The sequence below is a fragment of the Tropicibacter sp. Alg240-R139 genome (genome assembly GCF_900537075.1).
GTDB lineage: Bacteria > Pseudomonadota > Alphaproteobacteria > Rhodobacterales > Rhodobacteraceae > Falsiruegeria.
The window spans coordinates 456,068-511,361 of record NZ_UNRA01000001.1; the positions used below are offsets into that span (position 1 = coordinate 456,068).

General features: G+C 57.1%; 61 protein-coding genes (2 of these 61 cut by a window edge). 35 read left to right on the forward strand and 26 right to left on the reverse strand.

The window, feature by feature from the left end; genetic code table 11:
* The 7 genes from G6R15_RS02225 to pssA all read left to right on the forward strand — a co-directional run.
* Positions 1-115 carry the 3' end of a phosphosulfolactate synthase gene (locus G6R15_RS02225; protein ID WP_164658154.1) on the forward strand. It extends 698 nt beyond the left edge of the window, so only the last 115 of its 813 coding nucleotides appear in the window; its start codon lies off the left edge, out of view; it ends in the stop codon at positions 113-115.
* Positions 116-375: 260 nt separating this feature from the next.
* Positions 376-1,032: a paraquat-inducible protein A gene (locus G6R15_RS02230; RefSeq protein ID WP_164658155.1), complete on the forward strand. Its 657-nt coding sequence runs from the start codon at positions 376-378 to the stop codon at positions 1,030-1,032.
* Positions 1,029-1,640: a paraquat-inducible protein A gene (locus G6R15_RS02235; protein WP_164658156.1), complete on the forward strand. Its 612-nt coding sequence runs from the start codon at positions 1,029-1,031 to the stop codon at positions 1,638-1,640. The genes G6R15_RS02230 and G6R15_RS02235 overlap by 4 nt, the downstream gene beginning before the upstream one ends.
* Entirely contained in the window at positions 1,637-4,051 is a 2,415-nt protein-coding gene (locus G6R15_RS02240) for an MlaD family protein (protein WP_164658157.1), read from the forward strand. The genes G6R15_RS02235 and G6R15_RS02240 overlap by 4 nt, the downstream gene beginning before the upstream one ends.
* A 2-nt stretch (positions 4,052-4,053) precedes the next feature.
* Complete coding sequence (locus G6R15_RS02245; RefSeq protein WP_164658158.1) at positions 4,054-4,623, forward strand: membrane integrity-associated transporter subunit PqiC; 570 nt, start codon at positions 4,054-4,056, stop codon at positions 4,621-4,623.
* 1,261 nt (positions 4,624-5,884) lie between these two features.
* Positions 5,885-6,625: a phosphatidylserine decarboxylase gene (locus tag G6R15_RS02250; RefSeq protein WP_255456150.1), complete on the forward strand. Its 741-nt coding sequence runs from the start codon at positions 5,885-5,887 to the stop codon at positions 6,623-6,625.
* A complete protein-coding gene (gene pssA, locus G6R15_RS02255) occupies positions 6,622-7,353 on the forward strand; it encodes a CDP-diacylglycerol--serine O-phosphatidyltransferase (protein WP_164658160.1) in 732 nt (243 codons plus the stop codon). Before G6R15_RS02250 ends, pssA begins: the two co-directional genes overlap by 4 nt.
* Positions 7,354-7,517: 164 nt before the next feature.
* Here the strand turns inward: pssA and G6R15_RS02260 are convergent, their stop codons facing one another.
* The 5 genes from G6R15_RS02260 to G6R15_RS02280 form a co-directional block, all read right to left on the reverse strand.
* Entirely contained in the window at positions 7,518-8,903 is a 1,386-nt protein-coding gene (locus G6R15_RS02260) for a S8 family serine peptidase (protein ID WP_164658161.1), read from the reverse strand.
* A gap of 21 nt (positions 8,904-8,924) precedes the next feature.
* Positions 8,925-9,587 carry a hypothetical protein gene (locus tag G6R15_RS02265; protein ID WP_164658162.1) on the reverse strand — a complete coding sequence of 221 codons (663 nt, stop codon included), beginning with the start codon at positions 9,585-9,587 and terminating at the stop codon, positions 8,925-8,927.
* A complete protein-coding gene (locus tag G6R15_RS02270) occupies positions 9,584-10,213 on the reverse strand; it encodes a sigma-70 family RNA polymerase sigma factor (protein ID WP_240336644.1) in 630 nt (209 codons plus the stop codon). Before G6R15_RS02270 ends, G6R15_RS02265 begins: the two co-directional genes overlap by 4 nt.
* Before the next feature lie 210 nt (positions 10,214-10,423).
* The gene (locus G6R15_RS02275; protein ID WP_164658163.1) at positions 10,424-11,017 is read right to left on the reverse strand and encodes a hypothetical protein; all 594 of its coding nucleotides are present in this window, start codon (positions 11,015-11,017) and stop codon (positions 10,424-10,426) included.
* A gap of 732 nt (positions 11,018-11,749) precedes the next feature.
* Entirely contained in the window at positions 11,750-12,010 is a 261-nt protein-coding gene (locus G6R15_RS02280) for a DUF2312 domain-containing protein (RefSeq protein ID WP_205520456.1), read from the reverse strand.
* Positions 12,011-12,166: 156 nt separating this feature from the next.
* On the opposite strand from G6R15_RS02280, the gene G6R15_RS02285 reads away from it, so the two are divergent.
* Positions 12,167-12,385, forward strand: coding sequence for a hypothetical protein (locus tag G6R15_RS02285; RefSeq protein ID WP_164658165.1), 219 nt, complete (start codon positions 12,167-12,169; stop codon positions 12,383-12,385).
* A 23-nt stretch (positions 12,386-12,408) separates the two neighbouring features.
* On the opposite strand, the gene G6R15_RS02290 is transcribed toward G6R15_RS02285, so the two are convergent.
* Positions 12,409-12,624 (reverse strand): hypothetical protein, encoded by a 216-nt coding sequence (locus G6R15_RS02290; RefSeq protein WP_240336645.1) that lies wholly within the window; start codon positions 12,622-12,624, stop codon positions 12,409-12,411.
* Between the two features lie 265 nt (positions 12,625-12,889).
* Here G6R15_RS02290 and G6R15_RS02295 point away from each other — a divergent pair, with 265 nt between their 5' ends.
* From G6R15_RS02295 to G6R15_RS02310, 4 genes are read left to right on the forward strand one after another with little or no spacing between them, the layout of a single operon-like run.
* Positions 12,890-13,753 carry an MBL fold metallo-hydrolase gene (locus tag G6R15_RS02295; protein ID WP_164658166.1) on the forward strand — a complete coding sequence of 288 codons (864 nt, stop codon included), beginning with the start codon at positions 12,890-12,892 and terminating at the stop codon, positions 13,751-13,753.
* Positions 13,754-13,789: 36 nt separating this feature from the next.
* Positions 13,790-14,218 (forward strand): YeeE/YedE family protein, encoded by a 429-nt coding sequence (locus tag G6R15_RS02300; RefSeq protein ID WP_164658167.1) that lies wholly within the window; start codon positions 13,790-13,792, stop codon positions 14,216-14,218.
* Positions 14,218-14,649, forward strand: coding sequence for a DUF6691 family protein (locus tag G6R15_RS02305; protein ID WP_164658168.1), 432 nt, complete (start codon positions 14,218-14,220; stop codon positions 14,647-14,649). The genes G6R15_RS02300 and G6R15_RS02305 overlap by 1 nt, the downstream gene beginning before the upstream one ends.
* A 9-nt stretch (positions 14,650-14,658) precedes the next feature.
* Positions 14,659-15,084 (forward strand): TIGR01244 family sulfur transferase, encoded by a 426-nt coding sequence (locus G6R15_RS02310; protein ID WP_164658169.1) that lies wholly within the window; start codon positions 14,659-14,661, stop codon positions 15,082-15,084.
* A gap of 7 nt (positions 15,085-15,091) precedes the next feature.
* On the opposite strand, the gene G6R15_RS02315 is transcribed toward G6R15_RS02310, so the two are convergent.
* The 5 genes from G6R15_RS02315 to G6R15_RS02335 form a co-directional block, all read right to left on the reverse strand.
* Entirely contained in the window at positions 15,092-16,246 is a 1,155-nt protein-coding gene (locus G6R15_RS02315) for a FliM/FliN family flagellar motor C-terminal domain-containing protein (protein ID WP_164658170.1), read from the reverse strand.
* Positions 16,247-16,326: 80 nt separating this feature from the next.
* Positions 16,327-19,005: a sensor histidine kinase gene (locus tag G6R15_RS02320; RefSeq protein WP_164658171.1), complete on the reverse strand. Its 2,679-nt coding sequence runs from the start codon at positions 19,003-19,005 to the stop codon at positions 16,327-16,329.
* Complete coding sequence (locus G6R15_RS02325; protein WP_164658172.1) at positions 19,005-19,313, reverse strand: hypothetical protein; 309 nt, start codon at positions 19,311-19,313, stop codon at positions 19,005-19,007. Before G6R15_RS02325 ends, G6R15_RS02320 begins: the two co-directional genes overlap by 1 nt.
* The gene (locus G6R15_RS02330) at positions 19,310-19,690 is read right to left on the reverse strand and encodes a response regulator transcription factor (protein WP_164658173.1); all 381 of its coding nucleotides are present in this window, start codon (positions 19,688-19,690) and stop codon (positions 19,310-19,312) included. Before G6R15_RS02330 ends, G6R15_RS02325 begins: the two co-directional genes overlap by 4 nt.
* Positions 19,691-19,778: 88 nt before the next feature.
* Entirely contained in the window at positions 19,779-21,077 is a 1,299-nt protein-coding gene (locus tag G6R15_RS02335; RefSeq protein WP_164658174.1) for an XRE family transcriptional regulator, read from the reverse strand.
* Between the two features lie 229 nt (positions 21,078-21,306).
* Here G6R15_RS02335 and G6R15_RS02340 point away from each other — a divergent pair, with 229 nt between their 5' ends.
* The 6 genes from G6R15_RS02340 (at position 21,307) to G6R15_RS02365 (ending at position 27,569) form a co-directional block, all read left to right on the forward strand.
* Positions 21,307-22,653, forward strand: a complete 1,347-nt coding sequence (locus G6R15_RS02340; protein WP_164658175.1) for a substrate-binding protein — start codon at positions 21,307-21,309, stop codon at positions 22,651-22,653.
* A gap of 135 nt (positions 22,654-22,788) precedes the next feature.
* On the forward strand, positions 22,789-23,811 hold the full coding sequence (locus G6R15_RS02345; RefSeq protein ID WP_164658176.1) for a branched-chain amino acid ABC transporter permease: 1,023 nt from the start codon (positions 22,789-22,791) through the stop codon (positions 23,809-23,811).
* A 4-nt stretch (positions 23,812-23,815) separates the two neighbouring features.
* Positions 23,816-25,024 (forward strand): branched-chain amino acid ABC transporter permease, encoded by a 1,209-nt coding sequence (locus G6R15_RS02350; RefSeq protein ID WP_164658177.1) that lies wholly within the window; start codon positions 23,816-23,818, stop codon positions 25,022-25,024.
* An 11-nt stretch (positions 25,025-25,035) separates the two neighbouring features.
* Positions 25,036-25,791: an ABC transporter ATP-binding protein gene (locus G6R15_RS02355; protein ID WP_164658178.1), complete on the forward strand. Its 756-nt coding sequence runs from the start codon at positions 25,036-25,038 to the stop codon at positions 25,789-25,791.
* Between the two features lie 12 nt (positions 25,792-25,803).
* A complete protein-coding gene (locus G6R15_RS02360; RefSeq protein ID WP_164658179.1) occupies positions 25,804-26,559 on the forward strand; it encodes an ABC transporter ATP-binding protein in 756 nt (251 codons plus the stop codon).
* Between the two features lie 143 nt (positions 26,560-26,702).
* Positions 26,703-27,569, forward strand: a complete 867-nt coding sequence (locus G6R15_RS02365) for a glycosyltransferase family 2 protein (RefSeq protein ID WP_164658180.1) — start codon at positions 26,703-26,705, stop codon at positions 27,567-27,569.
* A gap of 251 nt (positions 27,570-27,820) precedes the next feature.
* Here G6R15_RS02365 and G6R15_RS02370 read toward each other — a convergent pair whose 3' ends face one another.
* A complete protein-coding gene (locus tag G6R15_RS02370) occupies positions 27,821-28,984 on the reverse strand; it encodes an acetyl-CoA acetyltransferase (protein WP_205520457.1) in 1,164 nt (387 codons plus the stop codon).
* Positions 28,985-29,066: 82 nt separating this feature from the next.
* On the opposite strand from G6R15_RS02370, the gene G6R15_RS02375 reads away from it, so the two are divergent.
* The 4 genes from G6R15_RS02375 (at position 29,067) to aat (ending at position 32,278) form a co-directional block, all read left to right on the forward strand.
* A complete protein-coding gene (locus G6R15_RS02375; protein ID WP_164658181.1) occupies positions 29,067-29,603 on the forward strand; it encodes a LuxR C-terminal-related transcriptional regulator in 537 nt (178 codons plus the stop codon).
* 147 nt (positions 29,604-29,750) lie between these two features.
* The gene (gene accB / locus G6R15_RS02380; protein WP_164658182.1) at positions 29,751-30,236 is read left to right on the forward strand and encodes an acetyl-CoA carboxylase biotin carboxyl carrier protein; all 486 of its coding nucleotides are present in this window, start codon (positions 29,751-29,753) and stop codon (positions 30,234-30,236) included.
* 11 nt (positions 30,237-30,247) lie between these two features.
* Positions 30,248-31,597 (forward strand): acetyl-CoA carboxylase biotin carboxylase subunit, encoded by a 1,350-nt coding sequence (gene accC / locus G6R15_RS02385; protein WP_164658183.1) that lies wholly within the window; start codon positions 30,248-30,250, stop codon positions 31,595-31,597.
* A gap of 48 nt (positions 31,598-31,645) precedes the next feature.
* A complete protein-coding gene (gene aat / locus G6R15_RS02390; protein WP_164658184.1) occupies positions 31,646-32,278 on the forward strand; it encodes a leucyl/phenylalanyl-tRNA--protein transferase in 633 nt (210 codons plus the stop codon).
* Here aat and G6R15_RS02395 read toward each other — a convergent pair.
* The 6 genes from G6R15_RS02395 to G6R15_RS02420 form a co-directional block, all read right to left on the reverse strand.
* Complete coding sequence (locus G6R15_RS02395) at positions 32,233-32,604, reverse strand: DUF2155 domain-containing protein (protein WP_240336646.1); 372 nt, start codon at positions 32,602-32,604, stop codon at positions 32,233-32,235. The two genes, aat and G6R15_RS02395, sit on opposite strands and share 46 nt — an antisense overlap.
* Complete coding sequence (mlaD, locus tag G6R15_RS02400; protein WP_164658185.1) at positions 32,601-33,056, reverse strand: outer membrane lipid asymmetry maintenance protein MlaD; 456 nt, start codon at positions 33,054-33,056, stop codon at positions 32,601-32,603. The genes G6R15_RS02395 and mlaD overlap by 4 nt, the downstream gene beginning before the upstream one ends.
* 13 nt (positions 33,057-33,069) lie before the next feature.
* Positions 33,070-33,453 carry an NADH:ubiquinone oxidoreductase subunit NDUFA12 gene (locus G6R15_RS02405; RefSeq protein ID WP_164658186.1) on the reverse strand — a complete coding sequence of 128 codons (384 nt, stop codon included), beginning with the start codon at positions 33,451-33,453 and terminating at the stop codon, positions 33,070-33,072.
* A 78-nt stretch (positions 33,454-33,531) separates the two neighbouring features.
* On the reverse strand, positions 33,532-33,897 hold the full coding sequence (locus tag G6R15_RS02410) for a RidA family protein (protein WP_164658187.1): 366 nt from the start codon (positions 33,895-33,897) through the stop codon (positions 33,532-33,534).
* A gap of 130 nt (positions 33,898-34,027) precedes the next feature.
* Positions 34,028-35,296, reverse strand: coding sequence for an ATP-dependent Clp protease ATP-binding subunit ClpX (gene clpX / locus G6R15_RS02415; protein ID WP_164658188.1), 1,269 nt, complete (start codon positions 35,294-35,296; stop codon positions 34,028-34,030).
* 176 nt (positions 35,297-35,472) lie between these two features.
* Complete coding sequence (locus tag G6R15_RS02420; RefSeq protein ID WP_164658189.1) at positions 35,473-36,099, reverse strand: ATP-dependent Clp protease proteolytic subunit; 627 nt, start codon at positions 36,097-36,099, stop codon at positions 35,473-35,475.
* A gap of 266 nt (positions 36,100-36,365) precedes the next feature.
* Here G6R15_RS02420 and G6R15_RS02425 point away from each other — a divergent pair, with 266 nt between their 5' ends.
* Together G6R15_RS02425 and G6R15_RS02430 are read left to right on the forward strand one after the other, a co-directional pair.
* Positions 36,366-37,370, forward strand: a complete 1,005-nt coding sequence (locus G6R15_RS02425; RefSeq protein ID WP_164658190.1) for a GlxA family transcriptional regulator — start codon at positions 36,366-36,368, stop codon at positions 37,368-37,370.
* Between the two features lie 432 nt (positions 37,371-37,802).
* Complete coding sequence (locus G6R15_RS02430) at positions 37,803-38,138, forward strand: helix-turn-helix transcriptional regulator (RefSeq protein ID WP_164658191.1); 336 nt, start codon at positions 37,803-37,805, stop codon at positions 38,136-38,138.
* A gap of 51 nt (positions 38,139-38,189) precedes the next feature.
* On the opposite strand, the gene G6R15_RS02435 is transcribed toward G6R15_RS02430, so the two are convergent.
* On the reverse strand, positions 38,190-39,233 hold the full coding sequence (locus tag G6R15_RS02435) for a zinc ABC transporter substrate-binding protein (RefSeq protein ID WP_164658192.1): 1,044 nt from the start codon (positions 39,231-39,233) through the stop codon (positions 38,190-38,192).
* 93 nt (positions 39,234-39,326) lie between these two features.
* Between G6R15_RS02435 and G6R15_RS02440 the strand changes: the two genes are divergently transcribed.
* From G6R15_RS02440 to G6R15_RS02455, 4 genes are all read left to right on the forward strand, one after another.
* Positions 39,327-39,803, forward strand: a complete 477-nt coding sequence (locus G6R15_RS02440) for a transcriptional repressor (RefSeq protein ID WP_164658193.1) — start codon at positions 39,327-39,329, stop codon at positions 39,801-39,803.
* Positions 39,803-40,558: a metal ABC transporter ATP-binding protein gene (locus G6R15_RS02445; RefSeq protein ID WP_164658194.1), complete on the forward strand. Its 756-nt coding sequence runs from the start codon at positions 39,803-39,805 to the stop codon at positions 40,556-40,558. The genes G6R15_RS02440 and G6R15_RS02445 overlap by 1 nt, the downstream gene beginning before the upstream one ends.
* Positions 40,558-41,349: a metal ABC transporter permease gene (locus tag G6R15_RS02450; RefSeq protein WP_164658195.1), complete on the forward strand. Its 792-nt coding sequence runs from the start codon at positions 40,558-40,560 to the stop codon at positions 41,347-41,349. Before G6R15_RS02445 ends, G6R15_RS02450 begins: the two co-directional genes overlap by 1 nt.
* A gap of 170 nt (positions 41,350-41,519) precedes the next feature.
* Positions 41,520-42,752 carry a DUF4062 domain-containing protein gene (locus G6R15_RS02455; RefSeq protein ID WP_164658196.1) on the forward strand — a complete coding sequence of 411 codons (1,233 nt, stop codon included), beginning with the start codon at positions 41,520-41,522 and terminating at the stop codon, positions 42,750-42,752.
* Positions 42,753-42,874: 122 nt separating this feature from the next.
* On the opposite strand, the gene lepA is transcribed toward G6R15_RS02455, so the two are convergent.
* Complete coding sequence (lepA, locus tag G6R15_RS02460; RefSeq protein ID WP_164658197.1) at positions 42,875-44,689, reverse strand: translation elongation factor 4; 1,815 nt, start codon at positions 44,687-44,689, stop codon at positions 42,875-42,877.
* A gap of 123 nt (positions 44,690-44,812) precedes the next feature.
* Between lepA and G6R15_RS02465 the strand changes: the two genes are divergently transcribed.
* From G6R15_RS02465 to G6R15_RS02480, 4 genes are read left to right on the forward strand one after another with little or no spacing between them, the layout of a single operon-like run.
* Positions 44,813-46,147 carry a hypothetical protein gene (locus G6R15_RS02465; protein WP_164658198.1) on the forward strand — a complete coding sequence of 445 codons (1,335 nt, stop codon included), beginning with the start codon at positions 44,813-44,815 and terminating at the stop codon, positions 46,145-46,147.
* 23 nt (positions 46,148-46,170) lie between these two features.
* Complete coding sequence (locus G6R15_RS02470) at positions 46,171-47,283, forward strand: Hint domain-containing protein (protein WP_164658199.1); 1,113 nt, start codon at positions 46,171-46,173, stop codon at positions 47,281-47,283.
* Between the two features lie 49 nt (positions 47,284-47,332).
* Complete coding sequence (locus G6R15_RS02475) at positions 47,333-47,650, forward strand: hypothetical protein (protein ID WP_164658200.1); 318 nt, start codon at positions 47,333-47,335, stop codon at positions 47,648-47,650.
* A gap of 2 nt (positions 47,651-47,652) precedes the next feature.
* A complete protein-coding gene (locus G6R15_RS02480) occupies positions 47,653-48,315 on the forward strand; it encodes a glutathione S-transferase family protein (protein ID WP_164658201.1) in 663 nt (220 codons plus the stop codon).
* Here G6R15_RS02480 and hisD read toward each other — a convergent pair.
* Positions 48,312-49,610: a histidinol dehydrogenase gene (gene hisD / locus G6R15_RS02485; RefSeq protein ID WP_164658202.1), complete on the reverse strand. Its 1,299-nt coding sequence runs from the start codon at positions 49,608-49,610 to the stop codon at positions 48,312-48,314. The genes G6R15_RS02480 and hisD overlap by 4 nt on opposite strands.
* 79 nt (positions 49,611-49,689) lie before the next feature.
* Here hisD and G6R15_RS02490 point away from each other — a divergent pair, with 79 nt between their 5' ends.
* Entirely contained in the window at positions 49,690-50,655 is a 966-nt protein-coding gene (locus tag G6R15_RS02490) for a LysR family transcriptional regulator (protein ID WP_164658203.1), read from the forward strand.
* A 156-nt stretch (positions 50,656-50,811) separates the two neighbouring features.
* Here the strand turns inward: G6R15_RS02490 and G6R15_RS02495 are convergent, their stop codons facing one another.
* Positions 50,812-51,252, reverse strand: a complete 441-nt coding sequence (locus tag G6R15_RS02495; RefSeq protein WP_164658204.1) for a low molecular weight protein-tyrosine-phosphatase — start codon at positions 51,250-51,252, stop codon at positions 50,812-50,814.
* Between the two features lie 44 nt (positions 51,253-51,296).
* On the opposite strand from G6R15_RS02495, the gene G6R15_RS02500 reads away from it, so the two are divergent.
* Positions 51,297-51,992 (forward strand): NAD-dependent deacylase, encoded by a 696-nt coding sequence (locus G6R15_RS02500; protein ID WP_164658205.1) that lies wholly within the window; start codon positions 51,297-51,299, stop codon positions 51,990-51,992.
* Positions 51,993-52,131: 139 nt separating this feature from the next.
* On the opposite strand, the gene G6R15_RS02505 is transcribed toward G6R15_RS02500, so the two are convergent.
* The 4 genes from G6R15_RS02505 to meaB all read right to left on the reverse strand — a co-directional run bounded on the left by G6R15_RS02505 (position 52,132) and on the right by meaB (position 54,662).
* On the reverse strand, positions 52,132-52,608 hold the full coding sequence (locus G6R15_RS02505) for a copper chaperone PCu(A)C (protein WP_164658206.1): 477 nt from the start codon (positions 52,606-52,608) through the stop codon (positions 52,132-52,134).
* Between the two features lie 45 nt (positions 52,609-52,653).
* Positions 52,654-53,076 carry a hypothetical protein gene (locus tag G6R15_RS02510; protein WP_240336647.1) on the reverse strand — a complete coding sequence of 141 codons (423 nt, stop codon included), beginning with the start codon at positions 53,074-53,076 and terminating at the stop codon, positions 52,654-52,656.
* Between the two features lie 76 nt (positions 53,077-53,152).
* A complete protein-coding gene (gene rpmB / locus G6R15_RS02515; protein WP_164658207.1) occupies positions 53,153-53,440 on the reverse strand; it encodes a 50S ribosomal protein L28 in 288 nt (95 codons plus the stop codon).
* A gap of 244 nt (positions 53,441-53,684) precedes the next feature.
* Positions 53,685-54,662 carry a methylmalonyl Co-A mutase-associated GTPase MeaB gene (gene meaB, locus G6R15_RS02520; protein ID WP_164658208.1) on the reverse strand — a complete coding sequence of 326 codons (978 nt, stop codon included), beginning with the start codon at positions 54,660-54,662 and terminating at the stop codon, positions 53,685-53,687.
* Positions 54,663-54,742: 80 nt separating this feature from the next.
* On the opposite strand from meaB, the gene G6R15_RS02525 reads away from it, so the two are divergent.
* Positions 54,743-55,294 carry the 5' portion of a DUF3108 domain-containing protein gene (locus G6R15_RS02525; protein ID WP_164658209.1) on the forward strand. The gene runs 165 nt beyond the window's last position, so 552 of the gene's 717 nt are visible here — the first part of the coding sequence; the start codon lies at positions 54,743-54,745; the stop codon falls past the right edge of the window.

The following is a 55,294-nucleotide window of genomic DNA, read 5'->3' on the forward strand; positions in this document are numbered from 1 at the left end:
CCTGGCCAATTTGGAGCACGACGAGATTTATCTGCTGGAATGCCTGCGCCTTGGTGTTGCCGGGGACACACGGCACGCTCATGGCGCTTTCCGGCTAGCCGGTATCGGTGCCTGAAGCTTTCGGCGCCCTCCAACCTCGAAGCGCTCCCGCCCGTCGTCAACGTTTCTGGCGAAACGTATCCTCCCGTTGGGCCAGGCTCATGCGGGCAAAGCCCGCATGAGCCTGGCCCCCGCCGTCCGCAGGACGCAAGACCGAAAGGCCGCGCAATTTGGTTACCGGCTCAAAGTGGATGACTCTGCCAGCCCAACGGTTTATCTCTCTAGGGTCGGCTTCGGCTTTGGCAGGTGTTATTCATAGGTTTCTTCAAACGCGTCATGACAGATCACGACAATGACACTTACAGGGCGCAATTTGATCAGGACCCCGACAGCCTAATTGCCTGCCCCGCCTGCGATACCTTGCACAAGGCCGTTCCCGTTCAAGCCGGTCACATTGCGCGCTGCACACAGTGTCACTTTAAGCTGATGGACCCCAAACCGGACACTTTGACGCGCACGGTCGCCCTGTCAATCACCGCCTCGATCCTGATGGTCACGATGCTCTGCTTCCCGTTCCTGACCATTTCTCAGGCCGGTTTGACGGGCGAGGTGTCGATGCTCGAAATCATCTTTGATCTATCCCATGGCTGGTACAATATCTTGGCTGTCTTGGTGGCCGCTTTTGTGCTGGCCCTTCCCATCGTGCGTATGATTGCACTGATCTACGTGATGTGGCCGTTGCATCAAGGACGCCCGCCGCCCGCCGCTGCGCGTCAGGTTTTTCTGTTTGCCGAAAAGCTCAACCCTTGGGCCATGACCGAGATTTTCATCGTCGGCACCGTAGTGGCCCTGATCAAGATGATGGGGTTGGCGACCATCGGCTTTGGCATTGCATTTTGGCTTTTTTGCGGCCTGGTGGTTGTTATTGCGCTCAAGAACGCGGCCGTATGTCGCTGGACAATCTGGACACTGATCCGAAAGTCGCCTTTATGACGCGCGCAATCGACATGGGATGGATCGGATGCCACACTTGCGGCACTGTGCATGAGGGGGACCAGACCCACTGCCGCACGTGTTCGGCACAGCTGCACAGCCGCCTGCCAAACTCGCTCCAACAAACTTGGGCCTGGTTGATCACAGGAGCGTTGTTCCTGATCCCGGCCAACATGCTCCCTCTGTTGTCAAACCTGGTTCTGGGCCACAACGAAGGCCACACCATCGCCGAAGGCATCGCCATCTTTTTTCAAACGGGTGATTATTTTGTGGCCATCGTGATCCTGGTCGCCAGTCTGTTGATCCCGTTTAGCAAGATTTTTGTCATCGCCATTCTGGTCCTCAGCATCCAGTTCCGCTGGCAGCTCGACAACAAAACCCGCCTGCTGCTTTATGAGTTTGTCGAGTTCATTGGCCGTTGGTCGATGATCGACGTTTTTGTCGTGGCGCTCTTGGCCGGGTTGGTCAAACTGGGCGCTGTCATCTCGATCCTGCCGGGCACCGGTGCGATCTGCTTTGCACTGTCGGTGATTTTCACCATGATTGCCGCGTTGCGTATCGATTCCAAAACAATCTGGGATGCGCACCCCAAGGACACCATCGAATGACCAAAAGCACTGAAATCCGCGAACCCGAGATGCACCAGCGAAAATCGCGCCTGTTCGGAGGGATCTCGCTGGTATGGACAGTGCCGATCGCGGCCATGCTGGGTGCCTTGGGACTGGCATGGAACGCCTACAATGAGCGCGACGTGGGTGTCGAAATTCAATTCGCCGAAGCCGACGGGATCGAGCCCGGTAAGACACAGATCAAGTTTCGCAATCTGGTGGTGGGCACTGTCGCGGATATGCGGTTTTCCAATGACCTGCAGAACGTCATTGTCGAGGCGGACATTCACCGCGACATGGAACGTTATCTGGACGCGGACACGCGGTTTTGGCTGGTGACCGCCAAAGTGACCGCCTCTGGTGTTACCGGCCTCAACACCCTGTTGTCGGGGGCTTATATCAACGTCGATTGGGATGCGACACAGGGCGAGCAAGCCCGCAATTTCGTTGCGCTAAAAGAGGCACCTGTGATTCAACCCGGTGTCAAAGGGACCGAGGTCATACTGAGCAGCCCCAAGACTGGCTCGGTGTCAGTCGGGGCTCCGGTCCTGCACAAAGGTGTCACCATGGGCACGGTAGAGGCGGTTGACTATGACGAACCCTCGGACAGCGTGCGCATTATTGTCTTCATCAATGCGCCTCATGATCGGCTGATCAACACCGGCACCCGGTTTTGGAACGCCTCTGGCATCAATGTCGAACTGAACGACAAAGGCCTGCAATTGAACGTCGGCAGCCTGTCATCCGTTCTACAGGGTGGGGTTGAATTCGACACAACCCAATCGGGCGGTAAGCCCATCAAACAAAAGGCCGTTTTTGACCTATACGCCACCAAGGCGCTGGCCGAAGACAGCCGGTTGGACGACAACCTGCGCTCGACCGTCACGCTATCTTCCTCTTTCGAGGGATCGCTCAAAGGGCTTTCCGAAGGGTCAGAGGTTCTGTTTCGCGGGCTCAAGGTTGGTTTGGTGAAAAATCTGTCTGCTATCACCGAGATCAACGACGCCGGCGCACCAGAGATCCGTATTCTGGCCTCATACACGGTGCAGCCGAACCGGTTGGGTTTGGATGACATCGAGGATTCCGAGGAAACGCTCAGCCTCATCGCCGCAATGGTCGATGCCTCTGGATTGCGCGCCCGCCTGATGCCGAATTCATTTCTGTCGGGGGGGCTGCATATCGAACTGTTCGAAGATCCCGAAGCCACCATCGCGACCTTGGACATTGACGCGACGCCAAACCCTATTCTGCCGTCTATCCCAACTCCGCCCGACACGTTGTCTGTTGCCGCCGAAGGCGTGCTGGACCGTGTCGCCAGCCTTCCGATCGAAGAGTTGATGGACCGCATCATCAACCTGGTCGGCGACGTGAACGGTATCCTTGCAGACGAGAACACAAAGGCGATCCCGGCGGATGTGCGAACGCTGCTGGAGAATGTGAATTCGGTGGCCGCATCGGACGGCATTCAAACCCTGCCTGACGAGTTGAGCGGCACAATCGCCTCGGTGCGGGACATTCTGCAACGGTTTGACGAGGCGCAGGGCGTCGACAACATGGTTGGTGCGCTCAAGGATCTGCGTGGTGTCGTTGCAAACATTTCAACCGCGTCTGAGACGTTGCCTGAACTGCTTGCTGATATCGACAAGTTTGTCGACAAGGCCAATGGTCTGCCGTTGAACGATCTGGTCAAGTCGGCAGATGGTGTCCTGAAATCTGCCGATCATTTCATTAGCAACGAAGATATGGACAAGATCCCCGGCGCCCTCTCGGGTGCTCTGGATCAGGCCAAGCTAACGCTTGAGGACCTGCGCGGCACGGTCACGCGGGTCGACAGCATCCTGACTGACATCGACCAGGCAGATACTGTGGCAAAAATTGTCGCCGCGCTTGAGGACGTCAAAACCGCAGCCGCCAATATTTCGACTGCCAGTAACGGCCTGCCACAGCTGGTTGATGATATCGACGGCCTGGTGAACAAGGTCAACGAGCTGCCACTGGACAGCCTTGTGACCTCGACCGACCAAGTGCTGCAATCGGCGGATGACCTGCTCAACAACGAAGACATGGACAAGGTGCCCGGTGCCTTGGCCGGGGCCTTGGATGCTGCGCAGGCAACACTGAACGAATTGCGCGAAGGTGGTGCCGCCGAAAACTTGAACCGCACGCTGCAGTCGGCAAGCGCCGCTGCTGATAATATTTCTGCCGCAGTAAAAGACCTGCCAAAGCTGGCCGATCAGTTGGCGCAATTGGCAGATACGGCTGAGGCGACCATCGGCGCCTACGGTCCAAACTCGCCAGTGAACCGCGAGGTACATGCAGCCATTGCTGATCTGCGTAAAACGGTTAAATCTCTGAACTCGCTGGTGCAAGCCATCCGCCGCAAACCGAACTCTCTCTTGGTAGGACGTTGAACATGAACCGCCTGATCCGCCCCCTTTTCGTTGTAGCGTTGGTTCTTGCCGGGTGCAGCGGTCCAGTTGAACGTTATCTACTGCCTGAGATCACAGGCGTTGATACCTACCGCACCGGGGTTCGCACGGTAGAAGTAAGCACGTTGAACCTGCCTGCATATGCCGAAGACACCGAGATTTCCCTGCAAGGCGAGGATGGCGTGTTAAGGCCGACCAAAAGCGGGTTTTGGGCAGATGAACCAGACCGTGCGTTGACCGAGCTGTTGGCCGCAGGTCTGGATCAGGCGCTGTCGTCGAACGTCGCCGCAGAACCCTGGCCGTTTGATACACCTCCGGATGTTCAGGTAACTGTGAAAGTTGGCAAATTGTCCGGCGTTCCGGGACAAGACCTCCGCTTTACTGGGCAGTATTTCCTGACTTCGCCCGCACATGGGCATCTGGAAAAGGCGTATCGCTTTGCTTACTCTGTGCCGATGGCCGACGACAGTGTCGCCTCGGTGGCAACCGCACAAAGTAACGCGATGAAGCGGCTGGTCAACGACATCGCCAAGAGGATCGCAACGGGGCGGTAAGGCAGGTTACGGACCCCAAGGATTACATTTTTGCCCATCTTCGATGGCGCTCCGGATTGCTTCCGGTAAATTCTTTTGGATGGTATGTACAACTAAGCCTTGTGAAACCAATTGGATCGTCCAGACAAACGCGAGAAGACTGCGGTTTGGAAGTCAGTCCCGACATGTCTGTTAAGGTCGACCAGTCGTGTTCATGACCTCGCGCGGGACAATAATCCTGTGCAGCTTGGATATCCCAGAGCAACCTGAACGCTCTTTCCAGCCCGCGACCGTTACATCGAAGGCAGGCCGACCTTTGCCGCAGACCAAGGTCGCGACAAGAATTGATAAGTATTGATACAAATTGGCCATTCGCTACACTGGTCACATTATTGTGTGAACAGTACGAGGATTTTGAAATGACAATACCCAAGTTATTTTGTGCGGCGGTGATTAGCGTTGGGCTGGCTTGCACCGGTGGTTCGATCGCTCTGGCTGCGGATGACGCCACCGCTGGGGCCGCTCCCAAACCGGCTCCTCCGGCGCCGCCGCCTCCCAAAGATCAACCGCCCAAAAAGAACGCAAACGCACCCAAGAACCCACCACCACCGGCGCCTCCACCGCCGAAGGATCAGCCGCCGAAGAAAAAGAATGCAAACGCGCCAAGCACAGCGCCTGCGCAACCTCCTACAAATCAACCGCCGCCCAAAAACGCGCCCAAGCCAGAAGGATAATAGCAAAAGCGCATGAAATTCTCGGGTTTGCCCGCGTCTGCGGGCAAACTGCTTGGCTGCGAACGATGACCTAAAGCTGGTGCCTCGATTTACCGAGAGCGCCTGAGGTTTGTGCCTGTGACATGCCATGTCCGGGCTAGGGTGTTGAAAGCCTACCCTGCGGTGCCAGCCCGGGCTCTAGCCAAGGCTTTCTGTAAAAAAAAAACCGGATACTTGGACAAAGTTGTCTAACAGGGAACCATCTGTTTCCAGTTTTTGATGGTGGTAAGAAAGCACAGTGCTTTCAATCAGTGGAATGCTGACTGCTGTATCGACCATGATCCTTTGATCCATCAACATACTGAACCTGATGCAGAAACCATATCTACGTACGCCTGCCGGTTTGGATCTCGGCGGCCCATGCTATCAGGGTCAAAGGTAGAGTTATCCTAAGGCCGCCCCGAACCGATTGATTGGCACGCGGCCCGCACGCATGACGCTCAAACGCTAGCAACGCAGGGGCATTGTCAGAAAACTGTCATCTTTTGGTTGCCATTGGCACAATTTGTCTGGATGACAGGTGCAACCGACTCCTCAAGACTTCCAAGGGTTCTCTGATGAACATGCTCAAGATCGTGGCGGTGCCCATGCACCCCGAAGGCCGCAAATTTGTGGCCACATTTGCCGCTATCAGCGTTGCGGCAGGGTTGCTCTTTGAGCCGCTCTTTTGGATTGGGCTGGGGCTGACGGTCTGGTGCTATTACTTCTTCCGCGATCCTGTGCGCTCTGTTCCTGTGGATGACAGTTTGCTCGTGTCACCAGCTGATGGGATGGTGTCCCTGATTACCGAAACTGTGGCCCCGCCTGAGTTGGAGTTGGGGGACGAACCGCGCATGCGCGTTTCCGTATTCATGAACGTGTTCAATTGTCATGTAAACCGCGCACCCTTTTCGGGCACCGTCAGCAAGATCGTCTACCACCACGGAAAGTTCCTCAACGCCTCGCTCGACAAGGCCAGCGAGCACAATGAGCGCAATGTGCTGGCCATCCGCCGAGATGACGGCACCGACATTGCAGTCGTGCAAATCGCGGGTCTGGTCGCGCGCCGAATTGTTTGTTTCGTGAAAGAAGGCGAGCGTGTTACCACAGGCGGACGGTTCGGCCTGATCCGCTTTGGCAGCCGACTGGACATCTACCTGCCGCCCGGAGTACAACCTCTGGTCACTTTGGGGCAGACCACAACCGCGGGCGAGACCATTCTGGCACAGCTGGGCGGTGAGCAAACGAGACGATCGGGAAATATGGTATGAATTCACGCTCACCCTGGCCGCAAGGCGGTCCGCTCAAGCGCAACATCCCCAATGCATTGACGATCCTGTCGCTGTGTTCGGGGCTGACGTCGCTGCGGATGACGCTGACCGACCGGGTGGAGCCTGCAATTTACTTTATCTTGATCGCGATTGTTCTGGACGGTCTGGACGGTCGCGCCGCCCGACATCTGAACGCCGAAAGTCATTTTGGAGCCGAGCTGGATTCGCTGGCCGATTTCCTGTGCTTTGGGATCGCACCGGGCATGTTGGTCTATACCTTCATGTTTCACGGCACCCAGATGGGCGGAATCGGCTGGGTGGCTTGCATGCTGCTTGTGGTGTGCTGCATGCTGCGGCTTGCGCGTTTCAACGTCTCCGGGGCTGAGGTGGCAGAGACTGGCCAGCCGGTATTCACCGGCGTTCCTGCACCCGCAATAGCCTTTCTGGCGCTGATGCCAATCTACTTGCTGCAGTGCGGTTTTACCGCGACTGGGTTCTTTCACTATATCTTTGTGTTCTATTTGGTTGGGGTCAGCTTTCTAGCTGTAAGCCGAATTCCCACGTTCTCACCCAAGATGGTCTCGTGTCACACTGCCGGATCACGGGTAATCGCGGCGCTTGGGCTAGTCGCACTGCTGCTGATGATGTCCGTCACTTGGTATGCCTTTGTGCTGCTGGCCGCTGTTTACCTGCTGTCGATCCCGTTCTTGGCGCGCCACTTCCGCTGACCCTTTCTCAATGGCTTTTGGCAATTCAGGCGACAGGGATACAAACGCGTATCTCTGCTCGAACATTGCGCGAAACCACCGAAAGAGACGATTGTGGATCTAACGCCTTTCTGATGGCAATCGCCCTTGCGCCGCCTGTGTTTCACTGATCGTCAAGACCTAAGTTAGTTTGTGAGGCCACCGACGGCAGCCACCGCACTTGGTATGCCAGCTCCGAAAACACTGTCTTTGCCAGGCTTACCAAGATCGGTCGCGCTGTTTTCCAGCAATGCCCTAAGCGTCGCATAGTCGGCCTGAGGATTGGCTGACAAAGTCAACGCGGCGATCCCACTGATGTATGCCGTCGCCAGCGAGGTACCTGAAGAAGTTCGGAACCCCGAGCCACGCCCCAACACCAAAAGGCCGACACCTGGGGCCGCTATGTCAACGTGATCGCCGGTATTTGCCTGGGAATAGATCTGGTTTTCCGTATCGGTTGCAGTCACGGAGACCACAGTTTCATAGCCAGCCGGAAAAAGCGCTGCGGCCTCAGGCCCATCGTTGCCAGCGGCAGCAACCGGCAGGATATTTCGCTTCTTTGCTCCCTCCATTGCGTCTTTCAACAAAGGATCAGCAGGGCCTGCAAAGCTCATGTTTAGGATGTCGACATTCTGCTTGTGAGCCACATTTGTGGCCTCCAGAATTGTCCATGTGTTTCCAACAGTTTTGCCCGCCGCATCTTTTGAAAAGGCCGCAATGCTGACGATCTCTGCGGCAGGAGCAACCCCAGTCAGCTTTGCATCTGCGGCCAAAATACCCGCAATCGATGTGCCGTGAGGATCAATATTGCCGCCCTCATCAGTGACATCAAACGAAGAGATGCGTGTGTTTGAAAGCTCTGAATGTGTCCCATCCACCGCCGTATCAATGACTGCGATGCGTGTATTGCGCCCCTTTGTTCTGGCGTGGGCTTCGCTCAAACCGACTTTGTCATTGCCAAACTGGGGGAGCTTGGTGCTGCTGTCGCTTTGCTGAAGCACATACAAGTAATTCGGCTGGGCGTTTACCACTGCCGCACTAGCTTCAAGTCGTTCGATCACTGTTCGCACATCGACGCCAGGAGAAAGCCGGTACCGATGGACCGTAACGCCGGGCAAAACAAATGTGCGCCCTTGCAAGTGCGTCATACCCAGCCCCCTGATCGCCCGATTCCGCGCCCCCGACGTCGAAGAAAGCTGAAACCTGACGATTACTTCGTCGGCAATAAACCGTGTTTCCTCCGCGGGCGGTTGTCCGCTCGGCGCCGTTTCAACAACGCGTCGGGGTCTTGGTTGACTTCTTCTTACCGGTGTCGGTGCGGTGGTCGCTTTTCTCTGGGTTGTGGGTCTTGTCTGTTTCTTCTTGGGTGGTGCAGCACTTTGAGGTTTGGACGTCTTCGCCGGGGATAGGATTTCCGCGTTCCCCCCTTCGCCGCCTTCCGAAAGTGCAAACTGCGCCGGTAGTGCCATCGCGTAAGCGAGGACTAAAATGCCTAAGTAGCGTGTTGATGTGCAGGTGATTTTCTTAAGCACGGTCGTCCCTCCCAGCATGTTCTAGTTTACAGGCAGTGCGAATTCGAAAACGTCTGCTTTGGCACCCGTTCTTTCGGCAAGATCTTCAACCGATTGAAACTCCAATTCATACAGACCGTCAGCGGTTGGTCCCTTTATGACCTGTCCACTGTTTTCCTTTAGAAACGCATCGATGTCGGCCCAGGATACATCAGATTTGAATTTTACCAGCATACGCGCCTTGTCACTGGCGACAGCCTCTCCTCCGGTTGCTGTTTGATATTGATTGGGTTGCTGGCTTCCTACGACATAGGAAATAATCCCGACCGCCGGTACCAACACCACAAACATAGCCATAACAAAGGCATAGGCGCGCGGCTTAGCAGGAAACAGAACAGAGAGCAGGCGGGCGATCGCGCCTTCACCCACAGCTTGCGGCTCGACGCTCGTTTCCGGCTCCGTCTGTTCAGCGTGCAAAGCAGCCTTGAACCGTTCCGCCATGGAAACAGGTACTTCCTCCTCGGATAGCAGTTCAACCACGGCGGCCTGGTCTTCCAAAACAAGATCAAATTCGCGCGCAAGCTCTTCATCCAGGGCCAACGCCGCTTCGACTTTTTGGCTGTCTTCATTGTCCAGCGTGCCATTTGCATACCATGGCAACAGCAAGGACAGTTCTTGTCTTTCGGTTTCGCTCAGAGTGCTCATGGCCACCCCCTATCAAGACCTTGCTTGGCCATCTCTGCGGACAATTGTTTGCGTGCGTGAAAAGTCCTGGTTTTGACAGTGTTCTTCGGAATATCGAGGACCTCTGAAACCTCTTCAATGGACTTTTCGTGATAGTAAATCAGTTCCAGAATGATCCGGTGATCCCGTGAAAGGGATGCGATACACCGCTTGATCGCGGCCCCTTTGTCCCGTTTTTGCGTGACCATTTCCGGGTCATCTGCATCATCTGCGAGCGCATCCAGGATCTGTTCAGACTTTGAATGAACCGGCTTTCGCTTGCGAACCTCTGAAAGTGCTTTGTACCTGGCGATGCCCAAAAGCCAACTTGAAACCTTGGAGCGCCCTTCGTAAGCGGATGCCTTGTGCCAAACCTCGATGAAGACGTCATTTGTAAGGTCTTCGGCGGCTGCAGCGTCATTCACGTAGCGTCGGACAAAGTGAAAAACCCGCTTGTTGTACCGTTGATAAAGAACCCCTATCGCCTGCCGATCGCCGTTGGCGACCTTTGAAAGCTGCCGATGATCGTCGTCTGCCGACATTCCCTGCCTCGCCCGTATCCCTTTGGTCACTGTAACCGGGTGCGACCGGTAGAGCAAAACGGGCATGGGAGCTGCGAATGTTTTGGTCAAAATCATCTTCTGCAAAGCCGGAGTAACGGGCCTGATTCTATCAACCCGGCTGATCACGCCGTCAGTCTTTGGACTGATGAAGGCGTGATCTGGGCGTGTCCTCTGCCCGAGTACATAGGCAGCTCATTTTCGCGGTTCGGTCATCTTGTTGGACCATCCGACCGATCCGCGAAATCTGGACTAGTCTTACCGGTCGTTGCTCGTCACGGTGCGGCTGCTTCCATCCGGATTGTGGATGGTGATGAACGCGGTGGTCGGACGCGTGGGGGTTGTTACCGTGTGCGACGATCCATCCGGATAGTGCCGGGTAGCAGAGTCCGCCCGACGGCTGGGCTCGGTGACGGTGCGGCTGCTGCCGTCGGGGTTAAACATGGTGATGAACGCTGTAAGTGGACGGACAGGGTTGATCACGGTGTGGGACGACCCATCCGGGAAGTGACGTGTGGCAGAATCCACCCGGCGGCTGGGTGTCGTGACGGTGCGGCTGGTCCCATCGGGGTTAAAGATGGTGATGAAAGGATTGCGGTTCCGGTTGACCTGCTGTTGACCGACAACACGACCGTTTTTCTTACGGGTGACTGCGACAGTATTCGCGCCATTGCGACCGCGCACTGTAGTGGTCGAACCATCGGCATTTCTGGCCGAGGCCGAGCTGAAGCGACCTTCACCGCCTTCGCCGCCGCCTTCTCCGGCGTATGACATGTTGGTTGACAGGCTGGTGGCAACGATGGCTGCGGCCAGAGTGGACATGAAGGTTTTGTTGAAGGTCGAGGTGAACATTTTTGATCTCCGTAAGTTTCAGCCATGCGGCTTGTTTTGTTGCGTTACGGTGATGTGTCGTTTGGGGATCGAAAAAGGTTCAAACAAAGTTGGAAAAATTTCCAAAAAAGGGCGTCAATATTTTACAAATAAATGATATTATTTCTCCACGCCGCTTCGGAATTGATCTTCTGCTGAGCGTTGTTAACTCTTCCGGAGCGCAGGCTCTTTGTAGCGTCAGGGGTCGTTATGATTGTCAAAGGTGTTTCGTTCACGCACGCATCCAGCACGTAGCTGTGGAATCTCTCTTCAAGGTTCCCCTGCGCAGATGCAACGAACTATGCGCCGACTCAATCCTGCAGTTTTCCTGCCACCGCAGGGCGGCACCCAATGGCGGCTCGCCCCTTTCATCGCAGAGCTCATTTAGCGTTTGCGTTCTTCCATTTTGAAGGGAGCCTCGGCTTGGCTCAACGTGAACGCTTACAACCGAAAGTGGGTGCTAATTGGGCCCGTACAATGCTAGGTATCATCGTCGATGGCGTTGCGCCTGAAACTCGAAAGCCGAGAGATCATTGTGTTTGCCGCACCCACGCAAACCCTTTGAAACCCATGAAAAAATCGCACAGCCGAAAAAACGCCGGTGTTTCCTCAACAAATCCACAGTTTCTTGACAAGGAAACACCTGTTACTCGCAGTTGTACCGCGTGCGGACGTTACTGCCTAGCCTGCCCGCTGAGAAACGGGCATGCGCTATTAGCTCATCCCCAGGGCTTCTTTGTACATTTCAAGAACTGCTTCTTCCTCGGCAATGTCGTCCTTGTCGCGCTTGCGCAGCGCGATAACCTTGCGCATCACCTTAGTGTCGTAGCCACGCGCTTTTGCCTCGGCCATCACCTCTTTCTGCTGCTCGGCGATGTCCTTCTTCTCGACATCCAACCGTTCCATCCGTTCGACAAATTGGCGCAGTTCACCCGCGGTCACGCGGTAGTTGGCTTCGGACTGGGACTCTTCCATGTTCACTTCTCCGTCGATGTGCAAATTGAGGCGTCACGCGAGATACATCGCCCCTGCCCTTGCCGCAAGCACGCATTGACGCATCTGTCGTTCGGGTTGCGCAAAAGGCCTCAATCCGCTAACCGCAACGCCGAAACTGTCAACGATAGGTGCACCATGTTCGAAATGATTGTCTGGGGCGGTGCGGCACTGTCCTTGGCCGGGCTTGTTGGCCTGATCTGGTGCATTCTGCGCGTAAACAAAGCGCGCAAGGCCAACCTTAGCGATGACGGGCTGCGCGCAGCTGTTCAAGGCGTGCTGCCTTGGAACCTGGGCTCGTTGTTTCTGTCGGTCCTGGGCCTCATGATGGTGATCATGGGCATCTCGCTTGGATGATCAGGGCTTACGAGCCCGGTTACTCAGATTGGCATGTTGTCAAAGCGGGCCTCGATCGCCTCGTCGCACAGTACCGCATCCAACCGCTTGAGCCGAGCAGGAACATGTGCGCCATTTGTGCGCAAGTTCTCGATCACCCTGCTCAGCTTGGGTTGCAGTTCCAGCCGCAAGGATTGATTGGCGCCATTCAACCGCGCCTCGATCGTTTCGGCCTGTTGCAAAAGTTCATGATCTGACATTTCGATCCTCCCCTATAAGTCGATTAGACCAGATACGGGTAACAAGAATACAAAACCGGCTGATTTTTGATGGCATCCCGCGATACGCCCAAATCCACAGCACAGCCAGGTGATTTGGCCTACTAATGTGGCAATGCTAACATCCAACAAAGACTTGTCGCCTTGACCCACGTCAAGCGCGATGCTGTGAATCCAACATCAAACCCTATTGCAACACATTCAGCCACCCATATATGATAATGCGAGACATCGCGGGGAGAGATCCATGACACCATTCGTGAAGGCCTTTTTTGATAAGGCAACATTCACCGTGTCCTACCTGGTGCGCGAGCCCGATGGGCGGGCCTGCGCCATCATCGACAGCGTGCTGGATTATGATCAGGCAGCAGGACGGACGGACACGTCATCGGCGGATGAAATCATTCGTTATGTTCGCGACAATGATCTCAAAGTGGAATGGCTGCTGGAAAGCCATGTGCACGCCGACCATCTGTCCGCCGCCCCCTATCTGCAAGAGCAGTTGGGCGGCAAGATCGGAATCGGGCAAAACATCACCATCGTTCAGGATACGTTCGGCAAAGTATTCAACGAAGGTACCGAATTTCAACGCGATGGCAGTCAGTTCGATGCACTGTTTACTGACGGAGACAGTTTCCACATCGGCCAAATGCGAGGCGACGTTCTGGAAACACCGGGGCATACGCCTGCTTGCCTGACCTATGTGATCGAAGAGACAGCCTTTGTCGGGGACACGCTGTTCATGCCCGATTTCGGGACCGCTCGATGTGACTTTCCCGGCGGGTCATCTGAAACACTCTACAGTTCCATCCAAAAAATCCTAACTTTGGCAGATGAAACGCGCGTCTTTGTCGGGCATGACTATAAGGCACCAGGCCGGGATGAATATGCGTGGGAAACCACGGTGGGCGAGCAAAAGGCGCTGAATATTCATATCGGCCAGGGTCGACCGATCGAAGAGTTTGTCGAAATGCGCGACGCCCGCGATGCTACTCTGGCGATGCCGCGGCTGATATTGCCATCTTTGCAGGTGAACATGCGCGGCGGCCGGATGCCCGAACCTGATGAGCAGGGCGACGTCTTCCTCAAGGTGCCGATCAACAAGCTTTGACTGGTCACGAAACGCGCAAACACTAGGAAAATCACTATGCCAATGGATTGGATATGGGGGCTGATCGGCGGTTTGCTGATCGGCGCCGGAGGAGCGGTTCTGCTTTTGGGTAATGGCCGGGTCATGGGGGCCAGCGGAATCCTGGGCGGTCTTGTGGACAGATCCGGTTGGGGCAACGCGGCAGAACGCGCAGCATTTGTGATCGGAGTCATCGCGACGCCCTTGTTGATGATCCAGATCTTTGGACTGCAGGCAGACACTCACCTGACGTCGAACTGGTTCGTGGTGATCGCCGCCGGGCTGCTGGTCGGGACGGGCACGCGGATCGCCAATGGCTGCACTTCTGGCCACGGCGTCTGTGGCATTTCTCGGTTTTCCCTGCGCGGAATTGTGGCAACCGTGTTTTACATACTGGCAGGCGGGCTGACCCTGGTCCTGTTTCGCCACATCTTGGGGATGATCTGATGCGTGTTTTGGTTGCCTTGTTGTCTGGCTCGCTCTTTGGCGCTGGCCTGCTGCTGTCAGGAATGACCGACACGACCAAGGTTCAGGGCTGGCTTGACGTGTTCGGCGCCTGGGATCCGACGTTGGCCTTTGTCATGGGCGGCGCGATCCTGCCAATGCTGGTCGCATGGCGATTGACCACAAAAGGCGCGCCCATGACCGGGGGCACATTTCCCGACCTGCCGCGCCCCGAGCTGGACCACCGCCTGATTACTGGTTCCGTTCTGTTCGGTATGGGATGGGGCTTGGCTGGTCTGTGTCCGGGTCCGGCCATGGCATCGCTGACATTCGGTGGCATTGGCGGCCTGATTTTTGTGCTTTCGATGTTGGCGGGCATGAGTTTTGCACCAAAACTCGGCTCGCAACTGGACAGACTCGCCGCTGCGACCTAAGGAATGGGCATGGATATTCGACCGATCACCGACCGCTATTCCGTCTCGCCGCAAATCTCGGTTGACGACGTGCCTGCCATCGCCGAGGCGGGCTACACCAAAGTTATCTGCAACCGGCCAAATGCCGAGGTGCCCCCAAGCCATCAGGCGGATACTATTGAGCAGGCCGTACGTGCCGCAGGGCTGGAATTTGAGGTGTTGGAATTGACTCATCAGACAATGACGCCTGACAACGTGGAACGTCAGCGCCAGATGGCGGATTGCGGCACTGGCAAGGTCCTGGCCTATTGCGCGTCCGGCACGCGGTGTTCAGTGGTTTGGGCGTTGGGGCAATGCCACGAACTGGCCCCAGACGAGATTCTGGCCAAAACTGCGGCGGCTGGGTATCAACTTGATGGGCTACTCCCTACGCTGGAGCAGCTACGCAAAAGTTGAGTGCGCCTTATCCGGCGGCGTCTACCCCATCTAGCTCGGCAGGCAATCCCGCCAATTCCGATATCTCGGCCACGGCCTGCTCGGGGCTGAGATGGGAAAAGTTCTGGTCCGTCTCAGTTGCAGGCTGACCTGAACCAGCCGACCCCATATCATCACCGCCAAGGGTATCGGCCGCGATTCCGACACTTGACGTGTGTTCGATTATATCAGGATCCACCAGCGATAGGGTTGTCACCTCAGGTGTACCGTGTTCTGAGAACCCTGCATCAGGACTTGGTGGCTCCAGCTCCGGCAAACGTTCGTTTAACCTCAATGCGCGCATGCCACGGCACTGTCCCAGTCGGGCCACAGCGATCTTCTGCCCCTCAATCGTCAACACTTCGGTCCTGTCGAGCTTGTCCCCGATCAACGGCAACAAATCTCCGGGCTGCATTCCAGCAAAGGCTGAAAGTGGAAGCTGCACCCGCGAGATGACTGCAGTCAGCTCAGCCCGCACGGCTCCAAAGCTTTTTTCCAGACCCGACGTATCCGAATTTCCCAAACCATCAACGGCTGCGTCTTTAGGCTCAGGCTGATCAGGCAGTATTAGTGTAATCTGCCCCTGGGCTACCCCACCGCCAATTTCAACGGTCAGATCGAACAGGCGAAAACTGTCGTACTCAAGTGACAGGATCAGATTTCGCCAATCCTCGGCCCGAGCTGCGAATTGGTACCCATCCAGACACAGCCGATCCAAAGTGGCCTCGCACAAATCCCTGGCTCGCGGTAAGAAGGCATCGATCAACGGAGCAATCATGGCTGCATCGGTTCCGGTGAAAACACGCTCTCCGGCAGGAACGGAAAATACGGTGCCCATTGTCTGCTGCTGAATGACTGACGTCACACAGACCCGATCGAAACAAGCCGCACCCAACAACCCATCGGGTCCAGCCAATAGGGCATACAGCCGATTTTTGGGCACGCAATCCTGTAACTCGTCCTGAGGGCGTCGGCATTGCGTGGCCCCGATCACCGTCATCGGCATATCCAGCGTGTCCGCAGCTGCACGCGCCAGCCCCAATCGCATCGCACGCAGGACCGAGCGCGGCGCGCCCTGCCTTTCGTCACGCGCAACAGCCAGTTTGCGCTGAATTGCTGAATCTGTTTCCGCCTCTGGTGGCATAAGCCCTGACCTGCCTTGTCGGTCCATTCATCCCCTACCGGTCTAACCGTCAGGTGGTTACGAATGTCTTTACGAAAGACTCATTGCGCAGCGAGTTGATAGCCCGAGGGAAAGCTGACCCGGAACGCGGCGCCCTGATGGCCGTTCAGATAGGTGATGTCGCCGCCAAGGCGCTGCATGATCTCGCGGCAGATCGCCAGACCCAGCCCCGCGCCCCCAGCCCGTTCCGCGCTGACACGGGCGAACTTTTCGAATACCAGCTTGCGGGAATCACGCGGGATGCCGCTGCCGTTGTCGACCATGTCGACAACCACCTTGCCGCCGACTTCGTGCACTCGGATCGAAAGCTCCGGCGTGTTCGCATCGCAATACTTGCGGGCGTTGGCGATCAGGTTAATGAAGACTTGGGTCAGCCGATCCAAGTCCGAATGAACCGGAATGCGCTCGTCCGAAACATGGCGCAGAATACGCATGTCTCGCGAGGCCCCAGTCATGGCCGTGGACACCGCACGATCCAGAACCTCAGTCAAAAGACCCTCGCCCATGTTCAAATTCACCTGACCGTTTTCCAACACGCTGAGATCCAACAGATCATCCAAAAGCCGCGTCAGACGCAGTGCCTCGTCATGAATGATCGTGGCGTAGCGCGTCTGCTCTTCGGGTTCCAACCCTTCTGTATCGCGCAAGATTTCCGAAAACGCGCGAATTGACGTCATCGGTGTGCGCAGCTCATGACTGACCTGACTGAGGAAGTTGTCTTTTTGCAACGAGATTTGGGTCAGCTTTTCGTTGGCCTCGCGCAGCTGGTGCGCGGTGCGACCCAACTCATCCGACTTCGCTTCGAGCCGACTGGAATACTCCAACAATTGCGCCGATTCATCGGCCACAGCCAGCAGATCCTCGACCGATACAGACGAGCCGCCAACGATCTGCCCGATCATTGCATGGGCCGTAGCCGCCCCCACCGAACCCGCCAGCTCACGCTCCAGCCGCTCCAAGAACTTAGGTGTCGGCTCAGGCAGATAGCCACGGGCGCCCTGTCGCTGTGCCTCGGCGTGAAAAAACACCTGCGCCTCGCGCGCGCCCAAAATGCGCTGCGACATGATCATCAGATCCTCGCTTTGGGCCACCGAACCGACCCAACCACGCGGACCGGCGGAATGTTCGAACACGTTGACAAATTGCGCCGCCTGCAACCGTTCGATTGGGCTGGGAAAGCCAAAGAGCGACACGACGCAAAAGGCCGCAGCGTTAAGGGACAGGCTCCACATCACCGAATGCACCATCGGGTCCAGTCCGTCGATCCCAAAGAGCGCCTGAGGCCTTAGCCAGCTCAACCCGAATGGTCCGCTTGCCATCACATTGGCGGGCATCGCCTCGCCCCCGATACCGGGCAACAGCAGGGTGTAGAGCCATAAAACAAATCCAACCGTCAACCCGGCCAACGCTCCGGTACGTGTCGCTCCGCGCCAAAAGAGGCCGCCCACCAAAGCGGGCAGGATTTGGGCAATTCCAGCAAAAGCGATCAAACCGATGGCGGCGAGCGCCGCGCCTCCGCCCGACAGGCGATAATAGAAATAGCCAAGGGCCATGATCGCGGCGATGGACACGCGGCGCGACAGCAATACGATAGAACGGACATCGCCCGAAACCGACGCCCCGGTTCCACGCGAGCTTAGCCAAATCGGCATCACGATGTGGTTAGACACCATGGTCGACAGCGCCATGGCGGCCACGATCACCATCGACGTGGCCGAGGAAAACCCACCAAGGAACGACAGCATCGCCAGGCCCTGTTGTCCTTGGGACAGTGGCACGGTCAAAACGAACAGATCCGGGTTGGCCCCTTCGGGCATCAGGTCCAGGCCAACAACGGCGATGGGAACCACAAACAGGCTCATCAGCAGCAAATAAAGCGGAAACGCCCAGGCGGCTGTGCGCAGGTGCCGCTCGTCATCGTTTTCAACCACCATCACTTGAAACATACGCGGCAGACAGACAAAAGCCGCCGCCGCAAGAAAGGTGATCGTGGCCCATCTTCCGCGGTCGATGTTCCACTGCCCAATCTCAGAGGCGTCGATACGCGCCATCGTTTGGCCGACGCCGCCTGCAACACCCCAGACGACAAAGATCCCGACGGCCAACAGGGCGACCAGCTTGACCACCGCCTCTATCGCTACGGCTGTTACAACGCCGTGATGGCGTTCGTTGGCGTCCAAGTTTCGAGTCCCGAACAAGATGGCAAAGACCGCAAGCCCCGCCGCAACCCAGAACACACTGGCGATCTCGTTGTAGGAATTGTTGGGATCGGCCTCGGCGAAAATCGAAAATGACAGCGTAATCGACTGCAATTGCAGAGCAATATAAGGTGTCACGCTGATGACGGCCAGAATGGTCACACAGATCGCAAGCGTGTTCGACTTGCCATAACGAGACGAGATCAGATCAGCGATGGAGGTAACGCGCTGACTGCGCCCCACACGCACCAGCTTGCGCAAGCCCCACCACCAGCCAATCATAACAAGTGTGGGACCAACATAGATGGTCACAAACTCCAACCCCGACCGCGCAGCGTACCCAACCGCGCCGTAAAACGTCCAGGCTGTGCAGTAGATCGACAGCGACAGCGTATAGACCAGAGGCGAGCGCAGCCAAGTGCTGCGTCCAGTTGCGGCCAGACGATCAGCGGCAAAGGCCACCAGAAACAGCAGGGCCACGTAACCCAAACACACCAGCACAAGAACATTTAGGGACGCCATCAGCGCGGCTCCGGTCCCGGCACGTCCGAGCTGCGGCCCAAGCGACGAGCACCGTATCCAAATACTGCAGCCAATATGATCAACCCGGCCCAAACGCCAAAGATGTAAATGATGGCAGATGACAGACTATAGGGCGCCTCGGTCTCTCCAACACCCGGCCACAGCAGAGGGACAGCAAAAAGCCCTGCCCCAATCAGCGGCAATACGCGGGCCGCATCCATCAGGCGACGTCGGCGATATCCTTGGCGTTCGAGAAACACCGGCGGATGAGGAACCTGGCTAGGATCATTGTCCGGCTCGGCACTCATGTCTGCGTGGCCTGTGCGTGTAGATCCCGCACAGCCGTTAACACCTCAGAGTTGGAGAACGGCTTGGTCATGAAACGGCTGACACCCGCCTTTTCGGCCATGTCCCGGTCGCGGGATTGCCCGCGTGCCGTCAACATCAGGACCGGCAACCCTTTCAGGTCATCGCGCGCGCGCAAGTCGGTCAGAATTTCCATCCCGCTTTTACCCGGCAACATCACGTCTAGGATAACCAAGTCAGGCTTGGCGGAACTGATCACCTCGACTGCATCAGTCCCATCGGCGTGGGTTTCGACCTCCCACCCGTCGCGGATCAACAGAAAACGGATTGCTTCGGTGATGTTCGGCTCATCCTCGACCAACATTACGCGTCGGCTCATGCTTGCCCTTCCTCCCCAAAAAAGGCTCGGGGGGGTTGCCCCCCGTCGCTGCGGCTCGGTTCAACTTAGCGCCGCTGTCACGGAACTGTCAAAACCCTTGTGACAGGATCGAGGGTTCGCGTCGCGCGCCACAGGCGTCACGGGGACACACACGGCAACTGCTGCCAACAGGTTGCGCGTCTTCGGCCCCCGTCTGCGCGGCTGGAACTGGCAGAATCAACATGATCGACCGATACACCGGATCACGGTCGAATCCTGGCATCTCTTGTGGCCATGAAACCGCAAGACAGTCGAATTCGCCCGCCGTACGCCCCAGCTGCGAAACACGCCTGCGGATCGGTACCAACGGACGGTTCAACGCCGTGAAGAGCGGCCAAAGTGGGCAGCTTTCGCCATATCGCGGCAAGGCGAAACCGGAAATGGACTTGCGAAACAGAATGCTGCCGGAGGCATCACAGATCACTAGGCCCACATCCTGGTGCAAAACCCCTTGCGGCAGGTTGGCAAGACGCCGGAAGACTGCAGGCATATCCACATGAAATTCACGCGATAAGGTCAGCGGGTCGATCCCATGCCGCGTTACCGCCGCCTGAAATTCAACCAGAGGCATGGCCCGTGCGTCCGCTGCGTAAATGTTGAGCATCTCGCGCGCAATGGTTTGCGCCGCCGAGGACGACAATCCGCGCAAGGTCTGATCCTCTACTGCCCCACCAGCCTCAAGTTCAGGGAAGTGATGGCCTTGGGCCGCGATGTATGCTTCGGCCTCTTCCAGCGGCACACCGCGTCGTTCTTCGCTACTGTCGCTTTCGTCCAGATATGTCACCAGAGCCTTAGAGCTTTCGGCCAGACGCTCGGCATCTTGGTTGATATTACGATGAAAACGGTCGCGCCATTCCGGCTCCAGCTCTCGGGTTTCTGCCAGGATCGAAGCGGTCGAGCGGATGGCGGCAGCCGTCGACAATACCTCGTGCAACGAGGCCGCCAGATGCGGGTCGTGGGTCAAACGATCCGACAACGTTTCAACCGTGCGCTCAAGTCCCCCGGCCCGGCGATGTTCCTGTGCCAGCACCTCGGCCCAGCCTGGGAAGCGGCCGGCAAATTCCTCGACTCTGTCCACTTCGGCCGCAACAGCTCCCGCATCAGCAGCCGCCTCTTTCAGCGTTGCGATCAATGCCGCTTCGGCCCCTTCGGTGAGCATCGAGGGTTCGACCCCCAACTCTCCAGCGATATCCACCAGCAATTTGCCGCCGATTCTGCGCCGGTTATGTTCAATGAGGTTGAGATAAGAGGCCGAAATTCCCACCTGTCGTGCAAGATCGGCCTGCCGCAATCCCGCGATCATCCTTCGTTCGCGTATACGGCTACCTGTCAGCGTGTCCCGCGCCATGATCGCCCCCGAGGTATTCTGTTGCCTTATCAACGGCTTTCTGCACCGCGACATAAGGTTATTTACACCATTGGTATTATTCTTGTTTATGAATTTACAGAATTATTGCGCAAAATAAAGGGTTTATTGCGCAATTTTCCAACTCCGCCCCATACTTGGTTTGCACAACTGTGCCTGTGCCGTGCGGAAGAGGAGCCGCGCGGTGCAAATCACGAAATGGGAGGAATGAATGACCAAATCTGATGTCACACGTCGTGGCGTGCTGAAATCTGGTGCCTTTGCGGGTGCCGGTGTTGCACTTCCAACGATCTTTACCGCCTCATCCGCGGCCGCATACACCAACGAGCCCACTGGCGGTTCGGTCACCCTGGGTTTCAACGTACCGCAAACCGGTCCCTACGCCGACGAAGGCAATGATGAATTGCTGGCGCAGCAGCTGGCCGTCGAGCACCTGAACGGAGAAGGTGACAGCGGTTGCCTGAATACGTTCACCTCGAAGGCCCTCAAGGGGAACGGCATCCTGGGCAAGAAGGTCGAGTTCGTCACGGGCGACACCCAGACCAAATCGGACGCAGCACGTGCATCTGCCAAGTCGATGATCGAAAAAGACGGCGCGATCATGATCAACGGCGGCTCGTCCTCGGGTGTGGCCATCGCGGTTCAGGGCCTTTGCCAAGAGGCTGGCGTTATCTTCATGGCCGGTTTGACCCACTCGAACGACACGACCGGCAAAGACAAGAAAGCCAATGGCTTCCGCCACTTCTTTAACGGTTACATGTCGGGCGCCGCGCTCGCACCTGTGCTTGAAAAGGAATACGGCAAAGAGCGTCGCGCCTATCACCTGACCGCTGATTACACCTGGGGTTGGACGCAGCAGGAATCGATCGCTGCCGCAACCGAGGCTGTTGGTTGGGAAACCGTTAACAACGTTCTGACGCCGCTGGCATCGACGGACTTCTCGTCCTACATCGCCCCGGTCCTGAACTCGGGCGCTGACGTGCTGGTTCTGAACCACTACGGCGGCAACATGGTCAACTCACTGACCAACGCGATTCAGTTTGGTTTGCTTGACAAGGTCGTGAACAACAAAGACTTCAAGATTGTTGTTCCGCTCTATTCCGAGCTGATGGCCGCTGGTGCGGGCGAAAACATCAAAGGCGTGTTCGGTTCGATGAACTGGAACTGGCAGCTGCAGGACGAAGGCACCAAGGCCTTTGTTAAGTCCTTTGGCGAGAAATACGGCAAGCCGCCGTCGAACTCGGCTCAGACCTGCTATGCGCAGACCCTGCTTTATGCTGACGCGTGTGAGCGCGCGGGCACGTTCAATCCTTGTGGCGTAGCAGAAGCGCTGGAAGGTTTTGAATTTGATGGTTTGGGCAACGGTCCGACACTGTATCGCGCAGACGATCACCAGTGCTTCAAGGACGTGCTGGTTGTGAAGGGTGCTGAAAACCCGACCAATGCTTATGACACGCTGGAAATCGTCGAAAAGACACCACGCGCGCAGGTCGAATATGCACCGGATCACCCAATGTTCGCCGGTGGCGATCTCGGTTCATGTAACCCTGGCGCGTAAGGTTCGCATCTACGCCCATAGGCTAGTCCATGCCCCCAGGCCTGGACTAGCCAACCCCGGACCGCGGAAGGGGAGAGCCGCGGTCCGGTTGGACTTACGTAAAAGCCACATCCGGCTAACCCAAAGGTGGGGACAATGGACGCCTTTCTAATTCAAATTCTAAACGGGCTCGACAAGGGCTCGGCCTATGCGTTGATCGCGCTCGGACTGACACTCATCTTCGGTACATTGGGCGTTGTGAACTTCGCCCACGGGGCGTTGTTCATGGTTGGTGCATTCTGTGCCGTCACCCTGCAACGCGTTCTGACACTATCGTTCGAAACCGTCGACGAAACGCAAAAGGACTTTCTGGGCAACCCGCTGAAGGTCAAAACGCCTTATGTGGAATCCTGGTTCGGCCCCGAGGCCGGGGCCTGGATCATCGACTGGGCTGTTCCTTTGGCTGTCCTAATCGCCATTCCGATCATGTTGCTGGTGGGCTACGTCATGGAACGCGGCCTGATCAAACACTTTTACAAGCGTCCCCACGCAGATCAGATCCTTGTGACCTTTGGACTGGCCATCGTCATTCAGGAAATCGTCAAATACTTCTTCGGCGCGAACCCGATCCAGACCCCTCCGCCTGATGCGTTGAACGGGGTTGCCAATCTGGGTGCCGCCCTTGGCATGGAAATCGTCTATCCGGTCTGGCGCATCGTCTACTTCTGCTTTTCCGTACTCATTATCGGTGGCATCTTTGCCTTCTTGCAATTCACCACATTTGGTATGGTCGTTCGGGCCGGTATGGCCGATCGTGAAACCGTGGGCCTGCTGGGCATCAACATTGATCGCAAGTTCACCATCATGTTCGGCATCGCCGCAGCCGTCGCCGGATTGGCCGGTGTGATGTACGGGCCGATCAACCCGCCGAATTATCACATGGGAATGGACTTTCTGGTCCTCAGCTTCGTCGTCGTTGTTGTCGGCGGCATGGGCTCGCTGCCCGGAGCAGTTCTGGCTGGGTTCCTGCTGGGTATTCTGGAAAGCTTTGCATCAACCACCTGGGCCACCACCACCATTCCCGGCATCAATCAGATCATTATCTATCTCGTCGCAATCATCGTCCTGCTCACCCGTCCACGCGGGTTGATGGGTCGCAAAGGCGTGATGGAGGAGTAAGCCAATGTTCGGACTCGACAAAAAAGACACATCCCTACTGATCGTCGTGGCGCTCCTGACGTTGCTGGCGCCCTTTATCCTGAACCCATTCCCCTCCGACAGCGCGATGGCGCAGTTCAACGCGGGGTATCCCGATCTAATGCAGCGGTTCGTGATTTTCGGGATCTTCGCCGTGGGCTTTAACATCCTGTTTGGCCTGACCGGGTATCTTTCCTTTGGTCATGCCGCCTTTCTGGGCGTCGGTTCCTACTCGGCCGTGTGGATGTTCAAGCTGCTCAGCTACAACATCATCCCAGCCGTCGTGCTGGCCGTGATCATTGCGGGGCTATTTTCCTTGCTGATCGGGTTTATCAGCCTGCGCCGTTCTGGCATCTACTTCTCGATCCTGACACTGGCCTTTGCCCAGATGTCATTTGCGCTAGCCTATTCGGTGTTGTCGAACCCAAAGTTCAACCTGACCAATGGCGAGACGGGTCTGCAGGTCTATGCCGACGATCCGCAGTGGTTGCACGGGGCCAACATGCCCGACGTGCCCCACTTGTTCGGGCTCAGCATGCGTTCGACATACACCTTGGAGCTTGGCCCCTGGGCGTTTGACTTTAACACCGGTTACTACATCTGCGCCATTGTGATGATGGTGGCGTTCTACCTGGCAATCCGTATCTTCCGCTCGCCCTTTGGCATGATGCTGCGCGCGGTGAAATCCAACCAGCAGCGGATGAACTACACCGGCCTGAACACCCGCCCCTACACTTTGGCAGCCTTTGTGATCTCGGGCATGTATGCCGGCCTGGCCGGTGGCCTGATGGCCGCGATGGACCCATTGGCAGGCGCCGAGCGCATGCAGTGGACCGCATCCGGCGAGGTTGTTCTAATGACGATCCTTGGCGGTGCTGGCACCCTGATCGGTCCGGTTCTCGGCGCTGGTTTCATCAAGTACTTCGAAAACATCTTCTCGAAAATCAACGACAACGTCCTGCACGGTTGGTTCGCCTTCCTGCCTGATGGTCTGGAAGATTTTGTGGTCACCATCATTCATCCCTTTGTGGGCAAAGGCTGGCACCTGACGCTGGGTCTGTTGTTCATGATGGTTGTGATCTTCCTGCCCGGAGGTCTGGTCGAAGGTGGCCAACGTCTTGCGGCTTGGGTGCGCAGCAAGCGCAACAAGGGCCAAGACGATGAAACCACCGGCAAAACCGAACCTGCGGAATAAGGAGACGCATCATGGGCATTCTTGAAGTCAAAGGCGTCAATAAACGGTTTGGTGGCCTGCAGGCCCTGGGCGACGTGAACCTCAGCGTGGCCGAAAACACCGTCCACGCCATCATCGGCCCAAATGGGGCAGGCAAATCCACGTTGCTCAACTGCTTGGTGGGCAAGCTGATCCCCGACACCGGATCGGTCATGTTCGACGGACAATCGGTACTGGGTCGCGCGCCTTATGAGATCAACCAGATGGGCATTTCCCGGGTATTCCAAACGCCCGAGATATTTGGTGATCTGACGGTGATGGAAAACATGATGATCCCTTGTTTTGCCAAACGGGACGGTTCGTTCGAATTGAACGCCATGCCCTCGGTCGGCAGTCAGAAGGACATCATCGAAAAAGCCGAGAGCATGCTTGACGACATGAACATGGCCGACAAGCGCTACATGCACGCGGCAGCATTGTCGCGTGGGGACAAACGACGGCTTGAGATCGGCATGTGCCTGTCACAGGAACCGCGTCTGTTGCTGCTGGATGAACCCACTGCCGGTATGGCGCGGGCAGACACCAACAACACCATCGACTTGCTGAAACAAATCAAGGACGAACGCGACATCACTATCGCGATCATCGAGCATGATATGCACGTGGTGTTTAGCTTGGCCGAACGGATCACTGTTCTGGCCCAGGGCACGCCGCTGGTCGAAGACACGCCGGAAAACATCAAAGGCCATCCTAAGGTGCGCGAAGCGTATCTGGGTGAATCGGCGTAAGGGAGAAGATCAATGAACGTTAAACCGGACTTTTCCAAAAACGCCAATCGGGCCAAGACTGCGCCTGCCTTTCTGTCGGTCTGGGACATGCACTCCTACTACGGCGAAAGTTACATCGTGCAGGGCATTTCCTTTAACGTGCACGAAGGCGAGATTTTGGCCCTGCTGGGCCGCAACGGTGCAGGCAAAACCTCTACCTTGCGTTCGATTGCGCGCTTGGGTGACCCTGAGGTCCGCCAAGGTGAAATTTGGCTGGATCATCAGCCGTTGCACAAAATGGCCAGCCACGAGGCGGCAACCGTCGGCCTTGGCCTGGTACCAGAAGATCGCCGCATCATTCCGGGGCTGACCGTCGAAGAGAACCTGCAGCTGGCGCAGATTGCCCCCCCTGTCGGCTGGTCGCTGGATCGCCTCTATGACTTATTCCCGCGTCTGGGTGAACGCCGCAAGCAAGAGGGGGTGACGCTGTCGGGCGGCGAGCAACAAATGCTGGCTATTGCGCGCGCGCTGGCGCGGGATATCAAAGTGCTGCTTCTGGACGAACCTTACGAAGGCCTGGCGCCGGTCATCGTGGACGAGATCGAAAAGACCCTCATCCACATCAAGGAACAAGGCATGACCACCATCATTGTCGAGCAGAACGCGGTGCGGGCGCTGGAGCTGGCCGACCGCGCGGTCATCCTGGACACTGGCGGCATCGTCTTTGACGGCTTGGCCTCAGAAGTTCTGGAGAACGAGGAGCTGCGCGCCGAATATCTGGCAATTTAGGAAACCCTCCCCGTCGCACGGAACAGTTCGTGTGAACACCTGTCATGGCCGGCCCCACCCAAGGGTCGGCCCCTTTTTTGGAAACTCGGGATTTGGCAGAACGAGATATTCCAAAATCAATCCAAAGCGCGTTAAATGCGGTCATGAAGATTTGCGCGATCACAATGGTTTACCGCGACTACTGGGCGCTATCGCAATGGTATGCGCATTATGGCAGACATCTTGGGCATCAGAACCTCTATGTCGTTTCACACGGTTTCGACCCCGAAGTTGCACGGCTTTGCCCCAAGGCCAGCGTCATCAACATCCCACGCGATGATCTTTCTCATTTTGACAAGAGCCGCGGCAGGATGCTGAACGACATTCAAAGGGGGCTGGCCGAGATATACGATTGGGTCATTCGCACCGATGCAGACGAGTTGATCTGTTTGTCCCCCCAACACTATTCGGGCTTTGACGACCTCTTGTCTGGCCAAGACGCCAATGCGGTGTTTGCCTTAGGGTTCAATCTGGGTGAAGAGCGTGACGACCCAGTTCTGCAAGACGGCGAACCAGCTCTGAGCAAGAGGCGCAGCGCTGTATTTACCGGCCACTACAGCAAGGCCTGGGTTGTACGCAAACGGGTTGGGCTGATGCGACACGGCATCGAGGTCCGCCCGAGGTTTGTGCAAAGGCACCCTTTTGTCATGCCACGCGGCGTCTTTCTGGCCCATCTGAAGTTTGCCAACACCAGGGCGCTCTCGGCCGCCAACAGCATCCGCCGTGAAGTTGCCAATTCCGACGGCGAGGGCCTGCCTGGGGCTGCTTGGCAAGATCCGTCATCCGAAAACCGCAAATTTTTCAAAATGCTAGAAACACTTCCGCATCAGGATTGGAACGAGATTGAGCCGTCGTTCCATGCACGGATCAGTCAGAACCCAATCCGAGAGCCGAACAAAGGGTTGATCCGGGCGCGCAGCTACTCAAGTCAAGTCAAGACAACCCTACCCGATTGGTTTGCCTCAGCCTAGAAAACGTCCTGCGGTCAGGCAACCGTCGTTTACCGAACGCGGTTTCGAGGCGATCCTCACTAGCAAAATGTGATGCCTGAACTTCTGGACTTCCCCTGGATTCTGCCGCCTGTCGTCGATGCTCCTGCCCCCGCTGCTTGGCCCATCGCGGCAACAAGCGGCGCGCTCTCTGCTGGCACAAAGTTCGTTACACCCAAATCAACATACGATGCGTTATCACCACGCCAATAGCCCTACCCGAGTGCCGATACTCACACCTTAAGTCCCTCAAGCACAGACGCATAGTTCGCCACGCCGGATCCGCCCATGTTAAACACCAGCCCCAACTCGGCACCCGGATGCTGCATCGCATCCGCCTGCCCAATAACCTGTCGTGCAATCAGCGTGTGCATGGACACGCCTGTTGCACCCACCGGATGCCCCTTGGCCTTGAGCCCGCCGCTTAGGTTCACGGGCAGTTTCCCGCCTGCGTGAACCATGCCGCCCTCCAGCACGTCCGCCCCATGCCCGTGGTCTGCAAGCCCCATCGCCTCATAGATCAGCAGTTCGGCTATGGTGAAGCAATCGTGCACTTCGGCCACATCCAGATCGTTTACCGTGATCCCCGCCTTGTCATATGCCTGTTTCATCGCCCTACGTGGTCCTTCGAACGCCAACACATTGCGCTGCGACATGGGCATGACGTCGTTGACTTGGGCCACTGAACGCATCCGCACGGCCTTTTGTGCGTCCCCCACCAGATCATCGGCGACCAACACCAACGCCGCGGCCCCGTCCGAGACCAGCGAGCAGTCCGTTTTTTTGAGCGGCGCTGCGATTATCGGGTTGCGATCCGACACCTCGGCGCAGAACGATTCCTCCATCGGTTTTTGCAGCTGCGCCAGCGGATTGTTGACCGAATTCCCATGGTTCTTGGCTGCAATCTTGGCCAGCGCATGGGTGTGGTCGCCGTATTCCTGGAAATATGCTTGCGCAAACTGAGCGAAAACACCCGGAAACGACAGCCCTGCCTCTTCTTTTTGATAGGCGGCGTGACCCAAGGCCGACGCAACTTCGGGCGTGGGCAGGTGGGTCATCTTTTCGACCCCGATCACAAGCGCAGCCTTGCATTCCCCTGACAAGATCGCTTGACGCGCGGCAAACACAGCGGCTGACCCCGACGCACAGGCGTTTTCGAGCCGTGTTGACGGTTTAAACCGCAAAGCGGGGTCAATCGACATTGCCAGCGACGACGGAAACCCGTCCGCTACCAACCCCGCATTGAAATGTCCGACCCAGATTCCGTCGATGACCTCAGCGCCAAGCCCGGCGTCTTGAATCGCCTCACGACCGGCCGATACGATCAAGTCCTCAAGCGACATATCCGTGAGCTTGCCGAATTTGGTGTGACCCCATCCCACAATGTTTACCATCATTCCTCTCCCCAATCTGTTATGGTAACTTTAGGAAAGAGTGATCAGTCCTTTCAATTCCGTAGAAATACCCGGCATTTATACCATGAGCGATCCAGCCTTCGAATATGCACCCATCGGCCTTGTCGAGCTTGAAAACCGGATAATCCGGCGCTGCAACCTGCAGTTTTCGATGATGTTTGGCGGGAGCGAGGAAGATTATCGCGATATGCCGCTTTTACATCTATATCCCAGTCATGAGGATTTTGAACGTATCGGCGCACGCGGCCTGCAAGCCATGCAGGAAACCGGATACTATAGTGACGAGCGGATCATGCGTCGGCGCGACGGTGATTTGTTCTGGTGCCGCGCACGAGGAAAATCCTTGACCCCGGATGACCCGTTCCGCCATGGGATCTGGAGCTTTTCGGACATTTCCGAAGACCGCCCCGTGATCGAACTGACGCCGCGCGAGCGCGATGTGGCCATCATGACCTGCCGGGGGCTGTCCGCCAAGGAAGTCGGGCTGGAACTGGGCCTGTCCTATCGCACAATCGAAGCGCACCGGGCGAGATTGCTTGAGAAATTCGGGGCGCGCAAACTACCGGAACTGGTGGCGAAACTATCAGGGATGCCTCTCTAGGGTCCTAGCTCTCGCAATTTTTGCCGCATACTCACATCTATCCTCCTTGTACGGTGCTTTTCATGGCTGATGTCATGGCCTATAACGCCGGGTAATCTACGCAGCCCGCACATCAGACGGGCACCAAGGGAACCGTCGAGGACACTCATGAGCGAAACCAAACACGAAGCGGACGTGGCATTCATCAAGGCGCTGGCCGAATTGCTGCGCGATAACGATCTGACCGAGTTGGAGGTCATGCGCGAATACAGCGATGACGACAGCCTGAACGTCCGCGTCAGCCGCGCGGCGCCCGCTCCGGTCATGGCCGCAGCCCCTACACAAGTTGCAATACCTGCCGCGGCACCAGCAGCAGCCCCAGCAGCCGCTCCCGTGGTCGCAGATGATCCAGCCAGCCACCCTGGCGCTGTAACCTCACCGATGGTGGGCACCGTTTACATGCAGGCTGAACCCGGCGCTCCGTCGTTCATCAGTGTGGGCGCACAAGTTAGCGAAGGCGACACGCTGCTGATCGTGGAGGCCATGAAAACCATGAACCATATCCATGCGCCCAAGTCGGGCACTGTGAAACGCATCCTTGTCGATGACGGAGCCGCGGTCGAGTTCGGGACGCCTCTGGTCATCGTCGAATAAGGCGGTCCTGCATGTTTGACAAAATCCTGATTGCCAACCGGGGCGAAATCGCCCTGCGCGTCATCCGCGCCGCTCGTGAGATGGGGATTGCCACGGTCGCCGTGCATTCCACCGCCGACAGCGACGCGATGCACGTGCGCATGGCCGACGAATCGGTCTGTATTGGCCCTCCGCCCAGCCCGCAAAGCTATCTGTCGATCCCAGCCATCATCTCGGCGTGCGAGATCACTGGCGCACAAGCAATCCATCCCGGTTACGGCTTCCTGTCGGAAAACGCGGGCTTCGTGCAGATCGTCGAAGATCATGGATTGTCCTTTATCGGCCCCACCGCCGAGCACATCCGTGTCATGGGTGACAAGATCACCGCCAAAGACACCATGAAGGATCTGGGCGTGCCATGCGTGCCGGGCTCGGACGGTGGTGTACCTGATTTGGACGCGGCGAAACGCATCGGCGAAGAGATCGGCTATCCCGTGATCATCAAAGCCACCGCAGGTGGCGGCGGACGCGGCATGAAAGTGGCGCAAACCGCGGCTGACATGGAAAGCGCCTTCATGACCGCACGGGCCGAGGGCAAAGCCGCCTTTGGCAACGACGAGGTCTATATCGAGAAATACCTTACCACGCCCCGCCATATCGAAATCCAGGTTTTTGGCGACGGCAAAGGCACTGCTGTGCATCTGGGCGAGCGCGACTGCTCGTTGCAGCGCCGTCACCAGAAGGTGTTCGAAGAAGCTCCCGGCCCCTGCATCACGCCCGAAGAACGCGCCAGAATTGGCAAAGTCTGTGCCGACGCAGTTGCACGCATCAACTACGTCGGAGCGGGAACAATCGAGTTCCTGTATGAAAACGGTGAGTTCTATTTCATCGAGATGAACACCCGGCTGCAGGTGGAACACCCGGTGACCGAAGGTATCTTTGGCGTCGATCTGGTACGTGAACAAATCCGCGTGGCCGCTGGACAGCCCATGTCGTTTGGTCAGGACGATCTGCAGATCAATGGCCACGCGATTGAAGTGCGCATCAACGCCGAGCGTCTGCCGAACTTTGCCCCCTGCCCAGGCAAGATTTCGGCCTATCATGCGCCCGGTGGTCTGGGCGTGCGGATGGATTCGGCGCTGTATAACGGCTATTCGATCCCACCCTATTACGACTCGCTTATCGGCAAGCTAATTGTGCAAGGTCGTGACCGAGCCGAGGCTTTGGCTCGACTGAGCCGTGCCTTGGGAGAGCTGATCGTCGACGGAGTGGACACTACAGTGCCGCTGTTCGACGCCCTACTGCAAGAGCCCGACATCCTCAGCGGAGACTATAACATCCACTGGCTGGAGCGTTGGCTTGAGGCAAACATGGGTGAATAACCCCTGCCGTCGGGCGGGTTCTTCCTGCCCGGCAGTCAAGGCTTGCGCATGACCCTGTCACCCGAATTGCTTTTACACGCCTATTCCATTGGCATTTTTCCGATGGCCGAGCACCGTGATGACCCCGAAGTTTTCTGGGTTGATCCCAAGCTGCGCGGCGTCATTCCCCTGAACCGGTTCCATATCTCCCGTTCGCTGGCCCGGCGTATGCGTCGCCTGCACTATACCATCTCGATCAATCGCGATTTTGCGGGGGTTGTGGATGGCTGCGCAGATCGGGCAGAAACATGGATCAATGCCGATATCCGCGCCCAATACATGGCCCTGCACGAACGCGGCTTTGCCCATTCGTTGGAGGTGCGCGAGGCAGATGAGCTGATCGGTGGAGTTTACGGCGTCACCCTGGGTGGTGGATTCTTTGGCGAAAGCATGTTCTCACGTCGTACAGATGCCTCGAAGCTCGCGCTGGCTTATCTGGTAGATCGGCTGAACCAGACCGGCTTTACCCTGTTTGACACGCAGTTTCTAACCGCACATCTGGCGTCTCTGGGCGCAATTGAAATCCCTCGCGCAAGGTATCATCTGTTGCTGGAAGACGCCGTGAGCCAAAGTGCGGACTTCACGGCGCCGATCCGTCAATCGGCGGAGGGCGTGATACAACGGATTACCCAGACGTCGTAACGATTGTGATCCAGCGCGTTCAGCGCCGGTGCGGCCGCAATCATCCAGCCGTCAAACAGTGCCTGCTGTTGGCCCTGCTCCCAGATCGTCAAAAACGCGAAAGCATCGCCCGTGGGGTTGTCTGCAGGATAACGGCAGTCGCCCAAGGCGACATCCAAGCCAAACACCTGGGCCGTCTCACCGCTGCCCAGTTCCACGTCAACGGTTTGCCCATTCACCTTGTCCAGGCCGCGCAGCATGGCCCCGGAAGCTGAAACCACCTGGTCCTGAGCCCAGACCGCACCAGCCGTCACAACCGCCGTTGCCACGATCAGAGCGCGAATCACTCGCTGCTCCCGTCGCCCGCGACGAACTTCACCAGAAGGGAAATCAGGCTCACCGCACCTTGTGTATCCTCTACCTCATCCCCCGCCTCGAAATAGAAGAGAGAGCCACCAGGCATGACCTCAACAAAGTTGCCACCCAGCAACCCCTCGGAGGAGATCACCACGGCGCTATCGTCGGGGATCTGAATGCCATTGGCCACGCTGAACGTCGTGTCCGCGCGATAGCTTTCCGGATTCAAATCGACGCCCGTGACGGTGCCAATCTTGACGCCAGCCAGACGAACATCGGTACCTACGGTCACGCCTTCGAGCGAGCGAAAGGAGGCACCCAGCTCATAACCCGTGCTGCTTTGCGACAGTCCGGTGGCTTGGGTGGCGAAGACGCCAAATCCGATCGCCGCGGCCAAAACCACGCCCCCGACCAGAATTTCGGCAGTGCTGTGTGTGGACATAACGGCCCTCTTGTTATTCTGGGCTCCAGGCTTCGTAATCGCGACGTTCAACTGGTTGCCCCTGACGCAAGGAGCCCGCAGGTGCATAGGCCAACGCGCTGCCGGTCAGGTTTTCCTGATGCGGCTTTTCCCAGTCTTTGTGCACGAGCGGCTTGTCGGTCGGCGGCTCGTCCCATGTTCGGTGCAGCCAGCCATGCCAGTTCGGATCGACTCGGCTGGCCTCGGCCTCGCCATTAAAGATAACCCAGCGTTTGCTGTCGTCAGCAGTACGATAGAACACGTTACCCTGATCATCCTCGCCCACCTTCACGCCTTTGCGCGAGGTATAAATACGAGTGTTCAGCGTCGATCCGTTCCACCATGTGACGGCGCTCAGCAAAGTGTTGAGAATGCCCATCGGCTACTCCTTGATCCGTTGATCGAAGTTATGGCGAATTCCCACCGCAAGGTCCAGACCCCTGCGGTGATCGGTCTCTTATGCTTGGGGGGCCAGGGCGGTGACTTCGATCTCGATGCGGAATTTCGGGTCGATCAGATTGCATTCGATCATTGTTGCTGCCGGCGGATTGTCGCCAAAGGCCTCTCGCAGTAGCGGCCAGCAGGGTTCAAATTCGTGCCTGTCGGGCAACATGTATGTCACCCGCACCACATCTACAAAGGATGCGCCCGCTTTCTCTAGCGCGGTGCCAATGACATCCAGCGCTGAGCGGCACTGGCTGACCACATCATCGCCCTGACCCACGGTTCCTGCCACATGCACAAAGCCCCCCGCCACAACGGCACGGCAATAGCCCACCTTGGCCTCAAACTCGCTGCCCGTTGAAATGCGCTCAATGCCCATAATCTTCCCCTTGCGTCAAACATCCCCGGGGGAGTCGCGCAGCGACAGGAGCAAAGCCCCCTTCCCCGTCATACAAACAAAAAAACGGCGCGATCAGTTTCGCGCCGTTTCTATTTCAGTCTCCGAAATCTCAGCCCGCCGAGGCCGGCTCTTTCTCCGCGTCCGCGTGGATCATCAGCGGCTGCGCATCCGAGGTCACGGCCTCTTCGTTCACGACAACCTTTGTCACGCTGTCCAGACCCGGAAGTTCGAACATTGTATTAAGCAGGATGTCTTCGAGGATCGAGCGCAGCCCGCGTGCACCCGTCTTGCGCTGGATAGCGCGTTTGGCGATTGCCTTGAGCGCATCGTCAGTAAAGTCCAGCTGGGTCTCTTCCAGCTCGAACAGGCGCTGATACTGTTTGACCAGCGCATTCTTGGGTTGGGTCAGGATCGTGACCAAAGCGTCTTCATCCAGATCTTCGAGCGTTGCCAGAACAGGCAGACGACCGACAAATTCTGGGATCAGGCCGAATCTCAGCAGATCTTCGGGCTCTAGATCAGTAAAGATCTCGCCAATGCCGCGCGCATCTTCGTCGCGCACATCTGCGCCAAAGCCCATGGCCGAGCCCTTGCCGCGCTGCGCGATGATCTTGTCCAGGCCCGCAAAAGCGCCACCACAGATGAACAAAATGTTGGTGGTGTCGACCTGCAGAAACTCTTGCTGCGGATGTTTACGCCCACCTTGCGGAGGAACAGATGCAACCGTTCCCTCCATCAACTTCAAAAGCGCCTGCTGCACGCCCTCGCCCGACACGTCGCGGGTGATCGAGGGGTTTTCCGACTTGCGGGTGATCTTGTCGACTTCGTCGATGTAGACGATTCCGCGCTGCGCACGCTCGACATTGTACTCTGACGACTGCAGCAATTTGAGAATGATGTTCTCAACGTCTTCACCCACATAACCAGCCTCGGTAAGCGTGGTGGCATCCGCCATGGTGAAGGGCACATCCAGGATGCGCGCCAGCGTCTGCGCCAGCAGCGTCTTGCCGCACCCCGTGGGGCCGATCAGCAGGATGTTGGATTTCGCGAGCTCGATATCACCGCCCGATTTTTGGGCGTGATTAAGACGTTTGTAGTGGTTGTGGACGGCAACCGACAGCACGCGCTTGGCCATCGACTGGCCAATCACGTAATCGTCTAGAACCTCACAAATGTCCTTGGGTGTGGGCACGCCATCCGAAGCCTTCAGGCCGCTGGCCTTCGTCTCTTCGCGGATGATGTCCATGCACAACTCGACACATTCATCGCAAATGAACACAGTTGGGCCTGCGATCAGCTTGCGCACCTCGTGCTGGCTCTTGCCGCAGAAGCTGCAGTAGAGGGTATTCTTGCTGTCACCGCCGGAATTTGTCGCCATGGTCTACCTTTCGGTCTCGTCTGAACCGTGCTGTCTAAGCCGTCTGTCGTATTGTCCCCGTTGCCAGAGACTCTGCTGCCGTAGTTCGGTCAGCTTAGGCCAGTGCCGTGACCTCTACAATCGCAAAACGCACCCCCTGGGCTTACGACCCGGGGAGGCGCTTGTTAACAATCTGTTTACGCGTCTTCACCTTTGGGACGGCTTTCAACGATCTCGTCGATGTGACCCCAATCCTTGGCCTCTTCAGGGCTCATGAAGTTGTCGCGATCCAGCGCCTTTTCAACCGCTTTCTTCGACTGGCCAGTGTGTTTGACATAGATGTCATACAGGCGGTCCTTGAGTTTCTGGGTTTCCGCCGCGTGGATCATAATGTCGCTCGCCTGGCCCTGATAGCCACCGCTGGGCTGATGCACCATGATACGGCTGTTGGGCAGCGAGAAACGCATGCCTTTTTCGCCGCCGGCAAGAAGGACGGAACCCATCGACGCCGCCTGACCAATCACGAGGGTCGAGCATTTGGGTTTGATGTACTGCATGGTGTCGTAGATCGACAGGCCACTTGTCACCACGCCACCAGGGCTGTTGATGTACATCGAGATCTCTTTACTGGGGTTTTCCGCCTCAAGGTGCAGCAGCTGCGCCACGATCAGATGGCTCATGCCATCATGGATCGGACCGTTGATGAAAATGATCCGCTCCTTCAGCAGGCGCGAAAAAATGTCATACGCACGTTCGCCCCGGCTGGTCTGTTCAACGACCATGGGGACGAGCGTGTTCATGTAGGTTTCAACTGGATCGAACATATGGGACCTGCCTGCTCATTTGCGATGGATCGGGACGCTACCCGATGAAGGTTACTTGAGTCTTAGTATCGCCGCTTGGGGCCTGCAAGGGCTGGCGGTTGAATTCATGCCTCCGACACACGCTGTGTCGCAATGTTGTTCCCGAGTGCCGCACGGTTGACGCTGTGACGCACTGTCCCCGAGGTATACTCAATCCAACTTGCCCCACCTGCAACCCGAAGGAGTTTGCCGCCGCCGGTTTCCCGTTCCGTCGCTGGTCGTAACCCATGTCCCGAGATCCGTTTGTTCAAAAAGGCGCATCCGCCAACCTGCCGCTGCATTTCGATGGGCCGCCGCAAAAGTTCTGTTTTGTGCTACTGCCCAAGGTCACGATGTTGGCATTGGCCGCTGCCATCGAACCCCTCAGGATCGCCAACCAGCTGACCAAAAAGCAACTCTATACTTGGCAGACCATGACCGAAGACGGCGCGCCAATTACTTGTTCAAATGGGTTGAAGATCACCCCTGACGAGGCGCTGGCCCCTCTGGATGTTGATACCGTCGGATTTGTTTGTGCAGGTGTAGAGCCCGAAAAGTCGGCCTCGCCGGGCGTGTTGAACTGGTTGCGGCGCGAGTATAGATTTGGTCGATCCCTGGGTGGCATTTGCACCGGCGCCTTTGCGTTGGCCCACGCGGGCCTGCTAAAAGATCGCAAGTTTACCCTGCATTGGGAAAACCAGACTGGCTTTACCGAGGCATTTCCGACGCTGGAGCCTTCGCCCAACATCTTTGAAACTGACGGGCGCATCACCACCTGTGGCGGCGGCAATACATCGATCGACATGATGCTGGCGTTGATCGAACGGCGCCACGGCCCTGAATTGGCCATCATGGTTGCCGACATGTGCATCCACATGCGGTCGGGCACCAAGTCGCCGCAACGGTCGGCCCACTCCGTCGCCATCGGCAGCCGCAACCCGGCGCTGCTGCGCGCCATCACCCTGATGGAGCAAGAGCTGGAAGAGCCACTGTCCAGCCCGGACCTGTGCGATCGGCTGAACATCTCGCGCCGTCAGTTGGAGCGGTTGTTCAAGAAATATCTGGGCCAAGGCCCGATGGCCTACTATCTGGACCTACGTATATCGCGCGCGTTTACTTATCTGAACGAAACCAACATGACCGTGACCGAGATCGCCGCAGCCACCGGATTTGCCAACACCAGCCATCTGTCTCGACAGTTTCGATCAAAGTATGGCGACTCTCCCCATTCGTTTCGCAAAGCATGGTCGTAGAGCACGCAACCGGCATGCTCAATTTCTGATCGGCACGTCTTTTGTTGGCCGATCAGCTGCCAAGGGGACCCAAGATCGACTTTTCCCCCATGTCTGGTTTCTTCGGCTCGCAATCTCGCGATCAGTTGTATCAGCTTGGAAGATGCAAGTGGCGGGATGCATCGAATTTCCACGTTCACACTCGTAGGTTTTTACCAAATATCATGACGTTGCAGGGTTACTGTCAGCTTAGAAACCACTGAAGACATTTCGAACCACCCCAATTCCGATGTGCAAGTTATAGTAATGTAAACACGGGAACTTGTACGATCATATCGGACGAGAATGTAGATTTACTTGGACAAATGCTGTATGCGACCGCTCCTATCGAAGCGAAACATGGAATGGATCGCGAAAACGCCCCGGATAAGCCGGGTACGAAGGACTGAATATATGGCTCTCCCACAATTTTCCAGCCAAATGGACGAACAAGAACTCGACAACATGGTCGAGAATGCAACAACAGCATCGAATTTCCTGAAAGCGATCAGCCACGAAGGGCGTCTGATGATCCTGTGTCACCTGGTAACAGGTGAGAAATCGGTGACAGAACTAGAAAACCTGCTGTCTGCCCGTCAGGCAGCAGTGTCCCAACAGCTATCGCGCCTGCGCCTCGAAGGACTGGTAACACCCCGCCGCGATGGCAAAGCGATCTATTACAGCCTCGCCGATGAACGGCCGCGCCGCATTCTCGAAGTAGTCTACGACCTATTCTGCAAACCCAAATAAGGCACGGGCAGAGCTGTCACTTTGACAGGTTTGCCCGCGTCTGATGTTTGGTTATTGGGCGCAACCAACAAATTCGTCAGCCATGGCGGCAACCAGTTGACCATAAAGTGCGGGTCCGGTGTCCAACTTGCTGCCCAGTGGATCAATCACTCGGATTTCCACCTCGCCAGATTCGGTCGCGGCCTCAAGCAGGCGCTGATCGTACTGCGGCTCGGCAAAGGCACACGTTACCCCTTTTCCAACGATCTGATCCCTCAATGCCGCAACCCGGGCGGGGCTTGGGTCACTCGCATCCCCGATGGCAACCGTTCCGGCAATCTTCAAACCAAAGCGGTTTTCAAAATATTGATAGGCATCGTGAAAGGCTACATACGGATGGTCTGACAAGTCCTGGAGTTGCTTGGCCAACACCTCTTCCTGTGTCTTGAGATCCTCGACCGTCGTCTTGGCATTCAGCAGATAGACCTCGGCGTTCTCGGGATCCAATTCAGCCAACTTCTCGGCAATCGTCAACACCCAGACCTGCGCATTTTGCGGGTCCAACCATGCGTGCGGATCCACACCATCATGATGGTGATCATTGTGATCCGCATGATCGTCATGGTCATCATTTTCAACGTGCTTGTCGTCGTGATCATCGTGACTTTCATGATCTTCAGTCGCTTTGTGATCGTCGTGATCATCATGGTTATCATCATCCGCATGATCATCATGGCCATCGTCATCATCATGGCCATCATCCCCCAGATCACGATAATCCAGATGCATCGTCCCCGCCACGTCCAACAACTCCAAGGTCATTGCGTCTTTGGCCAATGACGACAGCGGCTTTTCAAACCACGGCGTCAATTCGGGACCAACCCAGACAACCAGATCCGCGTTCTGCAAAGCGCGCGCCTCGGATGGGCGCATCGAGTAGCCGTGCGGTGACGCCCCCTGACGCACGATCAGCGACGGCTCGCCAACGGTGTTCATGACCCGCGCCACCAAGCTGTGAATAGGAGCGATATCTGTTGCCACCTTTGGCGGATCAGCATAAGCCGCTACCGAGGCGAGCGAAAGGGAAACGGCAGAAAGCGCGATACTGCGGAGCATGAGAACCTCGAATGTTATAGTGTAACAGTGATTGCGCTTGTTAGTTCGGACGTTATAACATATCAAGCACCAAAACCTCCGGCAGGACAAATAATGAGCACAATCGGCTTTTCAGAGCATGATCACGGTCACTGCATCGACACCGCAATGGCCCGGGCCGAAGGATTTTGCGCAGAGAATAAGCTGCAGTTCACCCCGGTCCGCCGCCGCGTGCTGGAAATTCTGCTTGGCAAGCATCAGGCCATGGGCGCTTATGACATTCTAGGCATTCTGTCCGATGAGGGGTTGGGCTCACAGCCTCCGGTTGCTTATCGCGCGCTGGATTTTTTGGTCCAGAACGGGTTTGTGCATCGGATCGAACGTCTGAACGCCTATACCGCCTGCGCTCACCCGGATCACGAGCATATTCCTGCGTTTTTGATCTGCCGTGAATGCAAGGCAGTGGCCGAGGCGGATACGGAAATGTCCCACAGCGATCTGAGCAACGCAGCGCAAAACTCGGGATTTACCATCGAAAAGATCGTGGTCGAGGCCGAAGGCATCTGCCCGTCTTGCGCCGAGGTGGCCTGATGACCACACCGCTCATCATGACCGAAAACCTTAATGTCCGGCTAGGCGGGCGCACCGTACTGCACGACGTCAGCGTCCGGATCACTCCGGGAGAGATTGTAACCATCGTTGGTCCAAACGGATCAGGGAAATCGACGTTCTTACGCACTCTGATCGGGGCGCAGCCGCCGACCTCGGGTCGGGTGACGCGCGCGGATGGCCTGCGCATTGGCTATGTACCGCAAAAGCTGGCCATCGACGCCTCGTTGCCGATGACCGTGCACCGTTTCCTGGGCCTGCCGCGCCGCATCTCAGGCACCAAGGCGCGTGAAGTATTGGAAACGGCAGGCGCACCGGGGTTGAAAGACCAGCAAATGTCGCAGCTGTCGGGCGGGCAGTTCCAACGGGTTCTGCTGGCGCGCGCGCTGCTGGAAACCCCAGACCTGCTGCTGCTGGATGAGGCGACGCAGGGGCTGGACCAACCTGGATCGGCGGCGTTCTATCAACAGATCGAGGAGGTGCGCCAAACCCTGGGTTGCGCCGTTGTCATGGTCAGCCACGATCTGCATGTGGTCATGGCCGCATCCGACCGGGTGCTGTGCATGAACGGCCATGTCTGCTGCGAGGGCACACCCGAGGTGGTGGCCGAGGCGCCGGAATACCGCGCGCTGTTCGGTTCTGGCACCAAGGGCGCGCTGGCGCTGTACCGCCACCAGCACACGCATGATCATGATCACTCACACGACCACCCTACAGAACACGGGCACACCCACTGATGCTTGACGATTTTATGGTCCGCGCCGCGCTTGCCGGCGTCGGTGTTGCCTTGGCTGCGGCCCCCATGGGCTGTTTCGTGGTCTGGCGCCGAATGGCGTATTTTGGCGAGGCGACAGCCCACGCCGCCGTTCTGGGCGTGGCTCTGGCGCTGTCCTTCTCACTGCCGATCCTGCCTGCGGTGATCGTGGCCGCGCTTGCCATGTCCTCTGCCGTGACCGCGCTGAGGGGGAGAGGGTATGCCATGGACACGCTGCTTGGCGTGATGGCGCACAGCGCGTTGGCCGTGGGGCTGGTGGCCGTGGCGATGCTGTCCAATGTCAGGCTGGATCTGATGGCGTTCCTGTTTGGCGACATCCTGGCCGTGAACCGCATGGACCTGGCGACCATCTGGCTGGGTGGTCTTGGGGTCGCGGGGCTGATCCTGTGGCGCTGGTCGGCGCTGATCCTGTCGACGCTGAACCCTGACCTTGCGCGTGCATCGGGCATTGATCCAAGGCGAGAAGAGGTCTGGCTGACGCTGGCGCTTGCGCTGATGGTGGCCGTTGCAATCAAGGTGGTGGGCGTTCTGCTGATCGCCGCGATGCTGGTGATCCCGGCCGCTGCCGCACGGCCCCTTGTGCGCACCCCCGAAGCCATGGCTGTGACAGCGGCCATAATCGGCGCGCTGTCGGCATTGGGGGGGCTATACGGAGCCTATTGGTTCGACACCCCCGCAGGCCCCAGCATCGTCTGCGGCGCCTCACTGGCCTTTGTGGTGACAACTGTGGTGGGGAGTGTGGTGCGGCGATGAGCAACTAGTGTCAAAAAACTCAATCCAATCGTGTATATTTTTCACAAAAGTCGACCGAACCTTGGTCTAATTTCAGGAATGACAAACCCTGTCCAAGCGGTGCACAACTTCTCAGAAACACATGCGTTGTAGTATTGCCATTTACGAATTCTAGATCTACCTATAGTTGATTGAATTTAGTCGCACTAGAGGTTGGTAAGTTGGTTAAGCATCAAAAAATCATTTCGGTTTTCATCTCTTCTCCAAGCGACGTGACGCAAGAGCGCGCCACGGTGATCGAGATAATAGAGGATGTAAACAAGTTAATTGGAGACCAGCATGGCTGCAATTTCCAACCAGTCACTTGGGAGAATGATGTACTACCCACATTTGGCAACAACCCGCAGGCAACGATTGATGCGGAGGTCGGCGACGAATATGATTTGTTTCTAGGCATTATGAGCACAAAATTCGGAACTCCAACAGAAAGCGCCTCATCTGGAACAGAGCACGAGTTTGAAAGAGCCTACTCAAGAAAAATGAACAACCCAGAAGCTGTAGAAATCCTCTTCTACTTCCAAGAACCCGGGCATTCAGGTCGCCAAATCGACGTCAAAGAGTTGGGGAAAGTCGAAAACTTCAAGTCGAAGATTTCTGATAAGGGCATCTACGCAAATTACAAATCCCTAGAGGACTTCAAAACCAAAGTCACATCACATCTGTCAAAACTGATGCCTCGTATCCTAGAAGGTCATGCGACCGAGGACCCGGCGGAAGCAACTGCACAACTTAGCGAAAACGATGATACCGTTTCGCCTAGCCAGAAAAACCTACTAGCCGACCCTCTCGAATTCCTCAGCGGCTTAGATGACTCAGACGAGCCGGGTTTTATGGAACTTACTGAACAAACAGAAGATGCTTTCTCGGCTACAAGACTTCAGTTAGAAGCGCTATCCACCGCCGTCACTAAGATGGGTGATGACATCCAAGAACAAGCCAGCATCCTAACAAGCTCTCCAGGCACCCTCTCACAAAGCGAAACTCGAAACGTGCTCAGGGACTCGAGTCGCTCGATGGAGGCTTTCGTTGAAACTTCGGCAGCAGTTCTGCCTCTGTTTAGAAATCACTTATCAGAAGGCATTCGACTATCTCGCGACCTGATAATTGTACTTTCGCAAGACAACGTGGGCACTAAAAAAGATCGCGATGACTTGTCGAGTGCCTTTGTCACTATGCGCTTGGGAATGCAAAGGGGGCTATCCGGTTTTGAAGACCTTTCATCGACACTAGGATCACTCCCAAGAGCAACATCGGAGTTCAATAGAGCCAAGAAACGAACGAAAGCTATTGTTGATGGTGTATGCTCATTGATTTCGGACGCGCTCAACCAAATAGAAGAGATCGAAGATGCTCTTCTTCCTTAAGTGCATCTAGTAACACAACTTTAGTTTGATCAACCAGCCACACCCAATCCTCTTAGTACAGTGCACCAAGTTGGTTTGGTCCGAGGCTTTTGCAGGATAAGTAGAGCCGAAGATGGACAGCCTCAGCTGTCCATCTTCAAAGCCGAGATGAACGCCTCCTGCGGGATGTCTACCTTCCCGAACTGGCGCATCTTCTTTTTACCCGCCTTCTGCTTCTCGAGCAGTTTCTTCTTCCGGGTCGCGTCGCCGCCATAACACTTCGCCGTCACGTCCTTGCGCAGCGCGGACAGGGTCTCGCGCGCGATGACCTTGCCGCCGATGGCCGCCTGGATCGGGATTTTGAACATGTGGCGGGGAATGAGGTCCTTGAGCTTTTCGCACATCGCCCGGCCCCGCATCTCGGCCCGGTCGCGGTGGACCATCATCGACAGCGCGTCCACGGGCTCGTCGTTCACCAGCACCGACATTTTGACCAGATTATCCTCGCGGTACCCGGTCATCTGATAGTCGAACGAGGCATAGCCCTTGGTCACCGATTTCAAGCGGTCGTAAAAGTCGAACACCACCTCGTTCAGCGGCAGGTCATAGACCACCATCGCGCGGGTGCCCGCATAGGTCAGGTTTTCCTGAATGCCCCGGCGGTCCTGACACAGTTTCAGCACGTCGCCCAGATATTCGTCCGGCACCAGGATCGTCGCCTTGATGCGCGGTTCCTGGATGTGGTCGACCTTGGACATGTCGGGCATGTCGGCGGGGTTGTGCAGGTCGATCTTTTCGCCTGGCTCTCCATCTTTGCCTTTCATGAAGACGTGATAGATCACCGACGGCGCGGTGGTGATCAGTTCGATGTCATATTCACGCTCGATCCGGTCGCGGATGACCTCGAGGTGCAAGAGGCCCAGGAAACCGCAGCGGAAGCCAAAGCCAAGCGCGGCAGAGGTTTCCATCTCGAACGAGAAGCTGGCGTCGTTCAGGGCCAGTTTGTCGATGGCTTCGCGCAGGTCTTCGAATTCGGATGAATCCACCGGGAAGAGACCACAGAACACCACCGGCTGCGCGGGCTTGAAGCCATCCAACGCCACTTCGGTGCCGTTGCGGTCATTGGTGATGGTGTCGCCCACACGTGTGTCGCGCACCTGCTTGATCGAGGCGGTGAGGAACCCGATCTCTCCGGGACCGAGGCTGTCGATCATCTCCATCTCGGGGCGGAAGACGCCAACGCGGTCGACGTGGTGCAGGGTGTTGTTGGACATGAACTTGACCCGCATCCCCTTTTTCAGAGTGCCGTCGATGATGCGGACCAGAACGATCACGCCCAGATAGGCGTCATACCAGCTGTCCACCAGCATCGCCTTGAGCGGCGCGTCCAGCGTGCCTTGGGGGGCGGGCAGATGTGTGACGATGGACTCCAGCGTTTCGTGGATGCCCTGCCCGGTCTTGGCGCTGACCTGAATGGCCTCGGACGCGTCGATGCCGATCACATCCTCGATCTGCTCGGCCACGCGGTCACAATCGGATGCGGGCAGGTCGATCTTGTTGAGTACCGGGACGATCTCGTGATCGGCATCCAGCGCGTGATAGACATTGGCCAGCGTCTGCGCCTCGACCCCTTGCGAGCTGTCGACCACCAAAAGCGAGCCTTCGACCGCACGCATGGAGCGGGAGACCTCGTAGGCGAAATCGACGTGACCGGGAGTGTCGATCAGGTTCAGTACATAGGCCTCGCCGTTGTCGGCGGTGTAATCGATGCGGACGGTGTTGGCCTTGATCGTGATGCCCCGCTCGCGTTCGATGTCCATGCTGTCGAGCAGCTGTTCCTTCATGTCGCGGTCCTTGACCGTCCCGGTCTCTTGGATGAGCCGGTCAGCAAGGGTGGATTTGCCATGGTCGATGTGGGCGACGATGGAGAAATTGCGGATATGAGCGAGGTCAGTCATGGTGAGGCGTATGATTTGGATTCGCGGTTTGGTCAAGTGGGCGCGACTCTCCAAAATAAGCTCAATCAACTCCACAAAATTGCGGTGCCATAGCATCAACCAAATTCCGAAACGGGGAGTACTATGCCCAAGACTAACCGCGAAGCATTCGAAGAATGGGTGATTTCTCAGAACCGCGAAACCCAAACCGCCATTGCGACCCGCGCAACTATTCGTGCGTGGCCGTGTAGTTGGCCTACATTACCACTCATTGCGGGTCGTTCGCTGATTACATCACTTGCTTACACTCGCACCCCAAACAAGGAACTCGAATTCGTATGTCAAAAATTGGGCGTTACCAATGCTCACGACTGGGCGCACTTCCCGCTTGCACATGACTACACATCCTACGACTTTGCGATCGTAGAGTCGGTGAACTCCGCACTTAAACTGGCAGCCTTTGCCAGCGCAACGCAGTCAGAGCCTCCATCGGCACTAGATGTTATTCAACAGGCACAGAATCCGTTCATATCGTGGCTAAGTGATACTGAAGAGTATCACAATGGATCCTTTGACGAAGCTTTCAATCGCTCGCTTTGGTCAGATGAAGCGCAACGCTACGAAACCTTAATCCGCCAACCTTGGTTGAAAAAATATAACGACGAGAGCCACTTGTTTTGGTTAGATTGGTATCAGGGGTTTCTCAATGGCACTCCCATTGATTGGGAACTGCAACGCCGGGTCGCGCTGATTGACGAAGCGATCTGGGACAGCGGGACCAATGCGGTGGCCGACAAAATTCGTGATATCCAAGGAGACTACAGGCGCACCGCCACGCCCCCGCCCCAGCGCTTCCCAGAGTTGGAGCCAACCTCAACCACACGGCTTATCACCAACGCGGCAACGATTTCCCCTGCTCTTTCTAGCCTGTCGTTTCGAATCGAAGGCGCGCAGGCGCAGTTTCATCAGTTTGGCTACAACGAAGTCCCCGAAGCCTTTGCCCCTTTGGTCGAACTGCCTGCCATTCTGGCCCGCATCTCGTCCAAACTGGGCAACCCTGCACCGAATACAGATGTAGAAGACGCTCTGCGCGCCGAGGTCGGGCGGCTGAACGCTAAGGTCGTTGCGCTAGAGGCCGCGCTGGACAAGGCGCTTAGGAACCAGCCCGCCACCTTCACCAACACGTTCAAAGAGCACTGCGCCAAAAGCCTGGGCGACTGGAAACTCTACGGAGCGATTGTGAGCGGGCTGTTCCTTTTGTCCGGCGATGACGCGACGCTTAAGGAACGCGGAGAAAACCTCATGTTGAAACGCGAACAGCTGTTTGGGGATGTCAGCCCTTCACCTTATTCTTCGGGCCTTTCCGATAAAGTCGCCAGAGCCGAGCGTGGCAGCGCTCCATTGCCACGGATCAATAAACGGCGACCTTTCGCCAAAGCTCTGACTTTACTGGGCTTCCTACTGAAGTCCTCACCTTAATATTGCCAAGATGAACGGATATTATGCTGTTCAATACGATTCGCGTGTTTGAACGCGGACGATTTGAGGCACATATGGCAAACTATTCGATCTTCACCCTCGGTGAATCGCAGATGACGATCTCGGGTGGCGGGCAGCTGGATGGCGTGACCCAGGGCGATGGCTCGCATCTGGTGGGGTTGTCGATCACGCTGAACTCGGACGCCTGGCAAGAGGTTCAGATCCGCGATGGTGGGTCTGATACCGATTTTCGCGACAATGATGGCAACCAACGGCTGGATGGCGATCAGGCCATTGATGGAGTCATCTATTCGGACAACACCCGGATCGAGGCCGAGTATGGGCTGACACTCACTGATGGGGTGAATTTCTATCAGGTTGTTGGCGTCAACGTGAACAACTCCAGCCCCTCGTTTGGCACGATCGAGGGGCTGGCCTTTGTTGGCGGACCGGGCGGGTTTCCGCCAGTCGGCGTGCCTCTCACGGTAGTCAACGCCCAGGAAGGGCCCAATTTCGAAAGCAGCGAATACGCCACGCCGATCTGCTTTGTACGAGGCACTTTGATCGACACCCCATCAGGGTTACGTCAGATCGAAACCCTAGATGCTGGTGATCGCGTCTGGACCGAAACGGGCCGTATGGCACGCGTTAAATGGGCTGGAGGGCGCGCTGCAATTGCGGTGGGCCGGTTTGCTCCGGTTGAAATTCCGCTTGGGGTTTTGGGGGCCAACCGCCCCCTGCGTGTATCGCAGCAACATCGCATCCTAATTTCGCACCCTGTCGCCGAATTACTGTTCGGATCGCCTAAGACTTGGGTACCCGCTCTGTATCTGGTGGATGCGGGTCTGGCCCGGCTTGCACAGGGTGGCGGTGTCGAATTTTTCCATCTTCTGCTTGAAACCCACGACGTAATTCAAGCCAACGGCGTCGCGACAGAAAGCCTATACATTCCTGACGCGTTTCCGCAGACCAGCGCGACCACGTCAGAGACCTTGCATTTCTTCCCCGAATTGGCGGGCATCGACCCTGCTCCATATCGGCTGACATATCCCAACCTCAAGCGGCACGAAGCAGCCATACTGTTTCGTGAAATCGCCAAGATTGATCCAGACAATAGCTTGCGCCATAGTGCGTGAAAATTCAGATCGGGGCACCAGACCCTGCACGAACGACCGAGGCAATGACATGAAGTACTATCTGACGGCTCTGCTGTGCGCAGGGACATTTACTGTTGCGACCGCAACCGCGTCACTTGCGGCCAATGGCGTTATCAAGCGCGCCTGTGTTGCATCAGATCGCGCTGCGGCCACGCCGTCGCGCTGCGGATGCATCCAAAAAGTTGCCAACGACGCGTTGAGCCGCAGTGATCGACGCACGGTGGCCAAGTGGTTCTCGGACCCGCATCAAGCCCAGGAGCTCAAGATGTCGCAAACAGCCAGCGATGACGCTCTTTGGGAGCGTTATCAGGCATTTGGCCAATTGGTCCAGGCCGTCTGTAAGTGAGCTTGGGCGGCTCTGCTGACACGCACGCAGCCCCTTTTACACTGATCGGGTATCGCTACTCAGTCTACACTTGGATCGTTCGGGGCGCGTTGCATCTGACATCCACACCGTACAAGTTCGACGACTTCGATCCGTTCACCCAAAACGTCGATACACATCCGCACCCTTTTGGGCGCGTGCCCGTCCTCAGGCATGGCGCGGTGACCTTGTATGAAACCGCCGCGATCTGCAGCTATTTGGACGCGATTCGGAACGGGTCATCTCTGATGCCCGGTGATGCTCTGGCCCGGGCACGCGTCATGCAAGTCATCTCGATCATCGACACTTACGGGTATTGGCCCATGATCCGGCAAGTTTTCGCTCAGCGGGTGTTTCATCCGTTTGTCGGCGAGGAATCGATCGAAAGCACTGTCGCCGAAGGTTTGCAAGCTGCGACACCGGTATTGGCCGCTCTGGAAGAGATCGCCACAGAACGCGTCATCTTGGCGAGTTCAAAGTTGACGCTTGCTGATTGCCATCTGGCCCCGATGGTCGACTATTTCAGCCGCGCCCGTGAAGGCTCGCGCGCGCTAAGCACCTATCCCGCACTGTCTTACTGGTGGGAACGGGTGTCTGCTCTTGATTTTCTGCGAGACACCGATCCCCTGCCGAATTATTCTGTCTAACTGTTGACCACCGCCTGCAATGGGGATTGCACCCTCTCCAGTCGGATGTCGGCCGTGCGGGCGTGTCCTTCCATCCCTTCGGCCCGCGAGATGGCTGCTGTGGCGCGGGCCAACGCGGGCAGCGCCTCGTCCTCGACCCGCTGCCAGGTCACTGTCTTGAGGTATTTATGCACACTCAACCCGCCTGTGTAGCGCGCAGCCCCTGAGGTCGGCAGAACATGGTTCGGACCGCTGGCCTTGTCACCAAATGCCACCGTGGTGTTGGCGCCCAAAAACAAGGATCCATACGCGTTCAGACGATTACGCCACCAGTCCAGATCAGCGGCCTGCACGTGCAGATGCTCGGGCGCATAGTGATCAGCCATCTGCGCCATCTCTTCGCGGTTTTCGCACAGGAGTATCTCTCCCAAAGCGTCCCAAGCTGCCTGCGCACTGGACCGGTTGGGTTCAGGTAACTCGGCGATGCATGCCGGTATATGTGCCTGCACCTTTGCTGCCAGCTCTGCATCGTCGAGAACCAACCAGACAGGCGAGTTGTACCCATGCTCGGCCTGCCCGACCAAATCCCAGGCAACAGTCAGGGCATCAGCGGTTTTATCTGCGATCACCAAAGAATCCGTCGGCCCCGCAAACATATCAATCCCCACAGGACCAAAAAGCTGCCGCTTGGCTTCGGCCACGAATTGATTGCCAGGTCCGACCAGAATGTCCGCTTCAGGTGCCCCAAACAGGCCAAAGGCCATCGCCGCCACACCTTGCACACCGCCCAAGGCCAGGATGCGGTCAGCCCCCGAGAGGGACATCGCGTACAGGATCGCAGGATGAACCCCCTGCCCCGGACGCGGAGGTGAACAGGCGGTGATGTTGGGAACACCCGCCGCACGCGCCGTAGTGATAGTCATCAGCGCCGATGCAATATGCGCATAGCGCCCGCCTGGCACATAACAACCCGCCGCGTTAAGCGGGATCTGTCGCTGTCCCGCGATCAGGCCAGGGCGCAATTCGGTTTCGAAATCCATCGCGGACGCCCTCTGAGCCTCGGCAAAACGACGGATGTTGTCATAAGCATAGCGGATTTCTGCCTTGAGCGTTTCCGGAACCAGCAAAGACGCGCGTTCAACCTGCTCAGGACTAACGACAATGTCACCGTCCCACCCATCCAGCTTGGCCGAGTATTCGCGCACCGCGTCCTCCTTGCCCGTTTTCAGACGAGCCAGCATGATCTGGACAGTGTCAGTTGTATCGCCAGAAGATTGAGGCGGAAGGCCGGGAGCGGATTTCAGATATTCAACCATAGTGGATGTCCTGTCAGTTCAAAGCTTGACCAATTGGCCGCATAGTTTCACAAAAGGCAAAACTGTGAGGGTCTACCAAATGCTGATGAAAGGGGTGACGTTGCGCGGTCTCGAGGTGTTCGAGGCGCTCGCTAAAACGGGATCGGTGGCGCAAGCCTCGGACCTGACCGGCCTGAGTCAACCGGCCGTCAGCCAGCAGCTGCGCAACTTGGAAAGGGCGCTTGGCACCGACCTTGTTGACCATGGCAAACGCCCGATGGTGGTGACGCCCGCAGGCCGCTCGTTTCTGGCTCGGACCGAGGCTGTCCTGTCCGAACTTCGGCTGGCGCAGAGTGAATTGACGGTGATGGACCTGACCCATCTGAGCACGTTGTCCATCGGTCTGATCGACGATTTCGACAATGACCTGACGCCGCGCCTGGTTACGATCCTGGCCGACAGCCTCACCAAATGCCGGTTCAAATTGATCACCGCCCCCAGTCACGAAATCAGCGAAGCAATGCAGGCGCAACGGTTGCACATTGCAGTCGCTGCCACCACCGGAGAGATGCATGACGGCGTCGTCGAGTACCCACTGGTACGCGATCCGTTCCTGTTGGTTGTGCCCAAGAGCTATGTCCCCGAAGGTGGCGACGTCATGCAGGCCCTGCAGGGATTGCCATTGCTGCGGTATGCCCGCGAACAGCTGATCAGCCGCCAGATCGAGGCGCATCTGGCTCGGCAAAAACTGATGTTCGAAGAACGGTTCGAGATCGGCTCGCACCTGGCGCTGATCGCGATGGTGGCCCGCCGGGTGGGTTGGTCTGTGACAACGCCGCTGGGGTACATGCGGGCCGCACGCTTCCACGATCAGATCGACGCTATCCCGCTGCCTTTTGCCTCTTTCTCGCGCACCATCTCGCTTTTTGCCGGGGCTGATTGGGCCGACCGGGTGCCACGTGATGTTGCCCAGACGATGCGACGTTTGGTGCAAAGCCAGATGATCGACCCGGCGGTGGCCAAGCTGCCGTGGCTCAACACGCAGCTGCGCGTCATCGACAGCTGAGCAGGCGAGGCGCGGTCTGACGCAGAGCAGAGGCATTTCGGGAACGATCCTGTTGCAAATGGCGATGGGATGCTCAGCATAAATCCCACGCACCGCCCGTCCCGCAAGAGACGCAACAGCAGTTTCCTGATCAGCAGATGTTTGTTTTTGCTTTGCTTAAGTAATGCTGCGTTTCAAACCCTCTGCCGCACGCTCGATCAGATCCAGTGTCCCATCGAAATCGCGGGTGTAGTATGGGTCAGGCACGTGATCGATGCGAGCATCATCGATGTAATCTGTAAGGACGCGCACCGGCGTGTCATTGCCTGCGGGGCGCATATCTTCGATATTCTGGATGTTCTCTGCATCCATTCCGACAATCAAATCGAAACGGTCAAAGTCCTCTGCTTGAAACTGTCGAGCACGCATATCGGCGATCTCAAGCCCCCTTTCCCGTGCAGCAGCCTGCATCAGACCATAAGGCGGTTTACCCATATGCCAATTTGCTGTTCCGGCACTGTCGGTCGCAACCCCAGGCATCAACGCGCGAAAAACCCCTTCGGCGGCGGGGGAACGGCAGATATTACCAAGGCAGACAAAGAGGATTCGGTGAGACATCGTCGGGCTCCTTTGATCCAATAGGTTTAGGGATTGGAACGGGTATGGAAAAGATCGTCATTCTGACCGGCGCAGGAATTTCAGCTGAAAGCGGGCTCGGCACCTTTCGGGATGAAGGCGGCCTCTGGTCACAACACCGGATCGAGGACGTGGCCACCCCCGAAGGCTTTGCGCGCAACCCAGGCTTGGTGCAAGGGTTTTACAATGCACGGCGGGCGCAGGCCGCACAGGTCCAACCAAATGCCGCTCACCGGGCATTGGCAGCACTGCAACGAGACTGGCCCGGTGATGTGGTGATCGTGACCCAAAACGTCGACGGGCTTCATGAAGCTGGCGGTGCCCGTGATGTTTTGCACATGCACGGAACGCTCGCAGGCGCGCTCTGCGCCAGCTGTGGTCATCGCTGGGCTGCGCCGGACGACATGAAAGTGGGTGAACCTTGCACGGACTGTGGGGCGCCTTCAGGTCGCCCCGATGTAGTATGGTTTGGCGAGACGCCGTACTTCATGGACCAGATCTATGACCACTTGGCCAAGGCTGACATCTTTGCTGCGATCGGAACGTCGGGTCAGGTCTATCCAGCAGCGGCTTTCGTCCACGAGGCCATCGCGGCGGGTGCACTCACGGTCGAGCTGAACCTGGCCCCTTCAGCGGTGGTATCCAACTTTGATGAGACCCGGTTCGGACCAGCCAGTGAAACGGTTCCGGCCTGGGTCGACGCTTTGCTGGGGAAACGGTAAACGCCCGCGCCGGTTCTTTGTCGCGGTTAAACTTGCGTTTCGCGGTGACGCGCCGCGCAAAGCGCGGCGCCGGGCCCAACGGGAGGAGATGTTTCGTCAGAAACATCGACGACGGGCGGGAGCTCCACCTCTAGGTTTGTCAGTTGCCGTGCCCACCATGCGCACTAGCCTGCGGCTTGCGCTCCAGATCAACTGGCACTTCGATCTCGACCTCACCGGCCTTTTCGAACACCAATGTCACTGGAATCATGTCACCCTGGGCAAAGGGCGCCTTTAGCCCCATGAACATCACGTGATCACCGCCACGCTGCAGCCCATGCATTTCGCCTGCCGGAATGGCAAAACCCTCTTTCACATGCAGCATCTGCATGACGCCATCGGAGTTTTCGTTATGGGTATGCAATTCAACCCGTGCAGCCGCATCTGATTTGACATCGACCAGCCGGTCATCCTCGGCCCCGTGGTTCATGATCATCATGAAAGCCGCGCCTGTTTTGGCTGTTTTGGTGGCCGAACGCGCATAGGCGTCTTTTACCATGATCGACTCGGCGGCAAAGCTGGATGTTGCAAAGGTGATGGCGGTCACTGCCGCAACGAGAGGTTTGGTGAAGCGCATGTCTTCTCTCCTGTATGTTTGATCCGTCTGAAAGGAAGTTGGGTGTCAGACAGTCACGGGCGGCGCCCGAGCCAGAGGCGGCAAGAGCAGAGAAGAAATCAGCGCGCCGCGGAAACGTGCCAAAGCGGGCGGCCCAAGAGGCATTTGTGGAATCGCGACCACGTCTTCGGGCATAACCGCGCCCAGCAACGCCAGAGCATAATCGGGACAATAGGCCGGTGCCTTTGTGGGCTGACCGTCTTCGTCAACCATAACGACGACAGGTCCAGTCCCTGTACAGATCACCATATGCCCAACGGCCGCAGTCATCCCCCGCGAAGCGGCCAGGCCTTGCCCGGTCAGAACGACCAGAAAACTCAGCCCAAGTGCTAGATATATGCGGATCGTGGCTCTCATCTTATCGGCGATATAGGCAGCGGACGAATTGCGCCGCAAGCTGAAACCCGCGCCTGCAACCTCATGACGCAACCGCTGGTTTCGCAAAAGAAAAACCCCGCACGCTAAGTGCAGGGCTTTCCTGAAATCCGAAATGCGTGTGAAGCGATCAGGCTGCGGCTTGCGCCTTGGCGATCTCTTTCTTCACTTTCAACGCGGCTGTGGACAGCTCATCATCCTTGGCTTTTGCCAGGAACGCGTCCAGACCACCACGGTGATCGACCGAGCGCAGAGCAGCCGCCGAAATGCGCAGCTTGACACCGCGACCCAGGGTTTCCGACTGCAGGGTAACGTCGTTCAGGTTCGGCAGAAACCGACGACGAGTTCTATTTTTGGCGTGGCTGACATTGTTGCCAGTCATCGGGCCTTTTCCGGTCAGTTCGCAACGGCGCGACATGGTTTCTTCCTTTGTCTCTGGAGGCTCGGTGTGACCCGCAGCCAAATCACAAGGGGCGCAATCCGCAGACACGCCCGAAAACTGGTTGGATGCATTTAGGAGGAATCGCTGGGATGGTCAAGACAGCTGTCACGGATTCTTTGTCTTTGTCTGCCTTACCCGGTCCAGAAACGTAAAGGTGACCCAGTTCAAGCTACACCTTGAGCGACCGCGTTAACGAGTTTGAGAAGAACTGGACGCACGCTTAGGCAGACGAAAGCGACTGCAACATCCGTTTTGCAGCCACCGCGGGCCCCAACTCCCCCCGCGCCACACCCTCGGCGAGACTGTCCATCTGCGACCGCGCTTCTGGCGTGTCCAACCGGGCCAGCAGGGTCTGCCGCACCTCTTGGTCGAACCAGTAACGGGCCTGATTGGCGCGAGTCGCGTCCCAGAATCCGTTTTCTTTGCGCCAGGTGATCAGCGCCTGCATCTCGTCCCAAGCGATAACCAACCCATCCTCTTGCAGCGCCGAGACCATCATCGCTTTGGGAAATTCTTGTGGGTCCTGCGGTCGTTTACGCAACAGGCGCAAAGCGCCAGCGTAATCAGCACAAGTGCGTGTGGCCGCCGGCTTCAAATCACCATCAGCCTTATTGACGAGAATCAGATCAGCCATTTCCATGATGCCGCGCTTGACTCCCTGCAGTTCATCCCCACCTGCAGGCGCCAGTAGCAGCAGGAACAAATCCGACATCTCAGCCACGACCGTTTCGGACTGACCGACACCCACGGTTTCGATCAGCACCACGTCAAATCCAGCCGCTTCACACAATGCCACTGCCTCACGTGTGCGCCGCGCCACACCGCCCAAATGGGTCTGACTGGGGGACGGGCGAATGAATGCGTTACGCTCACGGCTCAGACGCTCCATGCGGGTTTTGTCACCCAGGATCGAGCCGCCCGAACGGGATGAACTGGGGTCAACGGCCAGCACTGCGACTCGCAACCCCAGCTCAACCAAATGCATACCGAAGGCTTCGATGAAAGTAGACTTGCCCACCCCTGGCGTTCCCGACAGGCCAATCCGCATGGCCTGTCGTCGTGCGCCATTCAACCGCTCTAACAAAGCCGAGGCTTGGGTGCGGTGGTCATCCCGCCCACTTTCGACCAGCGTGATCGCGCGCGCCAAAGCCCGGCGATCGCCTGTCAGAATCCTGTCACCCAGCTGTGCGATGTCCATGGTGGTTCGACCCTTTCCGATTTAACGCTACTTGACGCAGAGCGGATTGCTTTGTCCAGAGTTTGAGATGGTTTCACAACATGCTTCTTCGCCGCATTGCCTTTGTCCTGACAGCCCTGCTCTCTTTCGGGGCCACTTCCGCGCACTCTGCCGACACAGACGCGCACTTTGATGTGCGGGCCTGGGGCGTAAAGGTCGGAGAGTTTCACGTTTCGGGGCGAGACAGCCAACGCACTTATGACGTGAAAGGGGGTTTCGAAACGACGGGCCTCGTCAAACAGCTAGGTCGCATCTGGTTCACGATGTCGGTCAGCGGGTATAAATCCGGCGACATCTTTGCCCCGTCCCGCTACACCGAACAAGTCCAGACTGGGCGACGCAGATCTTCAGCTCAGATAGATTATGCATCGGGTATTCCGGTTTTGACCGGCGGCAAGCTTGGCACCGAAGAGGCCGAGGCTCTGGATGCCGCCAAACAATCGGACACAGTCGACCCGCTGACTGCCATGTTCATTGCTTTGCGGGACCAGCCACGTGCGGGCCTGTGCCAGCTCAATCAGCCAATCTTTGACGGTGCACGCCGCACGATTGCCTTTTTCAGTGGGCGTAGGGACGACGGTAGCCATGTGATC

Excerpts from the sequence above, each read along its gene's own strand:
- G6R15_RS02230 (WP_164658155.1), top strand. The coding sequence starts at position 376 with ATGACAGATCACGACAATGACACTTACAGGGCGCAATTTGATCAGGAC.
- G6R15_RS02235 (WP_164658156.1), top strand. The coding sequence starts at position 1,029 with ATGACGCGCGCAATCGACATGGGATGGATCGGATGCCACACTTGCGGC.
- G6R15_RS02240 (WP_164658157.1), top strand. The coding sequence starts at position 1,637 with ATGACCAAAAGCACTGAAATCCGCGAACCCGAGATGCACCAGCGAAAA.
- G6R15_RS02245 (WP_164658158.1), top strand. The coding sequence starts at position 4,054 with ATGAACCGCCTGATCCGCCCCCTTTTCGTTGTAGCGTTGGTTCTTGCC.
- pssA (WP_164658160.1), top strand. The coding sequence starts at position 6,622 with ATGAATTCACGCTCACCCTGGCCGCAAGGCGGTCCGCTCAAGCGCAAC.
- G6R15_RS02265 (WP_164658162.1), bottom strand. The coding sequence starts at position 9,587 with ATGAGCACTCTGAGCGAAACCGAAAGACAAGAACTGTCCTTGCTGTTG.
- G6R15_RS02270 (WP_240336644.1), bottom strand. The coding sequence starts at position 10,213 with ATGCCCGTTTTGCTCTACCGGTCGCACCCGGTTACAGTGACCAAAGGG.
- G6R15_RS02275 (WP_164658163.1), bottom strand. The coding sequence starts at position 11,017 with ATGTTCACCTCGACCTTCAACAAAACCTTCATGTCCACTCTGGCCGCA.
- G6R15_RS02280 (WP_205520456.1), bottom strand. The coding sequence starts at position 12,010 with ATGGAAGAGTCCCAGTCCGAAGCCAACTACCGCGTGACCGCGGGTGAA.
- G6R15_RS02285 (WP_164658165.1), top strand. The coding sequence starts at position 12,167 with ATGTTCGAAATGATTGTCTGGGGCGGTGCGGCACTGTCCTTGGCCGGG.
- G6R15_RS02290 (WP_240336645.1), bottom strand. The coding sequence starts at position 12,624 with ATGTCAGATCATGAACTTTTGCAACAGGCCGAAACGATCGAGGCGCGG.
- G6R15_RS02295 (WP_164658166.1), top strand. The coding sequence starts at position 12,890 with ATGACACCATTCGTGAAGGCCTTTTTTGATAAGGCAACATTCACCGTG.
- G6R15_RS02300 (WP_164658167.1), top strand. The coding sequence starts at position 13,790 with ATGCCAATGGATTGGATATGGGGGCTGATCGGCGGTTTGCTGATCGGC.
- G6R15_RS02305 (WP_164658168.1), top strand. The coding sequence starts at position 14,218 with ATGCGTGTTTTGGTTGCCTTGTTGTCTGGCTCGCTCTTTGGCGCTGGC.
- G6R15_RS02310 (WP_164658169.1), top strand. The coding sequence starts at position 14,659 with ATGGATATTCGACCGATCACCGACCGCTATTCCGTCTCGCCGCAAATC.
- G6R15_RS02315 (WP_164658170.1), bottom strand. The coding sequence starts at position 16,246 with ATGCCACCAGAGGCGGAAACAGATTCAGCAATTCAGCGCAAACTGGCT.
- G6R15_RS02320 (WP_164658171.1), bottom strand. The coding sequence starts at position 19,005 with ATGGCGTCCCTAAATGTTCTTGTGCTGGTGTGTTTGGGTTACGTGGCC.
- G6R15_RS02325 (WP_164658172.1), bottom strand. The coding sequence starts at position 19,313 with ATGAGTGCCGAGCCGGACAATGATCCTAGCCAGGTTCCTCATCCGCCG.
- G6R15_RS02330 (WP_164658173.1), bottom strand. The coding sequence starts at position 19,690 with ATGAGCCGACGCGTAATGTTGGTCGAGGATGAGCCGAACATCACCGAA.
- G6R15_RS02335 (WP_164658174.1), bottom strand. The coding sequence starts at position 21,077 with ATGGCGCGGGACACGCTGACAGGTAGCCGTATACGCGAACGAAGGATG.
- G6R15_RS02340 (WP_164658175.1), top strand. The coding sequence starts at position 21,307 with ATGACCAAATCTGATGTCACACGTCGTGGCGTGCTGAAATCTGGTGCC.
- G6R15_RS02345 (WP_164658176.1), top strand. The coding sequence starts at position 22,789 with ATGGACGCCTTTCTAATTCAAATTCTAAACGGGCTCGACAAGGGCTCG.
- G6R15_RS02350 (WP_164658177.1), top strand. The coding sequence starts at position 23,816 with ATGTTCGGACTCGACAAAAAAGACACATCCCTACTGATCGTCGTGGCG.
- G6R15_RS02355 (WP_164658178.1), top strand. The coding sequence starts at position 25,036 with ATGGGCATTCTTGAAGTCAAAGGCGTCAATAAACGGTTTGGTGGCCTG.
- G6R15_RS02360 (WP_164658179.1), top strand. The coding sequence starts at position 25,804 with ATGAACGTTAAACCGGACTTTTCCAAAAACGCCAATCGGGCCAAGACT.
- G6R15_RS02365 (WP_164658180.1), top strand. The coding sequence starts at position 26,703 with ATGAAGATTTGCGCGATCACAATGGTTTACCGCGACTACTGGGCGCTA.
- G6R15_RS02370 (WP_205520457.1), bottom strand. The coding sequence starts at position 28,984 with ATGATGGTAAACATTGTGGGATGGGGTCACACCAAATTCGGCAAGCTC.
- G6R15_RS02375 (WP_164658181.1), top strand. The coding sequence starts at position 29,067 with ATGAGCGATCCAGCCTTCGAATATGCACCCATCGGCCTTGTCGAGCTT.
- accB (WP_164658182.1), top strand. The coding sequence starts at position 29,751 with ATGAGCGAAACCAAACACGAAGCGGACGTGGCATTCATCAAGGCGCTG.
- accC (WP_164658183.1), top strand. The coding sequence starts at position 30,248 with ATGTTTGACAAAATCCTGATTGCCAACCGGGGCGAAATCGCCCTGCGC.
- aat (WP_164658184.1), top strand. The coding sequence starts at position 31,646 with ATGACCCTGTCACCCGAATTGCTTTTACACGCCTATTCCATTGGCATT.
- mlaD (WP_164658185.1), bottom strand. The coding sequence starts at position 33,056 with ATGTCCACACACAGCACTGCCGAAATTCTGGTCGGGGGCGTGGTTTTG.
- G6R15_RS02405 (WP_164658186.1), bottom strand. The coding sequence starts at position 33,453 with ATGGGCATTCTCAACACTTTGCTGAGCGCCGTCACATGGTGGAACGGA.
- G6R15_RS02410 (WP_164658187.1), bottom strand. The coding sequence starts at position 33,897 with ATGGGCATTGAGCGCATTTCAACGGGCAGCGAGTTTGAGGCCAAGGTG.
- clpX (WP_164658188.1), bottom strand. The coding sequence starts at position 35,296 with ATGGCGACAAATTCCGGCGGTGACAGCAAGAATACCCTCTACTGCAGC.
- G6R15_RS02420 (WP_164658189.1), bottom strand. The coding sequence starts at position 36,099 with ATGTTCGATCCAGTTGAAACCTACATGAACACGCTCGTCCCCATGGTC.
- G6R15_RS02425 (WP_164658190.1), top strand. The coding sequence starts at position 36,366 with ATGTCCCGAGATCCGTTTGTTCAAAAAGGCGCATCCGCCAACCTGCCG.
- G6R15_RS02430 (WP_164658191.1), top strand. The coding sequence starts at position 37,803 with ATGGCTCTCCCACAATTTTCCAGCCAAATGGACGAACAAGAACTCGAC.
- G6R15_RS02435 (WP_164658192.1), bottom strand. The coding sequence starts at position 39,233 with ATGCTCCGCAGTATCGCGCTTTCTGCCGTTTCCCTTTCGCTCGCCTCG.
- G6R15_RS02440 (WP_164658193.1), top strand. The coding sequence starts at position 39,327 with ATGAGCACAATCGGCTTTTCAGAGCATGATCACGGTCACTGCATCGAC.
- G6R15_RS02445 (WP_164658194.1), top strand. The coding sequence starts at position 39,803 with ATGACCACACCGCTCATCATGACCGAAAACCTTAATGTCCGGCTAGGC.
- G6R15_RS02450 (WP_164658195.1), top strand. The coding sequence starts at position 40,558 with ATGCTTGACGATTTTATGGTCCGCGCCGCGCTTGCCGGCGTCGGTGTT.
- lepA (WP_164658197.1), bottom strand. The coding sequence starts at position 44,689 with ATGACTGACCTCGCTCATATCCGCAATTTCTCCATCGTCGCCCACATC.
- G6R15_RS02465 (WP_164658198.1), top strand. The coding sequence starts at position 44,813 with ATGCCCAAGACTAACCGCGAAGCATTCGAAGAATGGGTGATTTCTCAG.
- G6R15_RS02470 (WP_164658199.1), top strand. The coding sequence starts at position 46,171 with ATGCTGTTCAATACGATTCGCGTGTTTGAACGCGGACGATTTGAGGCA.
- G6R15_RS02475 (WP_164658200.1), top strand. The coding sequence starts at position 47,333 with ATGAAGTACTATCTGACGGCTCTGCTGTGCGCAGGGACATTTACTGTT.
- hisD (WP_164658202.1), bottom strand. The coding sequence starts at position 49,610 with ATGGTTGAATATCTGAAATCCGCTCCCGGCCTTCCGCCTCAATCTTCT.
- G6R15_RS02490 (WP_164658203.1), top strand. The coding sequence starts at position 49,690 with ATGCTGATGAAAGGGGTGACGTTGCGCGGTCTCGAGGTGTTCGAGGCG.
- G6R15_RS02495 (WP_164658204.1), bottom strand. The coding sequence starts at position 51,252 with ATGTCTCACCGAATCCTCTTTGTCTGCCTTGGTAATATCTGCCGTTCC.
- G6R15_RS02500 (WP_164658205.1), top strand. The coding sequence starts at position 51,297 with ATGGAAAAGATCGTCATTCTGACCGGCGCAGGAATTTCAGCTGAAAGC.
- G6R15_RS02505 (WP_164658206.1), bottom strand. The coding sequence starts at position 52,608 with ATGCGCTTCACCAAACCTCTCGTTGCGGCAGTGACCGCCATCACCTTT.
- rpmB (WP_164658207.1), bottom strand. The coding sequence starts at position 53,440 with ATGTCGCGCCGTTGCGAACTGACCGGAAAAGGCCCGATGACTGGCAAC.
- meaB (WP_164658208.1), bottom strand. The coding sequence starts at position 54,662 with ATGGACATCGCACAGCTGGGTGACAGGATTCTGACAGGCGATCGCCGG.